Source organism: Rhodococcus sp. UFZ-B548, from assembly GCF_903819475.1.
In the GTDB taxonomy this organism is placed as follows: domain Bacteria; phylum Actinomycetota; class Actinomycetes; order Mycobacteriales; family Mycobacteriaceae; genus Rhodococcus_F; species Rhodococcus_F erythropolis.
This window is the reverse complement of sequence record NZ_CAIJDS010000034.1, coordinates 1-57,671: the sequence shown is the minus strand read 5'-3', so window position 1 is coordinate 57,671 and position 57,671 is coordinate 1. Positions and strand designations below refer to the sequence as shown.

The 57,671-nt window shown below is 62.8% G+C and carries 51 protein-coding genes, 2 tRNA genes and 1 pseudogene (1 of these 54 running past the window's edge); 38 read left to right on the top strand and 16 right to left on the bottom strand.

Translation table 11 applies throughout. The features are described from left to right. The 3 genes in view from H7C86_RS24480 to H7C86_RS24470 are tightly spaced (at most 23 nt apart) and all read left to right on the top strand, a layout consistent with a single transcriptional unit that may run on beyond the window. Positions 1-734 carry the 3' portion of an enoyl-CoA hydratase/isomerase family protein gene (locus H7C86_RS24480; protein ID WP_182262380.1) on the top strand. 325 nt of this gene lie to the left of the window's left edge, so only the last 734 of its 1,059 coding nucleotides appear in the window; its start codon lies off the left edge, out of view; the stop codon is at positions 732-734. A 23-nt stretch (positions 735-757) separates the two neighbouring features. Continuing rightward, on the top strand, positions 758-1,651 hold the full coding sequence (gene mmsB, locus H7C86_RS24475) for a 3-hydroxyisobutyrate dehydrogenase (protein ID WP_182262379.1): 894 nt from the start codon (positions 758-760) through the stop codon (positions 1,649-1,651). Beyond that, the gene (locus H7C86_RS24470; protein WP_003941374.1) at positions 1,651-2,427 is read left to right on the top strand and encodes an enoyl-CoA hydratase; all 777 of its coding nucleotides are present in this window, start codon (positions 1,651-1,653) and stop codon (positions 2,425-2,427) included. Before mmsB ends, H7C86_RS24470 begins: the two co-directional genes overlap by 1 nt. A gap of 93 nt (positions 2,428-2,520) precedes the next feature. Here H7C86_RS24470 and H7C86_RS24465 read toward each other — a convergent pair whose 3' ends face one another. After that, on the bottom strand, positions 2,521-3,054 hold the full coding sequence (locus H7C86_RS24465) for a MarR family winged helix-turn-helix transcriptional regulator (protein WP_020970065.1): 534 nt from the start codon (positions 3,052-3,054) through the stop codon (positions 2,521-2,523). 85 nt (positions 3,055-3,139) lie between these two features. Between H7C86_RS24465 and mraY the strand changes: the two genes are divergently transcribed. Further along, a complete protein-coding gene (gene mraY, locus H7C86_RS24460) occupies positions 3,140-4,216 on the top strand; it encodes a phospho-N-acetylmuramoyl-pentapeptide-transferase (RefSeq protein ID WP_003941316.1) in 1,077 nt (358 codons plus the stop codon). On the opposite strand, the gene H7C86_RS24455 is transcribed toward mraY, so the two are convergent. Then, positions 4,213-5,499: a multidrug effflux MFS transporter gene (locus tag H7C86_RS24455; RefSeq protein ID WP_182262378.1), complete on the bottom strand. Its 1,287-nt coding sequence runs from the start codon at positions 5,497-5,499 to the stop codon at positions 4,213-4,215. The two genes, mraY and H7C86_RS24455, sit on opposite strands and share 4 nt — an antisense overlap. A 222-nt stretch (positions 5,500-5,721) precedes the next feature. On the opposite strand from H7C86_RS24455, the gene H7C86_RS24450 reads away from it, so the two are divergent. Together H7C86_RS24450 and dcm are read left to right on the top strand one after the other, a co-directional pair. Continuing rightward, a tRNA-Cys gene (locus H7C86_RS24450) sits at positions 5,722-5,792 on the top strand. Positions 5,793-5,951: 159 nt separating this feature from the next. Then, positions 5,952-7,247, top strand: coding sequence for a DNA cytosine methyltransferase (gene dcm, locus H7C86_RS24445; RefSeq protein WP_021334279.1), 1,296 nt, complete (start codon positions 5,952-5,954; stop codon positions 7,245-7,247). 82 nt (positions 7,248-7,329) lie between these two features. Here the strand turns inward: dcm and H7C86_RS37365 are convergent, their stop codons facing one another. Both H7C86_RS37365 and H7C86_RS24440 read right to left on the bottom strand, forming a co-directional pair. Then, complete coding sequence (locus tag H7C86_RS37365) at positions 7,330-7,455, bottom strand: hypothetical protein (RefSeq protein WP_255246884.1); 126 nt, start codon at positions 7,453-7,455, stop codon at positions 7,330-7,332. 394 nt (positions 7,456-7,849) lie between these two features. Then, positions 7,850-8,497, bottom strand: a complete 648-nt coding sequence (locus H7C86_RS24440; protein WP_019749202.1) for a TetR/AcrR family transcriptional regulator — start codon at positions 8,495-8,497, stop codon at positions 7,850-7,852. Between the two features lie 97 nt (positions 8,498-8,594). On the opposite strand from H7C86_RS24440, the gene H7C86_RS24435 reads away from it, so the two are divergent. Both H7C86_RS24435 and H7C86_RS24430 read left to right on the top strand, forming a co-directional pair. Next, entirely contained in the window at positions 8,595-10,385 is a 1,791-nt protein-coding gene (locus H7C86_RS24435) for an amidohydrolase family protein (protein ID WP_113684087.1), read from the top strand. Next, positions 10,382-11,227: an alpha/beta fold hydrolase gene (locus H7C86_RS24430; protein ID WP_113684088.1), complete on the top strand. Its 846-nt coding sequence runs from the start codon at positions 10,382-10,384 to the stop codon at positions 11,225-11,227. Before H7C86_RS24435 ends, H7C86_RS24430 begins: the two co-directional genes overlap by 4 nt. A gap of 73 nt (positions 11,228-11,300) precedes the next feature. Here H7C86_RS24430 and H7C86_RS24425 read toward each other — a convergent pair whose 3' ends face one another. From H7C86_RS24425 to H7C86_RS24415, 3 genes are read right to left on the bottom strand one after another with little or no spacing between them, the layout of a single operon-like run. Beyond that, positions 11,301-12,440: a sulfotransferase gene (locus H7C86_RS24425; protein WP_020908307.1), complete on the bottom strand. Its 1,140-nt coding sequence runs from the start codon at positions 12,438-12,440 to the stop codon at positions 11,301-11,303. 7 nt (positions 12,441-12,447) lie between these two features. Continuing rightward, entirely contained in the window at positions 12,448-13,230 is a 783-nt protein-coding gene (locus tag H7C86_RS24420; RefSeq protein WP_007726165.1) for an SDR family oxidoreductase, read from the bottom strand. A 2-nt stretch (positions 13,231-13,232) separates the two neighbouring features. Beyond that, positions 13,233-14,399, bottom strand: coding sequence for a hypothetical protein (locus H7C86_RS24415; RefSeq protein ID WP_182262377.1), 1,167 nt, complete (start codon positions 14,397-14,399; stop codon positions 13,233-13,235). Positions 14,400-14,515: 116 nt separating this feature from the next. Between H7C86_RS24415 and H7C86_RS24410 the strand changes: the two genes are divergently transcribed. The 5 genes from H7C86_RS24410 (at position 14,516) to H7C86_RS24390 (ending at position 19,884) form a co-directional block, all read left to right on the top strand. Continuing rightward, entirely contained in the window at positions 14,516-15,451 is a 936-nt protein-coding gene (locus H7C86_RS24410; RefSeq protein ID WP_113684089.1) for a helix-turn-helix domain-containing protein, read from the top strand. A 143-nt stretch (positions 15,452-15,594) separates the two neighbouring features. Then, the gene (cysD, locus tag H7C86_RS24405; RefSeq protein ID WP_019749195.1) at positions 15,595-16,521 is read left to right on the top strand and encodes a sulfate adenylyltransferase subunit CysD; all 927 of its coding nucleotides are present in this window, start codon (positions 15,595-15,597) and stop codon (positions 16,519-16,521) included. Then, positions 16,521-18,365, top strand: a complete 1,845-nt coding sequence (cysC, locus tag H7C86_RS24400) for an adenylyl-sulfate kinase (protein WP_113684090.1) — start codon at positions 16,521-16,523, stop codon at positions 18,363-18,365. The genes cysD and cysC overlap by 1 nt, the downstream gene beginning before the upstream one ends. Then, positions 18,362-19,531 (top strand): 3'(2'),5'-bisphosphate nucleotidase CysQ, encoded by a 1,170-nt coding sequence (locus tag H7C86_RS24395; protein ID WP_113684091.1) that lies wholly within the window; start codon positions 18,362-18,364, stop codon positions 19,529-19,531. The genes cysC and H7C86_RS24395 overlap by 4 nt, the downstream gene beginning before the upstream one ends. Then, positions 19,513-19,884, top strand: a complete 372-nt coding sequence (locus H7C86_RS24390; RefSeq protein WP_113684092.1) for a nuclear transport factor 2 family protein — start codon at positions 19,513-19,515, stop codon at positions 19,882-19,884. Before H7C86_RS24395 ends, H7C86_RS24390 begins: the two co-directional genes overlap by 19 nt. A gap of 9 nt (positions 19,885-19,893) precedes the next feature. Here H7C86_RS24390 and H7C86_RS24385 read toward each other — a convergent pair whose 3' ends face one another. Then, positions 19,894-21,045, bottom strand: coding sequence for a N(5)-(carboxyethyl)ornithine synthase (locus H7C86_RS24385; protein WP_019749192.1), 1,152 nt, complete (start codon positions 21,043-21,045; stop codon positions 19,894-19,896). A 233-nt stretch (positions 21,046-21,278) separates the two neighbouring features. After that, entirely contained in the window at positions 21,279-21,656 is a 378-nt protein-coding gene (locus tag H7C86_RS24380) for a MarR family winged helix-turn-helix transcriptional regulator (protein WP_019749191.1), read from the bottom strand. A gap of 85 nt (positions 21,657-21,741) precedes the next feature. Between H7C86_RS24380 and H7C86_RS24375 the strand changes: the two genes are divergently transcribed. Continuing rightward, positions 21,742-23,271 (top strand): MFS transporter, encoded by a 1,530-nt coding sequence (locus tag H7C86_RS24375; RefSeq protein WP_019749190.1) that lies wholly within the window; start codon positions 21,742-21,744, stop codon positions 23,269-23,271. A 73-nt stretch (positions 23,272-23,344) separates the two neighbouring features. Here the strand turns inward: H7C86_RS24375 and H7C86_RS24370 are convergent. From H7C86_RS24370 to H7C86_RS24355, 4 genes and pseudogenes are all read right to left on the bottom strand, one after another. Next, positions 23,345-25,237: pseudogene (locus H7C86_RS24370) on the bottom strand (FAD-dependent monooxygenase). Positions 25,238-25,239: 2 nt separating this feature from the next. After that, positions 25,240-26,568, bottom strand: a complete 1,329-nt coding sequence (locus H7C86_RS24365; RefSeq protein ID WP_020908300.1) for an MFS transporter — start codon at positions 26,566-26,568, stop codon at positions 25,240-25,242. Positions 26,569-26,696: 128 nt separating this feature from the next. Beyond that, entirely contained in the window at positions 26,697-27,623 is a 927-nt protein-coding gene (locus H7C86_RS24360) for a LysR family transcriptional regulator (protein ID WP_019749187.1), read from the bottom strand. An 89-nt stretch (positions 27,624-27,712) separates the two neighbouring features. Beyond that, positions 27,713-27,788 (bottom strand) — tRNA-Arg (locus H7C86_RS24355). Positions 27,789-28,031: 243 nt separating this feature from the next. Between H7C86_RS24355 and H7C86_RS24350 the strand changes: the two genes are divergently transcribed. Continuing rightward, entirely contained in the window at positions 28,032-30,401 is a 2,370-nt protein-coding gene (locus H7C86_RS24350) for a phosphoketolase (protein ID WP_182262376.1), read from the top strand. A 65-nt stretch (positions 30,402-30,466) separates the two neighbouring features. On the opposite strand, the gene H7C86_RS24345 is transcribed toward H7C86_RS24350, so the two are convergent. Together H7C86_RS24345 and H7C86_RS24340 are read right to left on the bottom strand one after the other, a co-directional pair. Beyond that, positions 30,467-31,186: a DUF305 domain-containing protein gene (locus H7C86_RS24345; RefSeq protein WP_029255708.1), complete on the bottom strand. Its 720-nt coding sequence runs from the start codon at positions 31,184-31,186 to the stop codon at positions 30,467-30,469. Between the two features lie 4 nt (positions 31,187-31,190). After that, entirely contained in the window at positions 31,191-32,018 is an 828-nt protein-coding gene (locus H7C86_RS24340; RefSeq protein WP_020908297.1) for a DUF3105 domain-containing protein, read from the bottom strand. Positions 32,019-32,234: 216 nt separating this feature from the next. On the opposite strand from H7C86_RS24340, the gene argS reads away from it, so the two are divergent. From argS to H7C86_RS24230, 22 genes are all read left to right on the top strand, one after another. After that, positions 32,235-33,887, top strand: a complete 1,653-nt coding sequence (gene argS / locus H7C86_RS24335) for an arginine--tRNA ligase (protein WP_019749183.1) — start codon at positions 32,235-32,237, stop codon at positions 33,885-33,887. Beyond that, positions 33,884-35,305 (top strand): diaminopimelate decarboxylase, encoded by a 1,422-nt coding sequence (gene lysA / locus H7C86_RS24330; protein ID WP_019749182.1) that lies wholly within the window; start codon positions 33,884-33,886, stop codon positions 35,303-35,305. Before argS ends, lysA begins: the two co-directional genes overlap by 4 nt. Then, the gene (locus H7C86_RS24325; protein ID WP_007726192.1) at positions 35,302-36,615 is read left to right on the top strand and encodes a homoserine dehydrogenase; all 1,314 of its coding nucleotides are present in this window, start codon (positions 35,302-35,304) and stop codon (positions 36,613-36,615) included. The genes lysA and H7C86_RS24325 overlap by 4 nt, the downstream gene beginning before the upstream one ends. Next, positions 36,612-37,694, top strand: a complete 1,083-nt coding sequence (gene thrC / locus H7C86_RS24320; protein WP_003941280.1) for a threonine synthase — start codon at positions 36,612-36,614, stop codon at positions 37,692-37,694. Before H7C86_RS24325 ends, thrC begins: the two co-directional genes overlap by 4 nt. 44 nt (positions 37,695-37,738) lie before the next feature. Next, complete coding sequence (gene thrB / locus H7C86_RS24315; protein WP_007726194.1) at positions 37,739-38,683, top strand: homoserine kinase; 945 nt, start codon at positions 37,739-37,741, stop codon at positions 38,681-38,683. 503 nt (positions 38,684-39,186) lie between these two features. After that, positions 39,187-41,325, top strand: coding sequence for a transcription termination factor Rho (gene rho / locus H7C86_RS24310; protein ID WP_182262375.1), 2,139 nt, complete (start codon positions 39,187-39,189; stop codon positions 41,323-41,325). Positions 41,326-41,550: 225 nt separating this feature from the next. After that, positions 41,551-41,787: a 50S ribosomal protein L31 gene (gene rpmE / locus H7C86_RS24305; protein WP_003941310.1), complete on the top strand. Its 237-nt coding sequence runs from the start codon at positions 41,551-41,553 to the stop codon at positions 41,785-41,787. 146 nt (positions 41,788-41,933) lie between these two features. Further along, entirely contained in the window at positions 41,934-43,013 is a 1,080-nt protein-coding gene (prfA, locus tag H7C86_RS24300; RefSeq protein WP_003941341.1) for a peptide chain release factor 1, read from the top strand. Positions 43,014-43,090: 77 nt separating this feature from the next. After that, positions 43,091-44,023, top strand: coding sequence for a peptide chain release factor N(5)-glutamine methyltransferase (gene prmC / locus H7C86_RS24295; protein ID WP_019749178.1), 933 nt, complete (start codon positions 43,091-43,093; stop codon positions 44,021-44,023). Continuing rightward, positions 44,020-44,682 carry an L-threonylcarbamoyladenylate synthase gene (locus H7C86_RS24290; protein WP_003941345.1) on the top strand — a complete coding sequence of 221 codons (663 nt, stop codon included), beginning with the start codon at positions 44,020-44,022 and terminating at the stop codon, positions 44,680-44,682. Before prmC ends, H7C86_RS24290 begins: the two co-directional genes overlap by 4 nt. A gap of 2 nt (positions 44,683-44,684) precedes the next feature. Further along, positions 44,685-46,010 (top strand): serine hydroxymethyltransferase, encoded by a 1,326-nt coding sequence (gene glyA, locus H7C86_RS24285; protein WP_182262374.1) that lies wholly within the window; start codon positions 44,685-44,687, stop codon positions 46,008-46,010. Next, on the top strand, positions 46,007-47,194 hold the full coding sequence (locus H7C86_RS24280) for a glycosyltransferase family 4 protein (RefSeq protein WP_019749176.1): 1,188 nt from the start codon (positions 46,007-46,009) through the stop codon (positions 47,192-47,194). The genes glyA and H7C86_RS24280 overlap by 4 nt, the downstream gene beginning before the upstream one ends. Positions 47,195-47,226: 32 nt before the next feature. Then, positions 47,227-47,697, top strand: a complete 471-nt coding sequence (locus H7C86_RS24275; protein ID WP_019749175.1) for a glycine zipper family protein — start codon at positions 47,227-47,229, stop codon at positions 47,695-47,697. 280 nt (positions 47,698-47,977) lie between these two features. Then, positions 47,978-48,805: a F0F1 ATP synthase subunit A gene (gene atpB / locus H7C86_RS24270; RefSeq protein ID WP_019749174.1), complete on the top strand. Its 828-nt coding sequence runs from the start codon at positions 47,978-47,980 to the stop codon at positions 48,803-48,805. Between the two features lie 83 nt (positions 48,806-48,888). Next, a complete protein-coding gene (locus H7C86_RS24265) occupies positions 48,889-49,131 on the top strand; it encodes an ATP synthase F0 subunit C (RefSeq protein ID WP_003941327.1) in 243 nt (80 codons plus the stop codon). A 7-nt stretch (positions 49,132-49,138) separates the two neighbouring features. Next, positions 49,139-49,696 carry a F0F1 ATP synthase subunit B gene (locus H7C86_RS24260; RefSeq protein ID WP_019749173.1) on the top strand — a complete coding sequence of 186 codons (558 nt, stop codon included), beginning with the start codon at positions 49,139-49,141 and terminating at the stop codon, positions 49,694-49,696. A 5-nt stretch (positions 49,697-49,701) separates the two neighbouring features. Continuing rightward, entirely contained in the window at positions 49,702-50,526 is an 825-nt protein-coding gene (locus tag H7C86_RS24255; protein ID WP_003941304.1) for a F0F1 ATP synthase subunit delta, read from the top strand. 62 nt (positions 50,527-50,588) lie between these two features. Further along, complete coding sequence (gene atpA / locus H7C86_RS24250; RefSeq protein WP_019749171.1) at positions 50,589-52,232, top strand: F0F1 ATP synthase subunit alpha; 1,644 nt, start codon at positions 50,589-50,591, stop codon at positions 52,230-52,232. Between the two features lie 48 nt (positions 52,233-52,280). Next, entirely contained in the window at positions 52,281-53,264 is a 984-nt protein-coding gene (locus H7C86_RS24245; protein WP_003941320.1) for a F0F1 ATP synthase subunit gamma, read from the top strand. A 3-nt stretch (positions 53,265-53,267) separates the two neighbouring features. Beyond that, positions 53,268-54,719: a F0F1 ATP synthase subunit beta gene (gene atpD, locus H7C86_RS24240; RefSeq protein WP_003941349.1), complete on the top strand. Its 1,452-nt coding sequence runs from the start codon at positions 53,268-53,270 to the stop codon at positions 54,717-54,719. A 6-nt stretch (positions 54,720-54,725) separates the two neighbouring features. Continuing rightward, positions 54,726-55,094 carry a F0F1 ATP synthase subunit epsilon gene (locus H7C86_RS24235; protein WP_019749170.1) on the top strand — a complete coding sequence of 123 codons (369 nt, stop codon included), beginning with the start codon at positions 54,726-54,728 and terminating at the stop codon, positions 55,092-55,094. Positions 55,095-55,143: 49 nt separating this feature from the next. Continuing rightward, on the top strand, positions 55,144-55,566 hold the full coding sequence (locus tag H7C86_RS24230; protein ID WP_029255703.1) for a DUF2550 domain-containing protein: 423 nt from the start codon (positions 55,144-55,146) through the stop codon (positions 55,564-55,566). A 10-nt stretch (positions 55,567-55,576) separates the two neighbouring features. On the opposite strand, the gene H7C86_RS24225 is transcribed toward H7C86_RS24230, so the two are convergent. Then, the gene (locus H7C86_RS24225; RefSeq protein ID WP_020908291.1) at positions 55,577-56,149 is read right to left on the bottom strand and encodes a cob(I)yrinic acid a,c-diamide adenosyltransferase; all 573 of its coding nucleotides are present in this window, start codon (positions 56,147-56,149) and stop codon (positions 55,577-55,579) included. A 54-nt stretch (positions 56,150-56,203) separates the two neighbouring features. On the opposite strand from H7C86_RS24225, the gene murA reads away from it, so the two are divergent. Then, positions 56,204-57,463: a UDP-N-acetylglucosamine 1-carboxyvinyltransferase gene (murA, locus tag H7C86_RS24220; protein ID WP_003941314.1), complete on the top strand. Its 1,260-nt coding sequence runs from the start codon at positions 56,204-56,206 to the stop codon at positions 57,461-57,463. Positions 57,464-57,671: the final 208 nt, after the last annotated feature.

Sequence of the window (57,671 nt, the reverse complement as noted above, 5' to 3'; positions counted from 1 at the left end):
ACGGGATCGTAATGGGCGGCGGCGTCGGAGTGTCCGCACACGGCGACATTCGCATCGTGACCGAGCGCTCGATGATCGGAATGCCCGAGACCGGAATCGGTTTCATCCCTGACGTGGGCGGAACTTACCTGCTCTCGCGTGCTCCCGGTGAACTCGGAACGCACATCGCGCTCACCACGGCGCGACTGAGCGCCGGCGATGCCATCGCAGCAGGCTTCGCGGATCACTTCATCCCGTCGGAGAACATCGAGACGTTCATCGCCGCACTCGCGTCGTCTTCGGTTGCCGACGCCGTGGCGCAGTACGCGGAGCCGGCTCCGGTGTCGGAACTGTTGGCCCAGCAGAGCTGGATCGACGCCGCGTACTCTGCCGACGACGTCTCCACCATCGTCGAGCGTCTTCGAGCGAGTGGAATCCCCGAGGCGGAGAAGGCAGCGGAGCAGATTCTCGGCAAGTCTCCGATTGCACTGTCGGTGACCCTGCGATCCCTGCGACATGCCAAGGAAGCAGCAAGCTTGGAAGAAGTCCTCAACGAGGAGTTCCGGGTCTCGACGGCAGCGCTCGCCTCACACGACCTGGTCGAGGGTATTCGCGCCCAGGTAGTCGAGAAGGACCGAAACCCGAAGTGGTTGCCGGCAACCCTCGAAGATGTCACGGCTGAATCCGTCGATGGCTACTTCGCCCCGCTGGGCGACAACGAGCTCGGACTCACCCCTCAACCGCAAGGCAACTGATCACCGCCGAAGGAGCATCACTAATGAGCACCATTGGATTTATCGGACTCGGTCACATGGGTGGCCCGATGGCGGCCAATCTCGTCAAGGCCGGACACAAGGTCGTCGGTTTCGATCTGGCACCCGCGGCGCTGGAGCAGGCAGTCAAAGACGGTGCAGCGGTAGCGGATTCGGCGGTCGACGCCGTTCGCGGTGCCGACGTCGTGATCACGATGCTGCCGAGCGGTAAGCATGTTCTGGGTCTGTACGAAGAGCTGCTGCCGGTGGCAACACCGGGCACGCTGTTCATCGACTGTTCCACCATCGACGTCGCAGACGCCCGCGAGGCACACGACAAGGCCGAAGCGGCCGGTCACCGCAGCGTCGACGCACCGGTCTCCGGTGGAGTCGTCGGGGCTACCGCAGGCACGCTGGCATTCATGGTCGGCGGTTCCGAAGCTGACTTCCAGGCCGCGTCACCGTTGCTGGACGTGATGGGCCGCAAGGTCGTTCACTGCGGCGACGCCGGTGTCGGCCAGGCTGCCAAGATCTGCAACAACATGATCCTCGGCATTTCGATGATCGCGATCAGCGAGGCATTCGTGCTGGGCGAGAAGCTCGGCCTGAGCAACCAGGCGCTCTTCGACGTGGCGTCCAACGCCTCGGGGCAGTGCTGGGCACTGACCACCAACTGCCCGGTACCGGGACCGGTACCCACCAGCCCGGCCAACAACGACTACCAGCCCGGCTTTGCTGTCGCGCTGATGGACAAGGACCTCGGTCTGGCTGCAAATGCGCTGCGCAACAACGGCGTCGATGCGGAGATCGGGCTCAAGGCCGCGGAACTCTACAGTCGCTTCCACGCCGCGGGCGGTGGCGGTCAGGACTTCTCTGCCATCATCAACGACATCCGTGACCGTTCGACCGAAGGACAGTAGTGACCGACTTCAACACCATCATCCTCGAGCGTAAGGGTCGCGTCGGCGTCATCACGCTCAACCGCCCGAAGGCTCTCAACGCCCTGAACTCCGAGCTGATGAACGAAGTCGTCGCCGCGGTTGCCGACCTCGAAGCGGACAACGGCATCGGAGCCATCCTGATCACCGGTTCCGAGCGCGCCTTCGCCGCCGGCGCCGACATCAAGGAAATGCAGTCCAAGACGTACATGGACGCATACGTCGAAGATTTCTTCACCCCGTGGGACCGCGTCGCAGCCGCTCGTAAGCCGCTGATCGCCGCCGTCTCCGGGTACGCGCTCGGTGGTGGCTGCGAACTGGCGATGCTCTGCGATTTCATCATCGCTTCGGATACCGCGAAGTTCGGCCAGCCCGAGATCAAGCTCGGTGTCATTCCGGGTATCGGTGGCTCACAGCGCCTTACGCGCGCCGTGGGTAAGGCCAAGGCCATGGAGCTGTGCCTGACCGGCCGCAACATGGACGCAGAAGAGGCCGAGCGCGCAGGCCTGGTTGCCCGGATCGTTCCGGCCGCCGATCTGCTCGACGACGCATTGAAGACCGCAACCACCATCGCCGAGATGTCGCTGCCCATCGCGATGATGGCCAAGGAAGCGGTCAACCGTTCCTTCGAGACCACACTCGCCGAGGGCGTCCGCTTCGAGCGTCGGGTGTTCCACTCGACCTTCGCGACGGAGGATCAGAAGGAAGGCATGACCGCGTTCGTGGAGAAGCGGTCCGCCGAGTTCAAGCACCGCTGAAATTCGTTGGCGCTGAACTTTCGAACAGCTGAAACTGCCCTCACACTCGTCGAGAGTGTGAGGGCAGTTTCTTTGTGTGTACGGGTCGTCGGTTCACCACTTGGTGGGCGCGCCGCCGGTGTCGAAGTCACCCGCAGTCTTGCGAAGTTCAGTGAGGATCGTCACCAATTGCTCGAGCTTGTCCTGCTGGAGTCCGGGGTGTGCGAACACTTTGCTGTTGAGCATTTCAGTGGCTTCGAGGGCCAGCGCGCGACCCGCGTCGGAGATCTCGATGAGCGTCGCACGTCGATCGCTGGGATGCGGGACCCGTCTGACCAGCTCCGCTTTCTCCAAGCGGTCGACGGCATTGGTGACGCTGGTGGGGTGAACCTGGAGTCGGGCGCTTGCCTTGGCCATCGGGAGGGCGCCCGACCTGGTGAAGGTGAGAAGCGTCAGCAGTTCGTAGCGGGCGAAGGTCAGCCCGAGAGGCTTGAGTACCTCTTCGACCCGCGCCATCATGATCTGCTGCGCACGCATCACCGACGTGACCGCAGCCATACCGTCGGCGACATCGCTCCAACCGTGCTTCGTCCACTGACGATGCGCCTCTTCGATGGGGTCGAGGGGGAGCGGCGCGGGGGGAGACATAAGTTCGATCATCCCATGCTGGCAAGCGGTCGGGTGCCTTGTCTGATTGTGTGTCGCAGCCGCTTACATCTGTAGAGTCCCACGGGTGATTTCAATCCTCGTAGCGGGTGGCGTCTCGTTGTTCGTCGCGCTCTTCCTGACTCCGTTTCTCATTCGTGTGCTTTCGCGGCAGGGGCTCGGGCACGAGATTCGGATCGAGGGTCCGCAGAGTCATCAGGGCAAGCGTGGCACCCCGTCGATGGGCGGGATCGCGATCATCGCCGGCATGTGGGCGGGCTACCTGGCGGCACACATCATCGGATTCGGCTCGCGGCTACCGCGGCTGTCTGCATCCGGTTGGCTGGTTCTCGCGCTCGCCACGTCACTGGGAATCGTCGGCTTTCTCGACGACTTCATCAAGATCCGTAAGAAGCGCAATCTCGGGCTCAACAAGACAGCGAAGACCGTCGGTCAGCTCGCGAGCGCCATCATCTTCGGCATTCTCTTCCTGCAGTTCTCCAACAACAACGGAGTCACCCCCGGAAGCCAGTACCTGTCCCATGTGCGAGATATCTCGGTGTTCTCCATGGGTGCCATCGGCTTTGTGGTCTTCTTCTGCATTCTGGTGTTCGCCTGGTCCAACGCCGTCAATTTCACCGACGGTCTCGATGGTCTCGCGGCCGGTTCGATGGGCATGATCCTGGGGACCTACGTCGTCATCGCCGGTTGGCAGTACCGGAACTCGTGTGTCCTCGAGCCTGCCGCCGGTTGCTACGACGTTCGTGACCCCCTGGATCTCGCTATCGTCGCTGCCGCGGCAGGCGGGGCGTGCCTCGGCTTCCTCTGGTGGAATGCCGCCCCGGCTCAGATCTTCATGGGTGACACCGGCTCCTTGGCGCTGGGCGGCCTGGTGGTCGGCCTGTCCGTCACGACGCACACCGAGTTGCTAATGGTCATCATCGGCGCCCTGTTCGTGGCTGAGATCCTGTCGGTGATCATCCAGGTTCTGGTCTTCCGATCGTCCGGCCGACGCGTATTCAAGATGGCCCCGATCCATCATCACTTCGAGTTACTCGGCTGGCCGGAAACCGTCGTGATCGCAAGATTCTGGATCTTCGTCGCGATCTCGTGCGTCCTGGGACTTGCCACCTTCTACAGCGAGTGGTTCTCCGCTGCCGGTTAGACCGATTCACTCTTTCGGGTCGTATCACCCTTTCGGGTCGTAGCCAGAAGAGCGACCAGACCGAGCGACACACACGCCGTCATCGTGACGGCCAGGGCTGTGCTCGTGTTTCCCAGCAGGCCGACGGCCGGCGCGATGGCCGCACCGACGCCGAACTGGAATGCGCCGAGCATTGCCGCGGCAGTACCGGCCGCTTCGCCGTGACGAGCGAGCGCCAGTGCCGGGGCGTTGGGAAGAACGAACCCGATGGCACCGGCCATGACCCACAGTGCGATCACGAATCCGGCGAGCCCGCCCAGTTCCAGGACCGCGACGGCAATGACGACGGCCCCGGAGACAACTGCAGCCACGAGGGCCCACTTGGTGATCTGCTGAGGAGTCCAGCGATCGAGCAGTCGGACGTTGACCTGCGAAGCACCGATCAACGCAATCGCGCCCGCACTGAAGAGCAGTGCGAACTCCTGCTGATTGAGGCCGTACTGATCTTGATAGACAAACGACGCGCCTGAGACATACGCGAACAACGACGCCATACCGACGCTGGAGACGAGCGTCAGGACCATGAACGTGCGGTCGCCGAGCAGCGAACCGTAGGTGCGGAGAACCGACTTCAATCCGCTCGGGCGACGCTTTTCCTTCGGCAGTGTTTCGGACAGTCCGAAAGCACCGATCATCGCTGTGCCGACGCCGATCAGTGCCAGGACGACGAAGATCCCGCGCCAGTCGAGGGCGACGAGGAGGGCGCCACCGATGCTGGGCGCCAGGATCGGCGCAACGCCGAGCACGAGCATCAGCCGGCTCATCACGACGGCAACGGTGTTACCGCTGTAGAGGTCGCGGACGATCGCCATGGTGACCACTGCCGCGGCCGCCGCGCCCATGCCCTGGAAAACCCGCAGGATGCCGAGGACGGCGATGCTCGGTGCGAAGACCGCCAGCAGCGAAGCCAGGATGTGCACACCGATCCCGGCGAGCAGCGGCTTCTTGCGGCCGAGAGTGTCCGAGAGCGGCCCGACCAACAGCTGTCCGAGTGCGAGGCCGATGAGAGTTCCGGTGATCGTCAGCTGAACCGTTGACGACGAGACCCCGAGATCGGCGCCGATATCCGGCAGCGCGGGCAGGTACATGTCGATGGTGAAGGGCCCGAGCGCAGTCATGGAACCGAGGGCAAGAATCTTCCCGACGCTGGGCTTACGGTCGACACTGCTCATTTCCAGCGGGGCTGCCTCTATGGGCGGAGCTGCCTTCACGGACGGGGCAACGGCGGTGTTCTCGGCACTCATGAAACCTTCTGGGTTGTCTGGGTCTGGCGAACTGCTCGGTCGTTCGGGCGAAATTCGTATGATCTGCGCCCGCCGAGGGAGTCAGCATCGAGACTGACCGATTTGTTCCCGAAGGGCTCGCAGTTTTCCCAGAGACTGGAACGGCGGGTGGGATCGCACTCGAATCATGCTGAGCGGAACTGTGGTTCGACGCCGTGACTCAGGGCAGAGTTACTCACTGACGCGGGTGTGGCTGAGTGGCTAGGCACCGGCCTGCAAAGCCGTTCACACGGGTTCGAGTCCCGTCATCCGCTCGTGTCGGAGACCGGCAGGCATACCGCCTGCCGGTCTTCCTTGTGAGGTCCCGGTTCACGGGGTCGGCTGCGATAGTCTGGGCTGCCGGAGCGAGCGGACCATATGAGTGAGGCACTGAATTGATTTCGGGACAGGACCTGCGATCACGGCGCTTGGACGTGGGGATCAGTCAGTTCCAGTTCGCCCGTCAAGCGGGAGTCTCGTCAGCCGTCGTCTCCGCGTGGGAACTCGACAAGGCGTATCCGAAGCCACCGGCGGAACGAGCAGTTCTCACGGCCCTCTCCGCGCTGGAAGCGGCCAAGCGTGAGGGTACGTACGCGGCCCCCCGGAAGCGATCGAGCGGCAGTACCCGTGCGCGTCGAGTGACACCGGTCAACGACCCCGCCTCGGTGGCCCGGCGTGCCGTCGCGGGGGCAGGAAGCGGCGGCCCCACCGTATTGACAGCGTTCTCGGGTTGTGGCGGTATGGCCGAAGGCTTTCGGATGGCGGGGTTTTCGGTGGAGGGATACATCGAAGTCGTGCCGGAGGCGCGTGCGACCTTCGATCGGAACTTCCCCGGCGCGAGGTGCCTCGGCGAGGACATTCGGGCGATCGACGAAGCCCGGGTGAAAGATCTTCTGGCACAAGTGGACATCGATGTGTTGGCTGGGGGACCGCCGTGTCAGGGGTTCAGCCTTGCCGGCCGGCGAGACCGCGACGATCCGCGCAACCATCTCTTCCGGAACCTGCTGCAGCTCGCCGAATTGGTGAAGCCGAAGGTCTTGGTGATGGAAAACGTGCGACTGCTGCTCAGCATGAAGGACCCGGACGGTGGGATGGTCGTCGACCGGATTCTCGGCGAGATGGCTGCATGCGGTTACGACGCGTCGGTCAACACGGTCAATGCGCAGGATTACGGCGTCCCGCAGTTCCGGGAACGAGTGTTCATCGTGGCGACCCGCCGCGACAGTAGTATCGGGCCGCTGCGTTTTCCGCCGAAGACTCACGGCGTGAATGGTGTTGCACCGCTGAGGACTTTTCGCGATGCCACCGTCGACCTGGCCCCGTTGGAATCCGGGCAGGCTTGCGAGACGGACCCGCTGCACTGGGCCGTCGAGCATCCCGAGCACGTCCTGCGGTGGCTGCGTGATGTGCCGGAAGGAATGTCGGCTCACGACAACGAAGATCCGGCCATGCGACCGTCGTCCGGGTACAACACGACGTACAAGCGCCTCCGGTGGGACGAGCCGGCGTCCACGGTCGGAACCACTTTCGGGATGATCTCGGCTTCACGCAACGTGCATCCGAAACACACGCGATCGTTGACCGTTCGAGAAGCTGCTCGCCTCCAGACCTTTCCCGACGACTACGTCTTCGAGGGTAAGTGGGGAGCGGTGCGCACGATGATCGGCAATGCGGTGCCGCCGCAGCTGGCGTCGGTACTGGCAGGAGAGATCAAGAAGGCACTCGGCTGAGATAGAGCACCTACGGAAAATGGGGCCGACAATGTCGGCCCCATTTCGAGTTACGCCCTGGCAGGGGTGTGGTGCAAGCGAATCAGCTGAGGTTGAGCTTGGCGATCAACGGCTGGACGACCTTGATGATGTCGATGACGGCGCTGAGGGTGTTGATGGAACCCATGTTTCGGTCCTCCGTGTCGTATGTACAGGTTTGTATGTACAAGGTTGTGTCTGCGTGGTGTTTCTGTACGACCTTGTGTCGCAGACACAAGTTAGCAAACTGGACGCTTGTTTTGGTCGAAATGACCACTTTGCGCTGAAGTTGCTGAAAAGTTCACGGATTGTTCAGGAGCGGAAACAAAAAACAGGCCGGACTCCCCGAAGTCCGGCCTGTCGATGACGCTTTGCGATCAGCTGAATGCCGAAAGTGCGCTGATGAGGCCGATGCCCGCAACTGCGACCTTGAGGACACTCAAGACGTCTTCGAGCTTGACACCCTCGGGCAATACGTTTTCGACAGACTCCATGTTGGATCCTTCATGTGTTGGGGTCGTGGTCCAGCGCCACTGCAAGCAAGATACCCAATCGTGACCACCTGTGAAACCCCGGCGCGAAGATCACAGTTTTGTTGCGCCGGACTCACTGGCCGTCGCAGCCATGGTGGCCGCCACTATTTGTTCCACGCTGATGCCCGCCGCCGGTAGGCAGTGGTAGAAAATTCGTTCGCAGAGGTCGACCATCTCGCCTCGTTCGAGGGTCGGCTCGTCGATCCAGTTGACGACTATTTCCTCCATGAATGCCTGCCACCCGGCGATGGTCGCCTCGACGGTCGCATTCGATTCGATGCCCAAATTTGTGAGCGCGGCGACGATCCATGTGGTGAACGTTCGGCGCATCCCGCGATAGATCGTGCGCATCCGGACGTCGCCACTGCCGGCCATCCGCATCACGGCGAGGTAAATGGTGGGGTGCTCGATAACGGCATCGACGAAAGTTTCGATACCTGAACGCAGCTGGGACGTGATCGGTAGTTCGGGATCCGGTCGCATTCGATCTTCGAGATCGGCCGAGGCAGCCTCGAGGATGGCGTTCTGGAAACCCTTCTTGTTCTTGAAGTAGTGAAACAGCAGTGGCGGCGAGACACCGGCCTCGGCTGCGACGCGATCCATCGACAGTTGGTCGAAAGGCTCGGTCCGCAACATGTGTACTGCTACCTCGAGGATTTGCCTCTGACGGTCTTCGGGGGAGCGGGGGACTGCGGCCATTCCGACATCTTATGTATTGGTTCGGAAGGTTCATTGACTTTTACTCAACGCTGTCTATAACGTGAGGTAACACATACGTGAGGCGAGGAGTCCGACAGTGTCTGCTTTCGACATCGTGGTCAACGACGGGTTGTGGTTCGACGGGACGGGGGCTCCTGGTCTGCGTCGAAATCTCGGAATTCGAGACGGCGTGGTCGCGGAGGTGTCCACGACGCGCCTGGAGATCGGGCCGGACACCGAGGTGATCGACGCGGCCGGCAAGTGGGTTCTCCCGGGCTTTGTCGACGTCCACACGCACTACGACGCCGAAGCCTTGGTCAGTCCAGGCCTTCCTGAATCGGTTCGCCACGGCGTCACTACGGTCGTGCTCGGCAATTGCTCACTGTCGACGGTGTATTCGACCCCGCGTGAAATCGCTGACCTGTTCAGCCGGGTCGAAGCAGTTCCCCACGACGCGGTGCTGCGCATCCTCGAAGCGAACAAGACCTGGACCGGTCCCGCGGCCTACACCGCCGCACTCGAAGCCCTTCCCCTCGGACCCAATGTCGCGGCATTCATCGGCCACTCCGACATCCGCACGCACGTACTCGGATTGGGGCGCGGCACCGACAAGAAGGTCAAGCCGACCCGCTCGGAACTCGGCCGGATGGGCTCGATGCTCGAGGACGCCATCGATGCGGGGATGCTTGGCCTGTCGTCGATGACCAATGCCCTCGACAAGATCGACGGCGACGAATACCGTTCTCGCTCTTTGCCGTCGACGTATGCACGGTGGAAAGAGTTCCGATTCCTCAACCGCATCCTTCGCGATCGCGGAAAGATCTTGCAGAGCGCTCCGACCATCAACCTGCATCCGAACGTCGCGGCGTTCTTCGCCGAAAGCTCCGCCATCGGACGCAAGAAGCCGCTCAAGACGTCGCTGCTCTCCGGTGCGGATTCGAAGGCCTACCCGGTGATCGTGTACTTCATGCTCGCTGCGGCCCCACTGCTCAATCGCTTCGCGAAGACCGATTTCAAGTGGCAGCACCTTCCGGTTCCCTTCACCGTCTACGCGGATGGAATTGACCTCGTCGTGTTCGAGGAGTTCGGTGCCGGCGCCGCCGCTTTGCATCTCAAGGACCAGGTGGAGCGCAACGAACTGCTCCAGGACGAGTCGTACCGTCGCGCATTCCGTAAGGACTACGACAACAAGTTCTCACCCCGCATCTGGCATCGCAATTTCTACGATGCGGTCATCGTGGGATGCCCGGACGAGACGTTGATCGGCAAGAACTTCGGTCAGGTCGGTGACATCCGCGGAGTGCACCCGGTGGACGCGTACCTCGACCTGGTGGTGAAGTACGGGCGAGATCTTCGCTGGCGCACCACCATTGCCAATCACCGGCCCAAGTTCGCGAAGAAACTCGCCGCGAGTTCCGGTGTGCAGATGGGCTTCGGCGATGCCGGCGCACATCTGCGCAACATGGCGTTCTACAACTACCCGGTGCGACTCCTCAAGCGCGTCAAGGACGCTCAGAGTGACCGCAAGCCGTTCCTCACCATCGAGCGCGCAATCCACCGCCTGACCGGTGAACTGGCGGACTGGTACGGCATCGACGCCGGACATCTACGCCAGGGCGACCGCGCGGACTTCGTTGTCATCGATCCGGCCGGGCTCGACGAGTCGGTGGACGGCCTGTTCGAGGCAAAGGTCCCCGAGTACGGTGGGATCAGCCGAATGGTCAACCGCAGCGACGACGCAGCCGTCGCGACGGTGATCAACGGCCGACTCGTCTACCGGGACGGCGAATTCGCCCCGGGATTCGGAATCGAAAAGACAGGCCAGTTCCTGCGCGCTGGTGAAAAGGCTCCGATCACAGGGGTCACGAAGGCTAGCGTGGCGCTATGACTACACCGGCGGATCGCCTCACCTCGTACTCCCGGTCCGGGCTGACCTTCGACGTACGCGACGAAGGGCCGGCAGACGGTCCGGTGGTGGTCCTCCTGCACGGTTTTCCGCAGGATTCGAGCTCGTGGGATCAGCTCGCACCGCTGCTGCACACCCGCGGCTTCCGCACCGTGGCGCCGGATCAGCGAGGGTACTCACCCGGCGCCAGGCCGAAAGCGCGCTGGGCGTACCGCGGGTCCGAACTCGCCGCCGACACTGTCGCGCTGATCGACGCGCTCGCGGTGGGCAAGGTGCACCTGGTCGGCCACGACTGGGGTGCCGCAGTCGCATGGCAGGTCGCTGCCGAACGGCCGGATTTGCTCAACACCGTTACCACGGTGTCGGTTCCGCACCCGCTGGCCTTCATCAAGGCGATGGTGACCAGCACTCAGGGACTGAAATCGTGGTACATGGGGGCGTTCCAATTACCCTTCGTTCCTGAGAAGATTCTGGCCTCGTCATCGCTGGGCGAGAAGTTCCTGGTTTCGAGTGGGCAGACGCCGGAGAATGCGCGGCGCGATCTGAACGCCATGCTCGCTCCCGGCAGACTGCGCGGCGGTCTGAACTGGTACCGCGCGATGTGGATGACCAAGCCGAACCCGGCAGCTGCCCGGGTCACCGTGCCGACCCTGCACGTCTGGAGTGACGGCGACGCCGCCATCGGGCCCAAGGGTTCTGCCCTCACTCCCGCGTTTGTCGACGGTCCGTATCGGTTCGAAGTTCTCCGGGGTGTGAGCCACTGGATTCCCGACGAGGCGCCGACGGAGTTGGACCGGTTGCTCGGCGAGCATTTCAGCAGCTGACCGAGTTGCGTACTGAAGCCCCCGCCGTCCGGCGGGGGCTTCAGTCGTCAGCAAGGTCGTCGACCAACGGTGGTCAGCGAGTTCCGAATCGCTCCTCCACCTGTTCCTTCGTCAGGCCGAACTCCTCGAGCGTGTACTTGTGCGACGGTTTGCGAGCACCCGAGCGGCTTTCCTCGTGCATGGCCTCCATCGACTGCTGGGCGGTAGATGTCAACGGGATGTCGAAGTGCGTGTAGATGTTCTCGACGGTTCCCAGTGGATCGGTGACGAAGTCCTGATAGTCGACGTCGATGAACTGCGCGGGATTGTGGTGTGCGCGTGCACTGTCGAACTGCTCGAGCCCCCTGGCCCACAATTCGAGCTGACTTTCGCCGATCACCTTGTCGGTGAACGTGTTCGACCAACCCTCTGTCGCCTGGGCGGCCAGGCTGCACACCGACGGAATGATCGTCGTAGGGGAGCGGTGAGTCTGGATGACGAGAGCGTCGGGGTACGCCTCCATCAATTCGTCGAGCGCAAACAGGTGGCTCGGGTTCTTGAGGACCCACCGTCGATCCTGATCGGGCAGACCGATCAGCTGCAGGTTCTTCTTGTGTCGTGCATAGGCGTTCGACCACTCCTGGTCCTTCAGCCATGCGGAGTACGTGGGTAGATTTGCCAGGCACTCGTACGACACGGACTTGAACGTCTGACGCAAGAGCTGCCAACATTCTTCGACTTCGCTGGCCGACATGTAGTGCACGCCCATGAATTCGGGATGCTCGACGTGGTGTTGACCGAATGTCTCCTCGATCTTGGCGAAGACCGGGTTCGATTCCCACGTATCGCGAGGCGGGCGAGGCTGAGGGAACTCGGTCAGCCACATCTCGAGGCCCTGGTGAGCCGGGTCGACCGTGAGGAGGCGGTGTAAGGCAGTGGTGCCCGTGCGTGGCAATCCGGTGACGAAGATCGGCCGCTCGATCTTGACGTCGGCGTGTTCCGGATGCTCCTTCCACGCCGATTCGCTGAGGAGACGGGCCACCAAGGCGCCGCGAAGGAATACCCGAGAGATCTTGCTGCCGAAGGGCGTCAGATCCTCGTCGCGGTCGTAAGACTCGAGGAGGACCGACAGAGCCTCGGTGTAATCGTCGACGCCGAAGTCCGTCAGGCCGGTCATCCGCGTCGCCGAGGCATGGAGATCCTCGACGGTGCCGACGTGAGTGCGTTCAGTCATGGTGCTCCTAGTGATGGAATTCGCCGCAGTTGACGTCGATGCATTGGCCGGTGATCGCGCTGGCCATCGGGGACGCCAGGAAGATCGCCGCATCGGATACTTCATCCGTCGTCGGCAGGCGCTTGAGGTCGGTGTTCGACGCAGTGTGCTCGTAGATCTGCTCGACAGTCATGCCGAACTTCTCCGCCTGGTGCGCGAAGTATCCCTTGAGGGTGTCGCCCCAGATGTAGCCGGGTGCAATCGAATTGACACGAATTCCCTGCGGGCCGAGTTCGGTGGCCAGGGACTGCGACATGGCGAGCAGGGCCGACTTCGCCATCTTGTAGCTGCCGTAACGCTCTTGCGAATGCCGCAACACCATCGAATTGATGTTCACCACGGAGCCGTCCGACTCGGCAAGTGCCGGCGTGAACAGCTGAGTCAGGCGCAACGCACCCAGTACGGTCAGTTCGATGCTGTCGCGGATGTGCTGGTAATCGGTGCGAGCCAACGGTTTCATCGACGGAATCGAGAATGCATTGTTGATCAGAGTGTCGACTTTGCCGTAGGCGGCAATGGACTCGGCCACCAGATTCTCGGCGGAAGCCTGGTCGGTGATGTCGGTGGCAACGGTGACGGCGCGCCCACCGGCATCGACTATTTCCTTCGCAACGTCGTCGAGTCGCGATTGCGTACGTGCTGCGAGAACAAGACTCGCGCCGGCCGACGCACATCGAAGGGCCAGAGCGCGGCCGAGTGCCGGGCCGACTCCGGAGATGACTACTACACGGTCTTCGAGCAAGGCGGTCATGATTACCCCAGCATTCGGTTGTCGATGGCGGCCTGGCGCTGGGCAATGCGCGCTGCCCAGTCCTCGGCGGTGATGGTGTTGGTGTCGAAATGCGGCAGGTGCTTCGCAATATCTGCGACGGCGACGATTTCGACGGTGGGACCGTCCTGCGGCGTCAGCTCGCGGGACACGCGCTGCCAACGGAACTGCAGAATGCCGCGCGGATGTCCGACGGTTTCGATCCAGTTGGTGACACCGGGGTTCTTCTCGCTGACCACCATTCGGACCATCCCGTCCGGATCGACCTGTGCCTGGCCGTTGTTGAGGGAGGTCTGATGATTGACGTAGTCCAGTGAGATGTACCAGAGGCTCCCCAGTTGGAAGCCGAGATACGGTGCGTCGGAGGCGGCAACGGTGATGATCATCGCCTGCTCGTCGGTGAGTTCGTAATGTCCCACCGACGAGTACTGCGTTGCCAGCCCGCCCGGTGTCAGGCGTGGTTCGGTCATGGTGTTGACCGTGAGCTTGAGGTAGAACCACTCCGGGAACTGGAGCCACGTCTTGACCCGCGTGACCAGTGCCTTCCCAGCCCTGGCGTAACGCTTCTCGGTCTCTTCGGCGGTGAGAGGTGGCGGCGCGATCCCGATCGAATCGGTGCGCTCGATGCGGATCACGCCGCGCTGCTGACTCCAGTCGCTGTAGACCTCGCGAACGACCAGCTGCGAGGATCCGGGCGCCAGGGTGTAGTAGTTGGCTCGTCCGTCGGCGGGGCCGGGGCCGAACCAAGCGACGAAGTTGCCGTCGTCGTCTATCTCCAGCTCGCGGTCGTCGAAGGCGATTTCGCTGCCGGGAACGTTCGAGTTGGTGTAGTTCCCACTCAACACCTGGAAGCTGAGATCGGCTGTGGTGCCGCGCTTTCCGGTGACCTTGTATTCCTTGTCGTCGTTGATACGGGCGCCGAAGTAGAGGGTGTCCGGGTTGTCGAGACCCATCTTGGTGAATGGTCCGGTGCCCTGGATGAAACTCGGATGGGTCTTTTCGCTGGCCCAGGCGGCATGCGTCGTCGCGATGATTCCGCCGGCCAGATATTGGTATCCCTCCAGTAGATCCTGTTCGGATCTGATGTGCGGCGCAGTCTCGATCAATTTCTCGGCTTCGGCGATCGCCTCGGCAAACGGGTCCGTCAGCACGCTGGCTCCTCACAGTTCCGACTATGTCGCCGGTCCAGAGCGTCGTGGTACAAATATGTACCTATTTGGTAGATGTTGGGTATTTCGACAATAGAACGCGTTCTAGGGAGTGGTCAATGGGTGGACCGGAGAAGACGCCTGAAGCAGCACGCCAGAGGGGGAGACAATCGCCTCCCACCGAACGGGTGGTTCAGGTGCTCGACTACCTCGTCGGCCGCCCTGATCAGCGGTTCGGGCTGTCGGAACTGGCCCGCGCGCTCGAGATCAGCAAGCCCACCTGCTTGGGAATCCTCACGGCGCTGGCTGATCGTGGATACCTGACTCGGGACGAGGTGTCGAAGACCTATGGGCTCGGTCCGGCCTTGATCGCGGCCGGACGTGCAGCTCAGCGAGGATTTGCCGTCGGACCCATTGCCCGCACCCATCTGGAGAAGGTGAGCACGGAGTTCGGGACGACGTGCACGGCGTCCGGTGTGATCGGTGATCAGATCAGCGTTCTCGAAGTGACCGGACCGATCGGAGCGCGTCGCGCTGCCAAGGTCGGTCAGGTGTACCCGTTCGCACCACCGGTCGGACTGATGTACGTCCTCTGGGGTTCGGATCACGACATGGACAGTTGGCTGAGCAAAGAGCCGAGCCTGCCGGTGCGCTTGGATCGCGAGCGTCTGTGGAACGTGGTCCGCGAGTGTCGCGCTGCGGGGTATCTGGTCGAGAGTCTGGATCCAGTCGGGCAGCGACTGCACACGCTGATGGCGGGCGTTGCGACGCACGATCTTCCGCCGGAGGTGCGTGAACTGCTCGGGGAGATGGTGTCGAGCCTGGGTGAGAGGGTGTACCTCGGGCGCGACATCAGCTCTGACGACGAGCATCCCGTCAGTCTCATCGCGGCCCCGACCTACGACGCCGAGGGGCATCAGGCCCTTGTACTGACACTTTATGTGGGCGGGGCGATTACGGGCGCCGAGATCGAGCGAAGGGCTGTGGCGCTGGTTGCGGCGGCGGATGCGGTGACGGCGGAAGTTGGTGGCCGGAGTCCGGTTCGCGGTTTGTGACGTCTGATTGCCGGTCATTGACCTTTGGGTAGAACGAGTTCTATTCTGTGATTGCGTTCAATTTAGAACCAGTCCGGTACATAAATGTACCGATGCGGAAATGGTGTTCCGCACGGAGTACGTGATGCTCAGGAGCGAAAGACATGGCAACACTCCAGACCCCGCCCGCCTACGAGTTGTCGCATTTGCGGGCACTCGAAGCGGAGGCGGTCCATATTTTCCGCGAAGTCGCAGCGACTTTCGAAAAGCCGGTCCTCCTGTTCTCCGGAGGTAAGGATTCCGTCGTGATGCTGCACGTAGCGGCCAAGGCATTCTGGCCTGCTCCATTGCCGTTCGCCGTGATGCACGTCGACACCGGTCACAATTTCGACGAGGTGATCGAGTTCCGCGACCGCACGGTCGATCGCTTCAACCTGCGTCTTGTCGTCTCCAGCGTGCAGGACGACATCGACGCCGGACGCGTCATCGAGGACACCGGAGTCGGTTCGAGTCGCAATCGCCTGCAGACGCACGCGTTGCTGCGCGGAATTCGCGACAACAAGTTCGACGCCGTGTTCGGTGGTGCTCGCCGAGACGAGGAGAAGGCGCGCGCCAAAGAGAGGGTGTTCAGCTTCCGGGACGAGTTCGGGCAGTGGGATCCCAAGGTGCAGCGACCTGAACTGTGGAACCTGTACAACGGCAAACACCGTAAGGGTGAACACATTCGGATCTTCCCGCTTTCCAACTGGACAGAGCTCGACATCTGGCAGTACATAGAGAAGGAACGGATCGACCTTCCCGGCATCTACTACGCCCATCGTCGCGAAGTGGTTCCGCGCGACGGAATGTTGTTGGCACGCACCCGCTTCCTCGAACTTCGTGCCGGCGAGGAGTCCTACGAGGCGTTGGTGCGCTTCCGTACGGTCGGCGACGCAACGTGTACCGGATGCGTCGAATCGTCGGCCGAAACACCGGCCGCTGTCGTGGAAGAAGTTGCGGCGAGCCGTATCACGGAGCGTGGCGCAACCAGAGCTGATGACCGGATTTCCGAAGCTGGCATGGAAGATCGTAAGAAAGAGGGGTACTTCTGATGCCGCAACTGCTGAGAGTCGCTACAGCGGGGAGTGTCGACGACGGAAAATCGACACTCATCGGCCGGTTGCTCTACGACTCCAAGTCGATCTTCGAGGACCAACTCGAGGCCGTGGAGCGGAGCAGTCGAGAACGCGGCGACGAGTACGCCAACCTCGCGCTACTGACCGACGGATTGCGCGCCGAGCGTGAACAGGGCATCACGATCGACGTGGCCCACAGGTATTTCGCGACCCCTCACCGGAAGTTCATCATCGCGGACACACCCGGGCACGAGCAGTACACCCGCAACATGGTGACCGGCGCTTCGACGGCCGACCTTGCCCTGATCCTGGTGGACGCACGCAAGGGTGTGCTCGAACAGACGCGACGGCACGCTTTCTTGTCGACTCTCCTGGGGATACCCCACCTCGTGCTGTGTGTGAACAAAATGGACCTCGTGGGCTGGTCTCAGGAACGGTTCGAGGAGATCAAGGAAGAATTCCGGCAATTCGCGATCAAACTGGACGTCCACGATCTGACGTTCATTCCGGTGTCGGCGCTGTTGGGGGACAACATCGTTGCCCGGACCGAGAACATGTCCTGGTACGACGGGCCTTCTCTGCTGCACCATCTCGAGCAGGTACACATCGCTTCGGATCGCAACTTGATCGACGCGCGTTTCCCGGTGCAGTACGTGATCCGTCCGCAGAAGCAAACAGATGCCGACCTCCACGATTTCCGGGGATACGCCGGAACGGTTGCCAGTGGCGTCTTCAAGCCCGGCGATGAAATTGTGGCTTTGCCTTCAGGATTCACCTCGACGGTGAAGGCAGTCCACGGGCCGGGCGGTGACGTGATCGACGAAGCGTTTGCGCCCTCGGCCGTCTGCATCGAGCTGGCCGACGATCTCGACGTCAGCCGAGGGGACCAATTGTGTCGGCTCAACAACCGGCCGCAGGTCGGGCAGGAAATCGATGCGATGGTCTGTTGGTTGACTGAACAGACCACCCTGTCGGAGAACAACCGCTACTCGTTGCTGCACACCACGCGCTCCACGAAAGCGCAGATCGTCAAGCTCGACTATCGCCTGGACGTGAATTCTCTGCACCGCGACGAGAAGGCAGAATCTCTGTCCCTCAACGAGATCGGTCGCATCTCGATCAAGACGCAGCAGCCGTTGATGTTCGATCCCTACCGCCGCAACCGCGTGACAGGCAGCTTCATCCTCGTGGACGAGACCACGGGCAATACCGTCGCGGCCGGAATGATCAACGGTCCGACACTCAAGGAATCGCGCGTCGTCTGGCACAGTTCGGAGGTTTCTCGCGAGGAACGTGCGACCGCCGGCGCCACCATCTGGCTCACCGGTCTCTCGGCCTCGGGTAAGTCGACGATCGCGGTGGAACTCGAACGCCGCTTGGTGGCCGCGGGTATCCCGGCGTACCGCCTCGACGGCGACAACCTCCGGCACGGATTGAACGCGGATCTGGGATTCAGTGCCGAGGACCGAGCCGAGAACGTCCGCCGAGTCGGCTCGGTGGCGCAGTTGTTCGCTGATTCAGGTGCAGTGGCAGTGGCCTGCCTGATCAGCCCGTACCGCGAAGATCGTGATCGAGTGCGGGCGGCGCACGAGGCCGCCGGGCTGAAGTTCGTCGAGGTTTACGTCGACACCCCGATCGAGCAATGTGAAGCCCGAGACCCCAAGGGGATGTACGCCAAGGCCAGGGCCGGGGAAATCAAGGGTTTCACCGGAGTCGACGATCCGTACGAGGCTCCAGCCAGTGCCGAGCTGGTGATCAGACCCGAAGACGGAACGCCTACCGAACTTGCGCTGCGAATTATGGAAGTGTTGGACCGGTGAGCGAATCCACACACAGCAGAATCGCCGACGAGGCACTCGCGGCGGAATTGGCGCAGGCCGCTGGTGCGATCCTCCTGGGGATCCGAGCCGAGGGCCTGGGTGTCGACGACGGTCGTGAGCTTGGTCGCCGGGGCGACAAGGCCGCCGATTCCTACATCCTCGACCGGTTGGCCGCCGAACGGCCGGAGGATTCCGTGCTCTCGGAGGAGTCTGCCGATGATCGCAATCGTCTGGACGCATCCCGGGTTTGGATCATCGATCCGCTGGACGGCTCCAAGGAATACGGCTTGCCGGATCACGCGGATTGGGCAGTGCACGTGGCGCTTTGGGAGCGCGGTAGCGGAATTACCGCAGCCGCGGTTGCTCAGCCGGCGCTCGGAGCGGTGTACTCCAGTGGCGACGAGGCCGATTCGGTTCCCGCGAATTCGCCGCTCCGCGTAGTAGTCAGCGGATCGCGACCACCCGCATTCACCGAAGCGGTGGCAGCCGAACTCGGCGCCGACGTGGTGCACATGGGATCGGCCGGCGCCAAGGCGATGGCGGTGGTGCGAGGCGAGGTCGACGCCTACCTGCACGCCGGTGGGCAGTGGGAATGGGATTCGGCTGCACCCGTCGGCGTCGCACAGGCGGCCGGGCTGCATTGCAGCCGCATCGACGGTTCGCCGCTGCTCTACAACGAATCTCACCCCTACCTTCCGGATCTCGTGATCTGCCGACCGGAGTTGGCTGAGTCGATCCTGGGTGCAATTGCCAAGCACTCCACGGAGTCTGCGGTCAGTGGGCGCGTCGCCATGGCGCGTGAATACGTGAACGCATTGCTCACTCACGACGCAACGAAGGTCCGATTCGCAACTGACGCCTGGCGGGTCGAGAACGGTCAGCGAACCGGTGACACCGGCGCGTTCATCAGCAACGAGCTCGAACAGGGGCAGCAATATCGCGGAATCGTGGCGATACGTGAACTCGCGCTGCGTGAGTGGGGCGAGAGCGTCGTCGCGCGGTATCTGCTCGACCTCGGAACACCTGGCCAGGCACCGGCCGTCACAGTTTTCGTCACCGAGTACTTCGGGATACCGGCAGGCGAGATCGAAAGCATCCTGGCAATCATCGAACCCTACGACAACGATTCGAAAGAGGCTGGAACACAATGGCATCGGACAAGCTGATCACCGATTTCTGCGCGCTGTGGGCGGCCGCCGATGTTGCAAAGATCGTCGACTACTTCACCGATGACGTCGTTTATCACAACATTCCGATGGAGCCCGTGGTCGGTCGCGAGGCCGTCCGGGCGTTCATCGAGCAGTTTGTCGGTGCCTTCGGCAACATCGACTTTCAGATCAAGCGTCAGGTCGCGGACGGCAACACCGTCATGAACGAGCGCGTCGACGTCTTCACCATCAACGGCGCCGAGGTAGCGCTCCCGGTCATGGGGGTATTCGAAGTCGAGGACGGAAAGATCAAAGCCTGGCGCGACTATTTCGACATGGCACCGATCAACGCGGCAGCCGGCCAGGCCTGATCGGGGCGCCTATTCCGCGATGACAGCGTGCGGGTAGTCCGCCGAACGGTGCTGGAAACGCGTAATGGCGGGATTCACGATGACGCCGTCACGGATTTCGATGGCGCGGTCGACGGTCTCGTCTGCCTTCCAGGCCGTCTCTCCTGCCATCACAGTGGGCAGGTAGGGAAGAAGTGATTCGCTGATCTCCCACGACGCGGAGTTCCACAGGTACGACGGGCTGTGATCGACGCCGTAGTAAGTGATGTTGTCGCCGACGATGAAGGTCGGATCCGCGAACGAGGTGGGACGAGCCCAGCTGAACCCCATGCCTTCGTCGCACGAGACGTCGACGATGAGGCTTCCCGGTTGGAAGTCCATGAGATCTTCCTCGGTCAGGAACGTCAGCGGGGCATCCGTGTTCTGCAGTACGCAGTTGACGACGATGTCGTGCTCGGCCAGGAAGCCCGGTACCGGCACGCTGTGGTTGTCGAGCATGACGTGGCTGCCGCGGACATCGCCGTTGTTGTTGTCGAACGAGACCATTCGCGCCGAGTGGATGGGGGAGCTGACGGCGGTGACGCCGCGCTGAGTCAGTACGTCCACTTCGTGGATACCGTGCGCCTTGAGTGCAGTGACAGCGCCGCGTGCAGTGGCACCGAAACCGATCACGGCAGCAGTGAGACGGCGGCCGTAGTCTCCGGTGGAACCGATCAACTGCAGGGCGTGCAGTACCGAGCAATAGCCGGCCAACTCGTTGTTCTTGTGGAACACATGCAGATTGAACGATCCGTCGCTGTGCCAGAAGTTCATCGCTTCGAAGGCGATGAGAGTCAGTTTCTTGTCGATCGCGATCTGTGTCAGCTCGGTGTCCTGGACACAGTGCGGCCAGCCCCAGAGAACCTGACCCGACCGTAGTTCGGCGAGGTCACGCACCAACGGCTTCGGTAGCAGAACCACATCGGTTTCCGCCAAAATCTGCTTGCGCGTGCGGATTCCGGCCACCAGACGCGAGAGGTAGTCGTCGGAGTAGCCGAAGGGGTGGCCGTAACCCTCTTCGAGGTAGATCCGAGAACGTAGTTCGGCATCGATGCGATCGAAATGCGCAGGATGGATCGGCAACCGGCGTTCTGCCGGTTTGCTCGACTGTCCGATGACTCCAAGGGTGCGTGCGTTGTTCAATTGTGTATCTCTCGATAGGAGCAGGTAGAGATGTCAGGCAGGCGCCTGAGGGACTAGCAGAAGCCGCAGGAACGCTGGCAGATTGCCTCGGCCAGGATCGCGTGAAGGCGTGCCGGCTGCGCTGCTGTCGATCGCCGACGGCAACAGAAAGGCGCGCCGGTATGTGCTCAGTCTAGTCCTGAACGGTCCTCGCCCGGCGGCCGGGCGAGGTGCGGTGCTGCTCCGACGTAGGGCTACTGCTCGCGCAGGCGTGAATCCAGCACGGCCAGTTGAATTTTGCTGGCATCCGTGTGTACTTGACGACCTTTGTCGGTGACGTCGATGAAGACTCCGCGCCGGTCAGCCTCGCACAGTGCTCGCTGAACCAGTCCGGCCTTCTCGAGGCGGGCGACGCTGCGGGAGAGCGCACTGGGACTCAGGTACATCTCCGAAGCCAGATCCTGCATCCGTGGACGCTCACACGAGGTGTCCATGAGTCGGTCGAGGGCCTCGAAGTCGCTCATACTCAGGCCGTGCGCCGACTGCATCTGGCGATCGAGTTCGCATGCGATGTCGTTGTAGCTGGTCGACAACGAGCGCCAGGTGTTGCGCAATTCCGATTCCGACGTCACGACCGCATTCTAGTTGAAGACTCGATTACGTGCAATTGCATTAAATGCTTGTGCATTAAGTGCATGTGCATCTATTCTCGCTGACGTGACTTGCACAGACTCGACACTCAAACCATTCGATTCGCCGGAATCCCCGGGTTCTACGGAATCCACGGATCCGGCCACAGGAGAGGGCTGGTCCCTCAAGCTGTGGGGCATCCTCGCGGTGCTCTGCCTCGTGTTGTTCCTCGACGGTCTCGATGTGTCGATGGTGGGCGTCGCTCTACCGTCCATCGGCAATGAACTGGGCCTGTCCACTACTTCGCTGCAGTGGATCATCAACGGCTACGTCCTCGGATTCGGCGGCTTGTTGCTACTCGGTGGACGTACCGCCGATCTTCTCGGGCGCAGGAAGGTCTTCCTGATCGCGCTGACCGTGTTCGCAATCGCTTCGCTGGTCGGTGGCCTTGTCGACAACGGAACACTGCTGATCGCATCACGATTCGTGAAGGGACTGGCGGCGGCCTTCACTGCGCCGACTGCAATGTCCATTCTCACCACGACGTTCAAAGAGGGCCCGGCCCGTAACCGTGCGCTGTCCGTGTTCTCCGTGTTCGGCGCCAGTGGTTACTCGTCGGGCCTGATCCTGGGTGGGCTGTTGACCAGTGCCGGTTGGCGATTCACGTTCCTGATGCCGGTTCCGTTTGCCGTCATCGCGCTGATCGGTGGGTACTTCCTCATTCCGCGGGACCGTCCCGCAGATACCGGGGGACACGACCTCGTCGGCGCCGTCACCCTGGTGACGGGAATGCTTCTCACGGTCTACACGATGGTCTCGGCTCCGACCCGTGGGTGGGCACACCCGATGACGCTGGGTTCGTTCGCCGTCGCAGCCGTGCTTCTGGCGACGTTCTTTTTCGTCGAGAAGAAGGTGGCTCATCCACTTGTGCGACTTGGGCTTCTGCGCGTCGGCACCATCGTTCGTGCGAATCTGGCCATCATCGCGCTCTTCGGTTCCTACCTGAGCTTCCAGTTCATGATGACGATCTTCCTGCAGTCGGCCCTCGGCTGGTCGCCCCTGAAGATGGCGATGGCACTGCTCCCCGCGGGCATCATCGTCGCCTTCGGATCACCGTTCGTCGGACGGTTGGTCGACCTGTACGGCAGTGCCAAGCTCATCATCGCGGCACTGACCTCGCTCAGCGTCGGGTACCTCTGGTTTCTCTTCGCGGGCAGCGATTCACCGTCGTACGTCGTGGCGATTCTGCCGAGCGTCATCCTGCTCGGACTCGGATTCGCGTTGGGGTACACCTCGATCATGGCCCAGGCCACCTCCGGCGTCGACGATTCGGAGCAGGGTTTGGCGTCCGGGCTGGTGAACACGTCCGCTCAGGTCGGTGCGGCGCTCGTACTCGCTCTCACTACCGCCCTCGTGACCGCCGGATCGCACACCGCGTCCGGTGCCGGTACCGCCGGATTCGAACAGTTCCATCCCGGATTGATCCTGGTTACCGGAGTCGCGCTGGTGGGCTTGGCGATCACCGTCTCGCCGCTGGTACGTGGAAGGTCGCTGCGGGGAAGATCCGTGCGTGAAAGGCGCGCTGAGGAAGAAAAGGAATTGGCCGAGGTCAACTGAATACTTGCTTCATCCGCGAATGCGCTCGGCCGCGTAGGAGACAATCCTGCGCGGCCGAGTTGCTGTGTCTGAACTATCGGGTGGCAGATTTCAGGGCTGCGTCTTTCGGGGCTGCGTCTTTCAGGGCTGCGTCGAAACTTGTCGACGTAGCTTGCGAACCGAGAATCAAGGCAAGGCGCACCAACATGGCTTCGCGGTCGGACGGATCAGCCTGATCGAGTGCGTTCGACAGTGCCAACCAGACGTGCTCGCGGTGGCCCTCGTCGTCGATCACCGCAGTTGTCGCCGACTGTGCCGTATCGAAGTGCGTCGGCGCAGTGCCGGCGGTGAGGTGCTTGGCCACGTCGTTCAATTGCGTGGGATCGCTGATGCGGCAGAGCGCCAATCCGTCGGGCCGAATCACGAAGATCTCGCCGACACGAGCACCGAGGGCAGATGCGAGATTGCCTTCGGCATCGCGAATCGTGGAGTCGTTAGTTCCCGCGGTGATCACCCGTACGGTTTCCGGTGCAAGGGCCTGAGCGAGAATCTCGGCTTGCGTGTCGAGTTCGGATACCAGCTCAGCTGACAGTCCGAAAGCCAGCAGGCCGAATCCAGTACCGCGCAGACTGTTCAAGGAGGTTTTCGAACCGTCCGCCGAGACCTGGACGACTCTGTCCTCCAGCGGATCCCCGGGTAGTACGCCCTCGGTGCCCGCAGCTGTGGGCCACGTCAGCGGCGAGAGACGGGCGTGCGTTGCACTCGACTGGCGCGGGTTGATGAGGTGCGCGAATTCGCTTCGCTAGGTGGCGAGTTCGAGTACGGCGTCGCGGGTGGTTCGGTAGCCGTGACTGCCGGGCGACATGATGAGCGTCGACTTGCCTGCATTGTCGACGTTCTGCTGCCACGCGCTACGACGTTCCTTCGAATACGCGTCGAGGATGGCGGTATCGGCAGCTCCGTTGATGACGGCCGCCAGTTGCCACACCAGGGTCTCGGCATCTTCCATGCCAGAGTTGAGGCCACGAACACCGAAGATCGGAACGAGATGCGCGGCGTCGCCGGCAAAGAGCACACGGCCGTGAGTGAAATCTTCGAGGGCGAGTGCATGGGCGCGGTAGAAGCCGAACCATTCCAGGGTCCAGGGGATGTCGCTCTCGAGCCATTCGAGGTGACGCGTGATGCGGTCACGGATGCGATCTTCTTGCGTCTCCGCCTCCGGATCGTCCGACGCGTCGAGCTGGTAGTCGATGCGCCAGATGTCCCGTGGTTGGCGGTGCATGATGATCGTGGAGCCCGGGTTGCTGGGTGCGTCGAACCACACCAGACGCTCGGCCGGGAGTTCCGATTCCCAATGAATGTCGGCAATGACGTAGTTGCCCTCGTAGCTGTTGCCCTGCAAGCGGATTCCGCTGAGTTCGCGCATCTTGCTGCGTCCACCGTCGGCAGCCACGACCCACGCCGCACGCAGTTCGCGGGTTCCGAACGCGGTGTCGACGGTCAGAGTTACCTCGTCGTCACCGCCGGAGATGCCGGCGATCGACGACGACCAGTGGAAGTTCACCAGTGGGTGGGCGAGCAACTTGTCGGTCATGATCTGTTCGAACTCGGATTGCGAGACGTTGACCATGGGTCCGCGCGCGTCGTGCTCGGCGGATGCCATCCGGAACTGCAGTACTTCCTGATCGCGGTAGTAACTCCGACCACCCACCCACGGTAGAACGATGTCTTCGAGTTCGGCGCCGAAACCAAGGCGTTCGGCAACTTCGAGGCTGTGCCGTGACACGCAGATCGCGCGACTGCCGAACGAGACCTGATCGGCCGCTTCGAGAATCGTGACGGCAATGCCGCGCTGCGCCAAGCCCATGGCTACGCCCATGCCGACTGGGCCGGCTCCGACGATCACGACGGGAAGTGCGTCGGCCGAAGGCGCCATGGAAGCGAAGTCCTCGGGTGCGTACTTCTTCGGATGAAAGTAGGTCGACATGGTCACGAGGCTTTCTGTGCGGCAGTGTTTTTCGGGATCAGTTGAGGTTCCGGGAGTAGCAGGATGGAAACCAAGCTGATCACGGCAATGATCACGAAGTAAACGGTGATGGCGAACGAGGTGTCGAAGGCGGCGTATAGCGCGGTGGCGATCATCGGGGCCAGACCGCCGCCGAGGATTGCGCCGATCTGGTAGCCGAGTGACGCTCCGCTGTAGCGGATGTGTGCGGGGAACAATTCGGCGAACAGCGCCGCTTGTGGGCCGGCGCAGCAGCCGAGCGTGAAGCCGAGGGCGATCATCGATACGAGCATCACCGGGACGATCGCCGTGTCGATCAGCGGAAAGAACACCGCTGCCGCCACTACCAGGGCGATCGAACTGCGGATGTAGACGGTTCGGCGTCCGAGAGTGTCCGACTTGTGAGCGCTGAAAGCCATTCCCGCCATCCAGAACGGGCAGGATGCGATGAGGAGGAAGAGCATCGTGGTTTTGCTGAAGCCGAGTTCGGACTCGCCGTATTTGAGCACGTAAACCATGTACGCGTACGCAATTCCGTTGGTGGCGATGAAGGTTCCACCGGCGAGGAGCACTGTCTTCCAGTGTCTGGTGAGAACCTCGAGAATCGGCATGGACTCCGCCGGTGCTTCGGACTTCGAAGCGGTGAACTCGTCACTTTCCTCGAGGCCGAGACGGATCCACATCGCAACGCCCACAAGAACTGCGCTGAGCAGGAACGGGATTCGCCATCCCCAGGAGTTGAATGCATCGTCGTCCATGAAGGCGGCGAGGGGGAGATAGACGAGATTGGCCACCAATACGCCTGCGGGAACACCGATTTGTGGTGCGCTGCCGTACAGCCCCTTCTTGCCCTCCGGTGCGTTTTCGGTGGCGACCAGAACTGCGCCGCCCCACTCGCCGCCGACACCGAGTCCCTGAACGAATCGCAAGGTCACCAGGAGTATGGGGGCAAAGACGCCGATGGCGGCGTAGTTGGGTAGCAGGCCGATGGCAACGGTGGCGCAGCCCATCAGCATCAACGAGGTGACCAACATGGATTTGCGTCCGATGCGGTCGCCGAAGTGGCCCATCACGATTCCGCCGATGGGACGCGCGACGAATCCGACGGCGAGGGTGGCGAAGGCGGCCAGGGTGCCGGCCAGATCGGACGTGCCGGGGAAGAACTGCTTGCCGAGCACGAGCGCGGCGGCGGTGCCGTAGATGAAGAAGTCGTACCACTCGATGGCGGTGCCGACAAAGCTGCCGAGGGCGGCCTTGCGCGCCTTGACCGTCGCGGCGGTGCGCGTAGCGGTCGGTGAGGCGATGGAGGTCATGAAGTGCCTTTCGAGATGAATGTGGCTTGAAGAAACAATGACGTGCGCCACAACAATTGAAAAGCGAAAGAATTGGAGGTTCTTGCACGGAAAATGCGTGGAATCAGCTCCGCTGCCTGGTAGTGGGACTATTGGGCAGGTTCCGAGGGTGAAACGAATTCTATGAAAGCGCGTGCGACGCGGCTGAGGCGAGTGTTCTGGTGCCACGCGAGAACTACGTGCACCGACGGCACGACAGGGGAAGCGATGGTCTTGACGACTACCTCGAGCCCCTCGTACGTGACGTCCATCTTGGGGCGCTGGAGTAACAGCGTCCAGCCGAGTCCGCGTCCGACAAATGCCCGCGCCGTCTCGAAGTTCGCGGTTCTGTATGCAACCTTCGGGATGAATCCGCCTGCGCGGCAGACGTCGAGCGCGTGTTTGGTGCTCGGCGGCGCGTCGAGGAGAACCATCGGGTGGTCCGCGAGGTCCGGAAGATGGATCGGTCGCTCGGACCGCGCGAGTGGGTGTTCTGCACCCAGGACGATCAAGGGTTCGCGGATGGCCAACGGAACTGTGCGCAATTGTGGAGACAGGTCCAGGTCGTAAGCGATCGCGAGGTCCAACTCGCCGTTCTCGAGATGTGTCTGGAGCCGATTCTGAGTGTCCTCGCGGAACTCCACCTGCGCGTCGGGATTCTCACGGGTGAACCCGGCGATCATCGACGGCAATACCGTCGGCCCCAGAGCGGGATAGCAACCGATCGCGATGGGCCCCGACACGTTTCCGCCGGTTCCGAGCGCATCGGATTCGAGCTCCCCGGCTTGCTGAAGTAGCGCCCGGGCGCGCACCAGAACGGATTCGCCGGTGCGGGTCAGTTGAATGCCGAATGAGCGACGGCGAACGCACAGTTGAACTTTGAGCGCGCGTTCGAGTTCGGTGAGCGACGCGGACAGGGCAGAGGGGGAGAGGTGCAAGCGCTCGGCCGCGGCGCTGATCGTCCCGGTCTCGGCTACCGCGACAAACGCAGCAAGCTGACGCATCGTGTACGTGGGAGCAGGATCGATGCGAGGCATGAGATCGACAGTAGTCGGATAGATTGCCCTGTATATTTTGGTGCGGCACCGTGGAGAAGTCGAAGATCAATCGCTGACCTGCGTCTTCGTGGTGCCCCCGGCAGGATTCGAACCTGCGACCTTTCGCTCCGGAGGCGAACGCTCTATCCCCTGAGCTACGGGGGCGCACCGAATGCTCGGTGTGCCGATTGGGCTGCGTTAGCGTAGCGCATCACGGGGGGACAAGACCAAACCGGCACCCGTCTCGGCATGGCGTCGTCGCGGGAGGCAGTCGAGGATGCGGCCGGGGACCATGGTCGTCGAATCATCTGTACCGACTGACTCGGATGCTTTTTACGCCTAGGCTCGGCTCTGAGCACAGGCTCGGGCGGACTGCTCGGGCACCCTCGTGAGGTACGGGAGTCGTTGATGACCGATCACCACTATTCCGAAGACCAGCTCGCGCTCGACCTGAAGTGGTGGGCAGCGGCCAACTACCTGACCGTTGCGCAGATCTATCTGAAAGACAACACGCTTCTGCGGGAACCGTTGCGAGCCGAGCACATCAAGCCTCGACTGCTCGGGCACTGGGGGACCAGCCCCGGCCTGTCGATGATCTACACGCTCCTCAATCGGCACATCGTCACCACTGATGCTGACTGGCTGTACGTCACCGGCCCGGGGCACGGCGGCCCGGCGCTGGTCGCGTCGACGTATCTCGAGGGAACGTATTCGGAGATCTATCCGGAAGTCTCGGACGACGCCGAGGGTATCCACCGGATGTGTCGGCGATTCTCGGCTCCCGGCGGAGTGCCCAGCCATGTGAGTGTGCAGACACCCGGAAGCATCCACGAAGGAGGCGAGCTCGGCTACGCCCTTGCGCATGCGGCCGGCGCTGCCTTCGATCATCCGAACCTCGTGGTGGCCTGTGTGATCGGCGACGGCGAAGCGGAGACCGGGCCGTTGTCCGGCTCGTGGAAGCTCCCGGCGTTCTTGAATCCACGACGCGACGGCGCGGTGTTGCCGATCCTGCACGTGAACGGCGCCAAGATCGCGGGCCCGACCGTGTACGGGCGCAGCAGCGACGAAGACATTCAGGCCTACCTCGGCGGCCAGGGGTGGGCGCCGATCGTCGTCTCCGGTGACGACCCCGACGTCGTGTTTCCTCAGTTGTATCAAGCGATCTCGCAGGCACACGAGAAGATCCGCGAGATGCAGGGTGCCGCACGCCGCGGCGAGGAGTGGACGGGTTCGTGGCCGGCAATCGTCTTGCGAACGCCGAAAGGATGGACCGGTCCACACACCGTCGACGGAATCTTGGTCGAGGGCACACATCGTGCGCACCAGGTGCCGTTGTCCGGCGTGCGAACCAACGAATCGCATCTGCGGCAACTCGAAGAGTGGATGCGGTCGTACCGTCCGGACGACTTGTTCGACGCCAACGGATCACTCGTCGCGGACCTGGCGGCGCTCTCGCCGGCGGGGGACAAGCGCATGGGGAGCACTCCCTACGCGAACGGTGGACGACTTCGAGTCGATCTCCCGATGCCGCCGCTCGAAAAGTATGCGCTTCCCATCCAATCCCCGGGTTCGACCTTCCACGAGACGACGCGAGTGCTCGGCGAGCTTCTGCGCGACATCTACGCCGCCACGGAAACCGAGGACAGCGGCGGGATCTTCCGACTCTTCTGTCCGGACGAGACGTCGAGCAATCGCCTCGGCGCCGTGTTCGAGACAACCGACCGCTGCTGGCAACTGCCGATCACCGACTACGACGACGGGCTGTCCGCGGACGGTCGTGTCATGGAGGTCCTCAGCGAGCACCTCTGCGAAGGTTGGCTCGAGGGCTATCTGTTGTCCGGTCGACACGGGATGTTCGCGAGCTACGAAGCATTTGCGATGGTGAGCGTGTCGATGCTCATCCAGCACGCCAAGTGGCTCCAACATGCCGTCGACCTGCCGTGGCGGGCGTCCGTCGCTTCGCTCAACGTGCTGCTGACCAGTACATGCTGGCGCAACGATCACAACGGATTCAGTCATCAGGGCCCCGGCATGATCGACGCCGTTATTCCCTTGGCACCCAGTGTGATCCGCGTGTGGCTGCCGCCGGATTCCAACACCTTGCTCTCGATCTCGGATCACTGCCTGCGTAGTACCGACCACGTCAACTTGATAGTCGTGGACAAGCAACCGCATCTGCAGTACCTCACGCTCGAGCAAGCGCACGAGCACTGTGCGGCGGGCGCTTCGGTCTGGGAATGGGCCGGAACCGAGGCTCGCGGACAGGAACCGGACGTGGTCCTGGCCGCTGCGGGAGATGTGCCGACGCAGGAGATCCTGGCTGCTGCACAGTTGCTGCGCGATCACACGCCCGAACTGATCACCCGCGTCGTCAACGTCGTCGATCTGATGGCCCTGCTGACGCCAACCGAACATCCCCACGGATTTGGGGAGCGGGTCTTCCTCGACCTGTTCACCGCGCAGACCGACGTAGTGTTCGCATTCCACGGGTACTCGCGTGCGGTGCACGAACTGATTCACGGGCGTCCGAGTCCCGAACGCTTCCACGTTCGCGGATTCAGTGAACAGGGAACAACCACAACACCGTTCGACATGGTTGTCCTCAACAAGATGAGCCGCTACCACCTGGTGATCGAGGCGCTACGACGCTCCAAGCGTCGGCCGGCCGGGGCGTCCGAGTTGGCGGAGTTCTGCCGGACACAGCTCGAAAAGCACTCGCGTTACATCGTCGAGCACCTCGAAGACATGCCGGAGGTAGAAAACTGGACCTGGTCCTGAAATTCAGGACCAGGCCCAGTTGGGTCTGAACATTCTCGGTTCAGCTCAGTGCAGTGCAGTGCAGTTCAGTTCATGGGCAGCGGCACTGCGCCGCGAGCTGCCAACATGTCGGTCATCAGCTTGGACTCGCTCTGCTGCGTGTTGACCATGGTCTGCGCCAGGCTGCGCACCGGACCCTCGGTGGCGTCGGCAGCTGCGTACTCCATCATCGGAAGCCCACCTTCGTGGTGACGAAGCATCAACTGCAGGAACAAGGTGTCGAGTTGCAGGCCTTCCGCCGCGCGGAGAGCCGCAAGGTCCTCGGGGGACGCCATGCCGGGCATGGTGTCGACCGGCCCGGAATGACTCATGTCCATCGTGGCCGAAGTCCCGTGCGATCCGTGGCCGGAGCCCGAATCGGACGACATCCACTCCATGTACGGGCCCACCTTGGACAGCGGCTGATCCCACATGGTCAGCCACGCCTGCATCTGACCGAGCTGGTTCTGCTGCGTGGTCAAGATGTCGAACGCGAGCGTGCGTACGTCGTTGTCGGTGGACTTCGTCAGGGCGATGGACGCCATGTCGACGGCCTGGCTGTGATGCACGCTCATGTCCTGCGCGAAGCCCACGTCCACCGAATCCGAGGCCGGAACGGTCAGTGACGACTTCGCATCGGGTCCGAGGAGGTTGGTCAGTGCGCCGAGGGCAAAACCGACGGCGATCGCGCCGATCAGACCGATGATCAGCAGTGCGGTGCGCTGACTCGGCTTCGAAGGCTGATCGGTGGTCTCTGAACTATTCACCGGACTATCCACCGGCGGGAATCTGTTCGTCCGTGGCCGGGGTCGCGCCCGTGCCGTCCATCTGGATGGCGTCGGCGCCCGGAGGTGTCGGATCGAACGGCGACGTCGACGGAGTGAACAGCGGGTTGGTGCAGCTCGCGCCGACCTCGGGGTAGACGTTCGGGTTCTGGTTCAGGGCGGTGATGAACTGATCGATGCGATCGTCGTCGGCCTTGTCGATCTCGAGGCGATGGCCCCACGACTGCAGAGAAATGGGGCTGCTCTGGCCGGGGTACGGCGACATCAGCATGTAGGACTTGCCGTTGACGCGTGCGGCGAGGCTGTCGATCTGGTCCTGGTCGACGAGATCGGGGTTGTACGTGATCCAGATGGCGCCGTGCTCGAGCGAGTGGACGGCGTTCTCGGTGCGGATCGGGTCGGCGTACACGGTTCCGGTGCAGTTCGCCCAGGTGGCGTCGTGCGGGCCACCGAACGGCGGAGTCTGGTCGTACGCCACGCGCTGAGTGGAATCGACGTGCTGGCCGGCCGGGTACTCGATCTTGAGGACGCCGTCGATCTTGTCGGACGGATCCTTGTTCTCGGAGCTGTACTTGTACGGCTCGAGGGCCTGCCGCTCCTCGACCTTGGGCCACAGATTGATACCGAGCACGGCGATGAGTGCGAGCACAGCCACACCGGCGCCGATCGACAGCCAGGGGATCTGGCGGGGAGCGGGGACGCCGCCCTTACCCTTCTTGGCCGGCCGACTGTTCTTGTTGGCGGCCTTGATGGCCTTGGCTGATTTGGCCCCGGAGTTCTTGTTGGGACCGCGACTATCGGAACCGCTTGGCATCGATTGGGCTCTTTCGGTGTGTGGGCTTGAGGTGTGGCGCGCCCGCGCACGAAGGTACGCGGTGGTAGCTCGGGCATTACCACTGTACTTTCCGAGTCTGAGGGCAAACTTTGAGAGTGGCGTGCGACACGCCACAGCGGCCCCGCGCACGTTCACGGAGAGCGAGGCGTGAGGCGAGTCTCCACTTCCGGTGTGCAGGCAATAGGATGAATACCTGTGACTCCAGCTGACCTTGCCGAACTGCTCCGCGGAACCGCAGCGAGCGTCCTTGCCGATCGTGGCCTCGACGTATCCGTGCTGCCCGAAACCCTTACCGTCGAGCGACCACGCAACCCCGAGCACGGCGATTACGCCACCAACATTGCCATGCAGGTAGCCAAGAAGGTCGGCACTAATCCCCGCGAGCTGGCGGGCTGGATCGCCGAAGCCCTCACCGCTGCCGACGGAATCGAATCCGCCGAGATCGCCGGACCCGGCTTCCTCAACATTCGGTTGGACAAGGACGCCCAGGGCGCGATCGTCGTGTCGGTTCTCGAAGCCGGTGCGTCGTACGGCTCGGGTGACTCTCTCGCCGGCAAGAAGATCAACCTCGAATTCGTCTCGGCCAACCCCACCGGACCGATTCACCTCGGTGGAACCCGTTGGGCTGCAGTCGGAGACGCGCTCGGACGCATTCTGTCCGCGCAGGGTGGATTGGTCACACGTGAGTACTACTTCAACGATCACGGTGCCCAGATCGACCGCTTCTCGCGTTCGCTGATCGCTGCAGCGAAGGGTGAACCTGCTCCGGAAGACGGTTACGCCGGTGCATACATCGCCGACATCGCCGCCTCGGTTCTGAAGCAGCGTCCCGACGTCATGGAGCTGCCCGCCGACGAGCAGCAGGAAACCTTCCGCGCCATCGGCGTCGAATTGATGTTCACGCACATCAAGCAGACCCTCCACGACTTCGGCGTCGACTTCGACGTCTACTTCCACGAGAACTCGCTCTTCGAATCCGGTGCGGTCGAGAAGGCCGTCGAATCCCTCAAGGGTTCGGGCAACCTCTTCCACGAAGACGGTGCGTGGTGGCTCAAGAGCACCGACTACGGCGACGACAAGGACCGCGTCGTCATCAAGAGCGACGGCAACGCCGCCTACATCGCCGGTGACATCGCCTACTTCCAGAACAAGCGCGCCCGCGGGTTCGACCTCTGCATCTACATGCTCGGTGCCGACCATCACGGATACATCGGCCGTCTCAAGGCTGCCGCGGCCGCATTCGGCGACGATCCGGACACCGTCGAGGTGCTGATCGGCCAGATGGTCAACCTCGTCAAGGACGGCACTGCCGTCAAGATGAGCAAGCGCGCAGGCACCGTCATCACCCTCGACGACCTGGTCGAGGCAATCGGCGTCGACGCCTCGCGTTACGTCATGATCCGCTCGTCGGTCGACTCGAGCATCGACATCGATCTCGACCTGTGGACCAAGACCAGCAGCGAGAACCCCGTCTACTACGTCCAGTACGCGCATGCACGCCTCTCGGCGATCGCTCGCAACGCCGCGGACCTCGGTCTGTCCGCCGACGCGAGCAACCTCGCCCTGCTCACCGTCGAGCAGGAGGGTGACCTCATCCGCACGATCGGCGAGTACCCACGCGTCGTGTCGAGCGCGGCGAATCTGCGTGAGCCGCACCGTATTGCCCGCTACCTCGAAGAACTCGCGGGTGCGTACCACCGCTTCTACGGCGCGTGCCGCATCCTTCCGCAAGGCGACGAAGACGCCACCGACGTGCACCGCGCGCGTCTGGCTCTCTGCGCCGCCACCCGACAGGTCCTGGCCAACGGCCTCGAACTGCTCGGCGTCACCGCACCGGAGCAAATGTGAACGCGCACCCCGCCGGCCCCAAGCATGCCGAGCAGTTGCAGGCCCCCGGCTTGCCCGACCGTCCTGCCAGCCCCGAAGCCTTCGGTGAACTCTCACCGCAGGTGTGGCCGCGCAACGCTTCTCGCGGCGACGACGGTGAAGTGACCCTCGCGGGTGTCAAGGTCGGTGAACTTGCCGAGAAGTACGGCACCCCGCTGTTCGTCATCGACGAGGACGACTTCCGCTCGCGTTGCCGCGACATGGCCCGCGCCTTCGGCCCGGATGCCAAGGTGCACTACGCATCCAAGGCATTCCTCTGTGGCGAGATCGCACGCTGGGTCGCCGACGAAGGCCTCTCGCTCGACGTCTGCTCCGGCGGCGAACTGGCGATCGCGTTGCACGCGGACTTCCCGGCCGAGCGAATTGCCATGCACGGCAACAACAAGTCAGTCGCCGAACTGGCCGCTGGTGTCGCCGCGGGCGTCGGGCATGTCGTGCTCGACTCGGCGATCGAGATCGACCGACTCGATCGTGTCGCCGGTGAGGCCGGTGTCGTTCAGGACGTGTTGATCCGACTGACCGTCGGCGTCGAAGCGCATACCCACGAATTCATCTCCACCGCACATGAGGACCAGAAGTTCGGTTTCTCGCTGGCCGGGGGAGCGGCGATCGACGCGGTCCGTCGCGTCTTCGCTGCCGACAACTTGCGACTGGTCGGCCTGCACAGCCACATCGGTTCGCAGATCTTCGACGTCGACGGTTTCGAGGTGGCAGCGCACCGCGTGATCGGTTTGCTCCGCGACGTCGTCACCGAGTTCGGAGTCGAGAAGACCAAGCAGATTTCGATCATCGACCTCGGCGGCGGCATGGGGATCTCGTACATCCCCTCCGACGACCCGCCGCCCGTCGACGAACTGGCAGCAAAGCTCGGCCACATCGTGCGCAACGAGTCCGCACTGGCCGGATTGCCGGAGCCGACGCTTGCCGTCGAACCCGGCCGCGCCATCGCCGGACCTGGCACGGTGACGCTCTACGAGGTCGGCACCATCAAGGACGTGACGGTGGGTAGCTCGCTGACACGCCGCTACATCAGCGTCGACGGCGGGATGAGCGACAACATCCGCACGTCCCTCTACGGTGCGGAGTACGAAGCCAAGTTGGTTTCGCGAACTTCCGAGGCTGATCCCGTCGTTGCACGTATCGTCGGTAAGCACTGCGAGTCCGGTGACGTGGTCATTCGGGACACCTGGATGCCCGAGGACGTCGGGCCCGGTGATTTACTAGCGGTAGCAGCGACCGGTGCATACTGCTATTCGATGTCGAGCAGGTACAACCTGCTCACCCGCCCAGCCGTGGTGGCGGTGCGTGACGGAGTCTCACGCGTGATTCTGCGGAGGGAAACAGTGGAAGATCTGCTCAGCTTGGAGGTATCGCAGTGACGAGCGAATCGGCGCATCGCGCTATCGGTGTGGCCGTTCTCGGCCTCGGCAACGTCGGGAGCGAGGTCGTCCGGATCATTCGTGAGCAGGCCGAGGAACTCGAAGCTCGCGTCGGCGCCCCGTTGGAACTGCGGGGAGTTGCCGTCCGCCGTATCGGCTCGGACCGCGGAATTCCCGAGGAACTGCAGACGACGGACGCCGAGTCCCTGGTCGGTCGTGACGACGTCGACATCGTGGTCGAGGTGATCGGCGGAATCGAGCTCCCTCGCAAGCTGATTCTCTCTTCCCTCAACTCCGGTAAGTCGGTCGTGACCGCCAACAAGGCGCTGCTCGCGGACCACACCGGTGAATTGGCGGAGGCTGCAGAGGCCAACTCTGTCGACCTGTACTTCGAGGCCGCTGTTGCCGGTGCGATCCCCGTGATCCGCCCGCTCACACAGTCGTTGGCCGGAGACCGTGTCAACAAGGTCGCCGGAATCGTGAACGGCACCACCAACTTCATCCTCTCCGCGATGGACGAGACCGGCGCCGACTACGAAGAGACCCTCGCCGAAGCCGGACGCCTCGGATACGCGGAAGCCGACCCGACCGCGGACGTCGAAGGCTACGACGCCGCGGCGAAGGCTGCGATCCTCGCGTCGATCGCGTTCCACACCCGCGTCACTGCCGCGGACGTGTACCGCGAAGGAATCTCCACGATCACCTCCGCCGACCTGGCGTCGGCGAAGGCACTCGACTGCACGATCAAGTTGCTCTCGATCTGCGAGCGCATCGTCACGCCCAAGGGCAAGGAGCGGATTTCTGCTCGCGTGTACCCGGCGCTGGTTCCGCTCAGCCATCCGCTGGCCTCGGTCAACGGCGCGTTCAACGCCGTTGTCGTGGAAGCAGAGAACGCCGGCCGGCTCATGTTCTACGGCCAGGGCGCTGGCGGCGCCCCCACCGCTTCCGCGGTGATGGGTGACCTGGTGATGGCGGCGCGCAACAAGGTTCACGGCGGCCGCGGCCCCCGCGAGTCCAAGTACGCCAAGCTCAAGGTCGCCCCGATGGGCGACATCCTCACGCGCTACTACGTGAACATGGAGGTCGCGGACAAGGAAGGTGTGCTGTCCGCAGTCGCCGCCGAGTTCGCCAAGCACGGCGTGAGCATCTCCGTCGTCCGCCAGGAGGGCGCCGGCGCCGGCGCGCGTCTGGTGGTCGTCACTCATGTAGCAACCGACGCGGCTCTCTCCGAGACCGTGGCGGCCCTCAACGAACTCGAATTCGTCACCGCTGTGACCAGCGTGCTGCGACTGGAAGGCACTGAACAATGACCGGCATCGTCAACCCCGTCCACAAGGCATGGCCGGGTCTCATCGAGGCATACCGGGACCGTCTCGCGATCGGTGACAACTGGAAGACCGTCACCCTGCGCGAAGGTGGCACCCCGCTCCTGCCGGCCGGCCACCTCTCCGAGATCACCGGCTGCGACGTCTACCTCAAGGTCGAGGGTCTCAACCCCACCGGTTCCTTCAAGGACCGCGGCATGACGATGGCCGTCACCGACGCCTTGGCCCGTGGCCAGCGCGCAGTTCTGTGCGCGTCCACCGGCAACACCTCCGCCTCGGCCGCTGCGTATGCAGCCAAGGCAGGCATGACCTGCGCCGTGCTCATCCCGCAGGGCAAGATCGCCATGGGCAAGCTTGCGCAGGCAGTCATGCACGGCGCCAAGATCATTCAGGTCCAGGGCAACTTCGACGACTGCCTCGAGCTGGCACGCAAGACCACGGCGGAATTCCCCACCATCGGTCTGGTCAACTCCGTCAACCCGGTGCGCATCGAAGGTCAGAAGACCGCGGCATTCGAGATCATGGACGTGCTCGGCAAGGCTCCCGACGTGCACGCTCTCCCGGTCGGAAACGCAGGAAACATCACCGCGTACTGGCGCGGATACTCCGAGTACTACGCGGACGGTCTGACCACGGTCAAGCCCCGCATGCTCGGCGTCCAGGCAGCCGGTGCGGCTCCGCTGGTCAACGGCGCACCCGTCAAGGATCCCGAAACCATCGCTACCGCAATCCGAATCGGTTCCCCCGCTTCCTGGAACGGCGCTGTCGCCGCGAAGGAAGAGTCGAACGGTGCATTCCGTGCCGCCACCGACGAGAAGATCCTCGAGGCTTACCGTCTGATCGCCGCCACCGAGGGCGTCTTCGTCGAACCGGCGTCGGCAGCCAGTGTCGCCGGCCTGCTCGCCGCACGCGCAGAGGGCTGGCTCGAGCCGGGCCTGACCGTCGTGTGCACGGTGACCGGTAACGGTCTCAAGGATCCTGACACGGCTTTGAAGGGTATGCCGAACGTCGAGCCGATCGGTGTCGATCCCGTTGCCGTCGCGGCTGCCCTCGAGCTTGCATAGTGTCCGTGGATTCATCGACCACTCCGCGGAATCCGGTGTCTGACATGACTATAACCCTGCCTATCGGCCTTTCGGTGACTGCTCGCGTCCCGGCCTCGAGTGCAAACTTGGGGCCGGGGTTCGACACCCTCGGTCTGGCGTTGGGGTTGTACGACGAAATCGTGGTCACCACAACGGATTCGGGCCTTCAGATTCGCGTCGAAGGTGAAGGCGCTGCCGACGTACCTTGGGGTCCTTCGCATCTCGTGGTTCGCGCTATCGAGCGCGGTCTCGAAGCGGCCGGGGTGTGGGCCAGTGGCCTGGACGTGTTGTGCCGCAACGCGATCCCGCACTCGCGCGGGTTGGGATCCTCGGCTTCTGCGGCTGTCGGCGGACTGGCAGCAGCCAACGGTCTTGCGCGCGCACTCGATGCCGAGATCGGCTTGACGGAAGAGCAGCTGGTTCAACTCTCGTCCGAGTTCGAAGGTCACCCGGACAATGCGTCTGCCAGTGTTCTCGGTGGCGCAGTCGTCTCGTGGAGTTGCCCACCGGCCGTCGAAGGCGACGAGCCGATCTACTCCGCGGCGAAACTCGATGTCCATCCCGACATCCGTGCTGTGGCACTGGTTCCCGAGGAGCGCTCGTCCACCGCACACACTCGTGGCCTCCTGCCCGAATTGGTTCCGCACCAGGATGCCTCGTTCAACGCGAGCCGCAGCGCGCTGGCCGTCGTTGCGCTCACTGCTCGGCCCGATCTGTTGATGGCAGCCACCGAGGATCGCCTGCATCAGGCACAGCGTGCACCCGCACTTCCGCTCACGACGCGATGGATCGGGATCTTGCGCGAGGCGGGCATTGCCGCGACTGTTTCGGGAGCAGGCCCCACCGTGTTGGCGCTCAGCACAGAACCTTTCCCCGTCGAGCTCGCCGAAGCGGCGCGGGCAGACGGACTACGTGTGCTCGAATTGGACATCGCCGACGGCGTCGAAGTATCCACGACGACGGTCTGATTACTGCCTTGGTCCTGGTGATCGCCCACTACCGATCGGTAGTGAACTGACACACCCAGTCGTCCAAATTCTTGCCGGACTCAGGTTTGGACGCTATCCTGGGCTATGTCCGTACATCGTGCGCGTCAGTCGCCGGTGCATCACCAGGGGGCAAAACTCCTTCCCAATCGGGGTCCACAGTCCTTGGCATGATTCTCGCAGGCATGATTCTCACGCTTGTACCTTCTCCGAAGGTTTGAATCCTCCGCGGATCGAACACTCAGAGGTTCCATATCTCTGGGGTTCAACACACGGGGGAGTGAATCGTCGACGAAGGCGCGTTGGGCAGGTTTGCGAGCGCATGAAAAGTTTGAGGCGAGAGTTTCCGACAATCATGTGACGGCGGACAAGCCGGCAGTTCTGGACAGCAACCACGTACGGCACCACCGAGTTCGGTATTCAATCGAACTGCGGGACGAACCCTCGACTTTGCGCAGTGCGAGTGAGGGAAGGAAAGGACCTCCGTGACCGATACGGACCTCATCGCCACTTCTGCACCCGCCGGGTCGGAATCAGGCGACAATTCTCAGGCGTCATCTTCAGCATCGAACGGTGCGGTGGCGACCTCCACGAAGCGTGCCGAAACGCGCCGTGGTGCCGGACTCTCCGGCATGGTGCTCACCGAACTCCGCACTCTTGCGGGTGAACTGGGCATCAAAGGCACTTCCGGCATGCGCAAGGGCGACCTGATCGCAGCCATCAAGGAGCGCCAGGGCGGCAGCGCAAAGGCTGCACCCGCACAGAGCGAACTCACTCTCGACGACGCACCCGTTGCGCGCACTCGTGCCAAGAGCACCCGCGCCGCACGCACCGAAGCCCCCGCAGCCGAAACGGCTCCCGCGGCAGAATCCGCTCCTGCCGAGGCAGCGCCTGCGCGTACCGAATCCGCCGAGGATTCCGATCAAAGCGCACCCCGTCGTGGACGTCAGCGTCGCGGCGCCGCTCGTCGTGCAGGTTCACCCGACCAGGGTGAACTGAGCATCGAGCAGGACACTCCTTCGGCAAAGTCCGATGCGGACACCTCGAAGGCCGCCGATACCTCGAAGGTCGCCGAGACCGCCAAGGCTGAGGCTCCGGCCGAGCGTCCTGCGCGCACCGAGGGCAAGTCCGACGCTGATCAGGCTCCCGCCGAGCAGGGCAACGAGCGTCCCCGCCGCGAGCGCAACCGGGACAATCAGGGCCAGCGAGACAACCAGGGCCAGCGCGAGAACCAGGGCAACCGGGGCAACCAGGATCGCCAGGATCGCCAGGACCGTCAGGATCGCGGCAACCAGAACAACGCCGGCCAGAACAACGCCGGTCCGCGTACGGACAACCGCAACAACGGACCGGACGACGACGAAGAGGGTGGACGCGGACGCCGCGGACGCCGTTTCCGCGAGCGCCGTGGCCGTGGTCGCGACCGCGGTGAGGGTGGCGCACCCAACGATTCGCGCGAGACCGAAATCCGCGAGGACGACGTCCTTCAGCCGGTCGCCGGCATCCTCGACGTCCTCGACAATTACGCCTTCGTGCGTACATCCGGGTACCTCGCCGGTCCCAACGACGTCTACGTCTCCATGAACCTGATCCGCAAGAACGGCCTTCGCCGTGGCGACGCCATCACCGGTGCCGTCCGCGTCTCGCGTGACGGTGAGCAGGGCAGCCAGCGTCAGAAGTTCAACCCGCTGGTCCGCATCGACACGGTCAACGGCGGCGACGTCGAGGCCGCGAAGAAGCGCCCCGAGTTCAACAAGCTCACGCCGCTGTACCCGAACCAGCGTCTGCGCCTCGAGACCGAGCAGCACATTCTCACCACGCGTGTCATCGACCTGGTGATGCCCATCGGTAAGGGCCAGCGCGCCCTCATCGTGAGCCCGCCCAAGGCCGGTAAGACCAGCGTGTTGCAGGCGATCGCGAATGCCGTCGCCACCAACAATCCTGAGTGCTACCTGATGGTCATCCTCGTGGACGAGCGTCCCGAGGAAGTGACCGACATGCAGCGCAGCGTGAAGGGTGAGGTCATTTCCTCCACCTTCGACCGCCCGCCGGGAGATCACACCGCAGTTGCCGAGCTGGCAATCGAGCGTGCGAAGCGCCTGGTCGAGATGGGTAAGGACGTCGTCGTACTGCTCGACTCCATCACGCGTCTGGGTCGTGCGTACAACAACTCCTCGCCGGCGTCCGGACGCATCCTCTCCGGTGGTGTCGACTCGACGGCGCTCTACCCGCCGAAGCGTTTCCTCGGCGCTGCCCGCAACATCGAGAACGGCGGATCGCTCACCATCATCGCCACGGCGATGGTCGAGACCGGATCCACCGGCGACACCGTGATCTTCGAAGAGTTCAAGGGCACCGGCAACGCCGAGCTCAAGCTCGATCGCAAGATCGCCGAACGCCGCGTGTTCCCGGCCGTGGACGTCAACCCGTCCAGCACGCGTAAGGACGAGCTGCTCCTGAGCCCGGACGAAGCTGCTGTGCTGCACAAGCTCCGCCGCGTCCTGTCCGGACTGGACTCGCATCAGGCCATCGATCTGCTGATCGATCGACTGAAGAAGAGCAAGAACAACCTCGAGTTCCTGATGCAGGTCTCCAAGACCGCACCGGGTGCGATCGACGACTGATCGACTCGACGTCAAAGGCCCACAACCAGCTGGTTGTGGGCCTTTTGCGTGGGCGGAACAAAACCGAGGGGCAGTGCGTTGACAACTTCGTACAGCCACCCCGAGGCGTGCGAGACGCGGATTATCTGGTGAGGTACCGCATCTGGCATACTGAACGGCCGAGTCCGGTTCCGGTTCACGATGTCGATTGGCGACGTCGACCCGGCGACCATTGAAAGGGACACCATGAAGGCAGGAATCCACCCAACCTACGTAGCGACCACCGTCGTCTGCGGTTGCGGTAACACGTTCGAGACCCACAGCACCAAGGAGTCCGGACGCATCAACGTCGAGGTTTGCTCGCAGTGCCACCCGTTCTACACGGGCAAGCAGAAGATTCTCGACACCGGTGGACGCGTCGCTCGCTTCGAGGCTCGCTACGGCAAGCGCGCAGACAGCAAGGTCCCGGCCACCGAGTCCTAGCTGTTCCGCCGACGCCCGATCTGCCATGCGCAGATCGGGCGTCGGCTTTTTTGTGCCTGCACTCGGTTTGCGCGTTTCCCGGGTCCCGGCGTCGAAATACCTTCAAGCGCGCACCGTAGGAATCGAAACTCAGAGCGGAGCGAACCATGGCAGGCGCAACCCAGCCCTCGGCCATCGACGACATCTTGGCGGAGCACGCCGGTCTCGAAGCGCAGATGTCCGATCCAGCGCTGCACAACGACCCTGCCGCTGCCAGGCGCGTCGGTAAGCGGTTCTCCGAGCTCTCGCCGATCATGTCGACGTACAACAAGCTCACGGCTGCGCAGGACGATCTGGAAGCTGCGCGCGAACTCGCCGCCGACGATTCCAGCTTCGCCGCCGAGATCCCCGATCTCGAAGCCGAGGTCGCGCAGCTCGAGCAGACGCTGACCGATCAGTTGGCGCCGCGTGATCCGCATGACGGCGACGACATCGTCCTCGAAGTGAAGTCCGGTGAGGGCGGCGAAGAATCCGCGCTCTTCGCCTCGGACCTGGCCCGCATGTACGTCCGCTACGCGGAACGGCACGGCTGGCGCGTCGAGATCCTCGACGCGACGGTCTCCGATCTCGGCGGATACAAGGAAGCCACGCTGTCGATCAAGAGCAAGTCAGATACCCCGGACGGAGTGTGGGCGAGGCTCAAGTTCGAGGGCGGGGTTCACCGCGTCCAGCGAGTGCCCGTCACCGAATCCCAGGGACGCGTACACACTTCGGCCGCCGGCGTTCTGGTCTACCCGGAGCCCGAAGAGGTCGAGCAGGTCCAGATCGACGAGAGTGACCTGCGTATCGACGTCTACCGTTCGTCCGGCAAGGGCGGTCAGGGCGTCAACACCACCGACTCCGCGGTTCGAATCACGCACCTTCCGACCGGCATCGTCGTCACCTGCCAGAACGAGCGCTCGCAGCTCCAGAACAAGGCGCGTGCCATGCAGGTGCTTGCAGCCCGTTTGCAGGTAGTCGCCGAGGAAGCCGCGGACGCAGAAGCGTCGGCAGGTCGCCAGAGTCAGGTTCGGACGGTGGACCGTTCGGAGCGCATCCGCACCTACAACTTCCCTGAGAACCGCATCACCGATCACCGCATCGGATTCAAGTCGCACAACCTCGACGCAGTGCTCGACGGTGAGCTCGACGCACTTCTCGACGCATTGGGCAAGGCGGACCGAGAGGCGCGTCTCGCGGCCGAGTAGATGCAGACCATGACTGACCTCCGTCCCGCCGGGAACTCGGTGAACCGCGTGTCGGTTGAGCGTGGCAGGCTGTACCCGTGAGTCGACTTCCACTTCGTTTGGCGCTGATCGAAGCTGCAAAACAGCTCGACGCCGCAGGTGTGCCCAGCCCACGCACCGACGCCGAGTTGTTGGCATCCCACCTGCTCGGCGTCGAACGCACGCGTCTCGGGCTGATTCCGTTGGTCGATCCTGAGGTCATCGCGGCGTTCGACGAGTTGGTTGCGCAACGCGTGAAGCGGATTCCGTTGCAGCACATCATCGGAGTCGCATCGATGGGCAACATCGACGTCGCTGTCGGTCCGGGTGTCTTCATTCCGCGGCCCGAAACCGAATTGCTCATGGGTTGGGCGCTCTCGTTCCTCGAAGGTTGCGGAAGTAAGCCGCCGGTAGTTCTGGACCTGTGCACGGGATCGGGTGTACTCGCGCTGTCCATCGCCGAGGCCCGTCCAGACGCCGTCGTTCACGCCGTGGAGAAAGAGCCCGCCGCGTTGGCGTGGGCGCGTCGTAATGCTGCCGACCGCGAGGCCGCCGGTGATACACCGATCCATCTGCATCAGGGTGATGTCACCGATCGGAACCTGTTGCCAGGGCTAGAGGGCGGCGTCGATCTGGTCGTGTCCAATCCGCCGTACATCCCCGAAGGCGCGCAATTGCAGCCTGAGGTCATGGATTACGACCCGCACACCGCGTTGTTCGGTGGCGCCGACGGTCTGTCCGTCATCAAACCCATGATCAGCAACATCGCGAGGTGGCTTCGAATCGGCGGCGCGGCAGGCATCGAGCACGACGACACCAACGGCGACGGCGTCGCTGCGCTGTTCTCGGCGCGCCGGGTGTTCGGCGACGTTGCACAGCATCCCGATCTTGCCGGTCGTCCGCGTTTCGTCGTCGCCAGACGTGTCGCCACCGACGTGGAAGCGCAGCGGAATCGAACGCCCGAAGTGCAGAGTGAAAGGATGGCTGAGTGAGCACCGTGTACGACTGCAGTCAGACAGATTCCCGAACCGCAGGCTTGGCCGCCGCGAAGAACGCGCTCAAGGCCGGCCGACTCGTAGTTCTCCCTACCGACACCCTTTACGGACTCGCCGCGGACGCGTTCGACAGCGAAGCTGTCACGAGTCTGTTGCGCGCCAAGGGACGCGGGCGAGACATGCCCGTCCCGGTACTGGTCGGATCGTGGAACACCATCGACGGGCTCGTCTACAGCGTGCGCCCCCAGGCCCGGGATCTGATCCGCGCGTTCTGGCCCGGCGGACTGAGCTTGGTCGTCGAGCAGGCGCCTTCACTTGCCTGGGACCTCGGTGATACCCGCGGAACCGTCATGCTCCGCATGCCCTTGCACCCGGTTGCTCTCGAACTGTTGCGCGATGTCGGACCGCTTGCCGTCTCGAGCGCCAACATTTCGGGGCGTCCGCCGGCAACTACCGTCGAGGAAGCCCGAGATCAGCTCGGCGGATCTGCCAGCGTGTATCTCGACGGAGGCAAGGCCGAACACGCCGTTGCTTCCACGATCGTCGACCTGACCGGCAATTCACCGCGTATCTTGCGAGTGGGTGCCGTCTCGGCAGAATCCATCGCCGAGGTATTGGGCACCAGTCCGGAAAGCCTCGTAGAGGGAGTTTCGTAACGATGGTCGGCGCCGGCGGCGAGCGCGCGGGGGAATCCACGTATTGGGGACCGGATTTCGGTGAGCTTGCCACGGCGGACCCCGAGATCGCGGCTGTTGCGCTGGCCGAACTCGAGCGTCAGCGCGGCGGGCTTCAACTCATCGCGAGCGAGAACTTCACCAGCCCCTCGGTACTGGCTGCCTTGGGTTCGACCCTGAGCAACAAGTACGCCGAGGGCTATCCGGGTCGGCGTTACTACGGCGGGTGCGAGTACGTCGACGTAGCCGAGAATCTGGCGATCGACCGGGCAAAGGCACTGTTCGGCGCCGAGCACGTCAACGTCCAGCCGCATTCGGGGGCCACCGCGAATCTCGCGGTGTACGCCGCATTCGCCAAGCCCGGCGACACCGTATTGGCGATGAGTTTGCCGCACGGTGGGCATCTGACTCACGGGTCTCGGGTCAGCTTTTCGGGGCAGTGGTTCACCACCGTTCCCTATCACGTCGATTCGGCCACCGAATTGATCGACTACGACGAGGTTCGCACCCTGGCTCTGGCGCGCAAACCGAAAATCATCATCGCCGGCGCGACCGCGTACTCCCGAACCATCGACTTCGCAGCCTTCCGGTCGATCGCGGACGAGGTCGGTGCGATCCTGTGGGTCGATGCCGCCCACTTCATCGGACTCGTGGCAGGCCGGGCGATACCGTCGTGTGTTCCGTATGCCGACGTGGTCTCCGCGACGACGCACAAGGTCCTCAGAGGCCCGCGCGGCGGAATGATCTTGTGCCGCAGCGAGCATGCCTCGGCTGTCGATCGCGCGGTGTTCCCCTTCATTCAAGGCGGCCCGATGATGCATGCGATCGCTGCGAAGGCGGTTGCCTTCAAAGAAGCGTCGACGCCGGAATATCGTTGGTATGCACAGGAAGTGGTTGCCAATGCGTCGGCGCTCGCGCAGTCGTTGGAAGCTCGCGGCCTGCGCACCGTTTCCGGTGGAACCGACACGCATCTGGCGCTTCTCGATCTGCGCGCAAGCGGTGTCACCGGCGTCGACGCCGAGCGTAGGTGCGGACTGGCTTCGATCACGCTCAACAAGAACGCGATTCCGTTCGATCCGCAGTCGCCGGCCGTCACGTCCGGAATCCGCGTCGGATCCGCGGCCGTGACGACACAGGGGTTCAACAGTTCCGACATGAGCATCGTGGGGGAGTTGATCGCGCGTGCAGTCGTAGCGGATCCAGCCACCACGTCAGGGGAGGCCGAGTTGGCATCCGTTGCCGACGGCGTTCGCGAACTGGTACGGGCAAAGCCTGCCTATCCCCGCCAGACGGGTGATCTCGCGCAGTGATCACTTCGTACGAGGCGACCACGTATCTGGCACAGGGTGGCGGGGGAGCGGGTGTTCCCATCCGTGAACTGTTGCTCGTGCTGTGTACGGCGGCGGTAGTGACATACCTGGCGACTGGCGCAGTCCGGTTGTTGGCGCTGCGGTTCGGCGCCGTCGCCATACCGCGTGATCGGGACGTTCACGTCGAGCCGATTCCGCGCCTCGGTGGCGTCGGAATGTATATCGGCATGGTTGTCGGTCTGCTGTTCGCGCAGCAATTACCGGCGCTCACAAGAGGTTTCGGCTTCGGTAGTCCGGATGTGCACGCTGCGCTCGTCGCGGGCGCCGTCATCGTCCTCGTGGGCGTGATCGACGACAGGTGGGGTCTCGACGCTCTCACCAAGTTCGTGGGTCAGGTGACTGCTGCCGGAGTTCTTGTGGTGATGGGCGTCAGTTGGTTCATCATCTACAACCCGTTCGGTGGTGACGGTGGGTCCACGATCATCCTCGATCAGATTCAATCGGGACTGTTCACGGTGGCTATCGCCGTGGCGACCATCAACGCGATGAACTTCGTCGACGGTCTCGACGGATTGGCCGCCGGTTTGGGCCTCATCGCGGCCTTGGCGATCCTCATCTTCTCGATCGGTCTGCTCCACGATCAGGGCGGCGACGCGAGTGTCTACCCGCCGGCGATGATCGCGGCGGCCTTGGCAGGCGCTTGTCTCGGTTTTCTTCCGCACAACTTCAATCCAGCGCGCATTTTCATGGGCGATTCCGGGTCGATGTTGATCGGTCTCATGCTTGCCGCGATCTCCACCAGTGCATCCGGTCGTATTCCGCTCACTGCTTACGGAACCCGCGACCTGGTCGGCCTCCTCGCGCCGTTGTTGCTGGTCGGTGCCGTGATGTTCATCCCGATGCTGGACATGCTCCTGGCCGTGATCCGCCGGACGAAAGCGGGCGTCAGTCCGTTCAGTCCGGACAAGATGCACCTGCATCATCGCCTCCTGCAAATCGGACACACGCACCGACGGGTTGTGCTGGTCATCTACCTGTGGGTCAGCGTTCTGGCTTTCGGTGCCGTCGGATCCTCGCTGCTCAATCGACAGCTGGTTGTCGTTCTGGTTGCGGCCGGGTTGGTCATCGCCTTGTTCTTCACCGCGGTGCCGTCCCTGATCGATCGCAAGCAACAGCGTCGCTAGCCAAGTTTCCCGATCCATTACCCTTGGGCATCGTGACGAACACGCCGCAGCCTGTACCTGCCTCGCAACCCATCCCTGATTCGACCGCCGCCATGAAGTCGGCCGTGAAGTGGGGTGTGATGGGGCTGATCGCGCTGGCCGTGGTCGGCGCGCTCCTGGGCGGGCTCTTCGCCGGCAAGGAAGGCGTCTACGGCGCTTTGATCGGCGCAGCCGTCGGCGGCGGGTTCATCCTGTTCACGGCGCTGGGCGTGCTGCTCACAGCGAAGTTGCCTGCGCTCACGGCCGGTGCAGTTCTTCTCGGCACGTGGCTGCTGAAGATGATTCTCGCGATGGTTGTTCTCTTTGTCCTCTCGGACATGGATTTCTACAACAAGACCGCTCTCGTCCTGGTCATCATCATGTCGCTGGTCGTCGTGCTCGGTGCGGAGACATACGGCGTTCTCGGAACCAAAACTCCGTACGTCGATCCCACTCCCAGCAGCAACGTCGACGACGACGAGTAGTACTACAAGAGGTAACTAATCGGACTTCCAGGTACCCCATCTACACAATGTCGTAGATGACTTGATAAGGTTCGGTTCAAGCGAGAGCAATGGTGGGCCGAGTAACACTCAGCCGACGATGCCATGTGCTCGCAGGTGGTCGAAATTCTGACCACTGAGTCGACGAGAGTCGCCGACACCGACAGACGCCAGGCCCCTCTGGGGTTCTCCAGCTGCTGACGAATGCGCGAGTCGAACTTGTCGACTTGTAGATCGTCAATGTCCGATCGAACCGCAGTCAATGATGGCTGCGGACCGACTACGGGAGAGAACGCTGAGCGTCACCACCCTGGCCGCGGATGAATTCCATGCGCCGTCACTAGACGATTTTTTCCCGCCCTCCGTGTTGATTCACGCGGGCCCCTTCGAGCTCGACCGTCTGATGCTGATTCGTCTGCTGATGTCGGTGCTGGTCGCAGCCTTCTTCGTGATCGCGATGCGCAGCCCTCGATTGGTTCCCCGTGGGATGCAGAACGCCGCTGAGCTTGCGCTCGACTTCGTTCGTATCAACATCGCCGAGGAGATCCTGGGCAAGGAACAGGGCAAGCGCTTCCTGCCGGTCATCACGACGATCTTCTTCATCGTGGTCGCCAGCAACATGGCCAGCATCATTCCTTTCCTGAACATCTCGCCGAACGCACGAATCGGTATGCCCCTGGTACTCGCGGCGCTCGCCTACATCGTGTTCAACTACGTCGGAATCAAGAAGTACGGCTTCTTCAAGTACGTCAAGAGCAGCATCGTCGTTCCCGGCGTTCCGCTGCCCCTGCACTTCTTGTTGGTGCCCATCGAGTTCATCTCGACCTTCATCCTGCGCCCGTTCACGCTGATGGTTCGTCTCATGGCCAACATGTTGGCCGGCCACATCCTGCTGGTGCTGTTCTTCAGCGCGACGAACTACTTCTTCTTCGTGTCCGGCGGATTCCAGGCGATCTTCGGCGTTCCGTCGATCATCGCCGGTATCGCATTCACGTTCTTCGAGCTGCTGGTCATCTTCCTGCAGGCTTACGTGTTCGCGTTGCTGACCGCGGTGTACATCGAATTGGCGCTCCACGCCGACGAGCACTGACCTTTTACCTCCTCACCAGCTACACCAAGAACTGAGCCTCTTGCCGAATCCGGCAGAGGTCAACAGAAAGGGAATGGAACACCATGAGCATCGCTTACCTCGCTCAGGAAGTTGTCGAGACCAAGTCGCGCGGCTACGGAGCCATCGGCTACGGCCTCGCAGCAATCGGCCCCGGCATCGGCGTGGGCATCGTTGTGGGCAAGGCAATCGAAGGCATGGTCCGCCAGCCCGAGATGGCCGGCCAGGTTCGTACCACCATGTTCCTCGGTATTGCATTCACCGAGGCCCTCGCATTGATCGGCCTTGTCGCCGGTTTCATTTTCTAAGACAGACATGGGAGCCACCTTCGCAGTGCTCGCGGCAACAGAGGAGACACACAATCCTCTCTTGCCCGAGACATACGACATCGTGTGGTCCGCGGTTGCGCTCGTCGTAGTCGGTTTTGTCTTCTGGAAGCTCGTTCTTCCGAAGTTCCAGAAGGTCTTGGCCGAACGCACCGAGCAGATCGAGGGCGGCATCAAGAAGGCCGAAGACGCACAGGCAGAGGCAGCAGCAGCGCTCGAGCAGTACCGCGCGCAGCTCGCCGAAGCTCGTACCGAGGCAGCGCAGATCCGTGAGGAAGCGCGTACCCAGGGTCAGCAGATCATCGCTGACATGAAGGTTCAGGCGCAGGACGAGAGCGACCGCATCGTGGCCGCAGGCCACAGCCAGCTCGTCGCCCAGCGTCAGCAGATCGTCGCTGAGCTCCGCTCGGATCTCGGCAAGACCGCTGTAGACCTGGCCGAGAAGGTCATCGGGGAGTCTCTCGCCGACGACGTGAAGCGCGCCGGAACGGTTGATCGTTTCCTCAACGAGCTCGACACCGTCAGCGCTGATTCAGCCAGGAAGTGAGCAACATGTACGCAGCGAGCCGTGAAGCCTTGGCGCAGACTCGTTCTGCGCTGAGCAGTGCCCTGGGCGCCGTCTCTGCAGGAGCGGCAACTGCTGCTTCTGCTCAGGCTGGGTCCGAGCTCTTCTCGGTGGTCGAGGTACTCGACGGCCAGCGCGCTCTTCGCAGCGCGCTGGCTGACGCTTCGGCACCGGCCGCTGGTCGCCAGGCTTTGGCAGAGCAGTTGTTCTCCGGAAAGGTCGGCGCCGAGGCGCTCGCCACCGTGAAGGCAGCTGCAGGCCAGGACTGGTCTGCGGCCCGCGACTTGGTCAACTCGCTCGAACTGCTCGGACGCGAAGCTCTGCTCCGCGCCGCAGCCGATCAGAGCCAGTTGGACACCGTTGAGGACGAGCTCTTCCGTCTCGGTCGCATCGTGGCAGGGGATCCCAGCCTGGAGCAGACGCTCTCGGATCTGTCGGTTCCCGCAGCCCGCAAGCGTGAGTTCCTCTCCCGCTTGCTCTACGGCAAGGTCACTGCGGTCACCGAGGCACTCGCCGGACAGGCCGTCGGCCGGTTGAAGTCTGCACCCGCAGACACTTTCGATCAGCTGTCGAATCTTGCCGCAGCGCAGCGCGATACCACCGTTGCTCACGTTCGCAGCGCCTCGGCGTTGAGCTCGGAGCAGTCGGATCGCTTGGCCAGCACTCTTACCCGCACCTACGGGAAGCCGGTAGCAGTACACGTCGAGGTTGATCCAGAACTCCTCAGCGGCTTGGTCGTCCGGGTGGGCGACGAGGTTATCGACGGCAGCGCAGCGGGTCGACTCGCAGCACTGCGGAAGAACCTCAAGTAGTCCTTCAGCCGAACACATACTCCAGATCTTTTCGAAGACCAGACACCGAGAGCAGGAAAAACATGGCGGAGCTGACGATCTCCTCCGACGAGATCCGTAGCGCGATCGACAACTACACCGCGAGCTACTCCCCGGAGGCCTCCCGTGAGGAGGTCGGCACAGTGACCGACACCAGTGACGGCATTGCGCACGTCTCTGGCCTGCCTTCGGCTATGTCCAACGAGCTGTTGGAGTTCCCCGGTGGAATCGTCGGCGTCGCGCTCAACCTGGATGCCACCGAAATCGGTGCCGTCATCCTTGGCGATTACCAGAACATTCAAGAAGGCCAGGAAGTAAAGCGCACGGGCGACGTTCTGTCGGTTCCCGTCGGCGATGCTTTCCTCGGCCGCGTCATCGACCCGCTTGGTGCGCCCATCGACGGCCTCGGCGAGATCGAGAGCACCGAGAACCGTGCACTCGAGCTCCAGGCCGCTTCGGTGCTCGAGCGCCAGCCGGTCGAAGAGCCGCTCCAGACCGGTATCAAGGCTATCGACGCCATGACCCCGATCGGCCGCGGCCAGCGCCAGCTCATCATCGGCGACCGCAAGACCGGCAAGACCGCGGTCTGCATCGACGCCATCCTGAACCAGAAGGCCAACTGGGATTCCGGCGATGTCAACAAGCAGGTGCGCTGCATCTACGTTGCCATCGGTCAGAAGGGTTCCACCATCGCGGGCGTCAAGGCTGCCCTCGAGGAGAAGGGCGCGATGGAGTACACCACCATCGTTGCTGCTCCGGCCTCTGATTCCGCAGGCTTCAAGTGGCTCGCACCGTACACCGGCTCGGCCATCGGCCAGCACTGGATGTACCAGGGCAAGCACGTTCTGGTCGTGTTCGACGACCTGACCAAGCAGGCAGAGGCGTACCGCGCCATCTCGCTGCTGCTGCGTCGCCCGCCGGGACGCGAGGCTTACCCCGGTGACGTCTTCTACTTGCACTCCCGTCTGCTGGAGCGTTCGGCGAAGCTGTCCGACGCACTCGGCGGTGGCTCGCTGACGGCTCTGCCGATCATCGAGACCAAGGCGAACGACGTCTCGGCTTACATCCCGACCAACGTAATCTCCATCACCGACGGTCAGGTGTTCCTCGAGTCCGACCTGTTCAACAAGGGCGTTCGTCCCGCGATCAACGTCGGTATCTCGGTCTCCCGCGTCGGTGGCGCTGCACAGACCAAGGGCATGAAGAAGGTTTCCGGTTCGCTGCGTCTGGAACTGGCTCAGTTCCGTGAGCTCGAAGCGTTCTCCGCTTTCGCATCCGACCTCGACGCTGCCTCCAAGGCTCAGCTCGAGCGCGGTGCCCGTCTGGTCGAGCTGCTCAAGCAGGATCAGTACAGCCCGATCCCTGTCGAGGACCAGATCGTCTCGATCTACCTCGCCGGCGAGGGCATCTTCGACAGCGTTCCGATCGGTGACGTCCGTCGCTTCGAGAAGGAACTGCTCGAAGACCTCAAGCACTCGGCTGCTGGCGTCTACTCCAGCATCAACGGCGGTAAGGCACTCGATGCCGACAACGCTGCTGCGCTGATCGCTGCAACGAACAAGTTCAAGGAAGGCTTCATCGCATCCGACGGAAGCCGGGTCGTGAACGAGGCCGAGGCTGACGCTTTGGGCGCCGACGAGGTCGAGAACGAGCAGATCAACGTCAAGCGCAAGACCGTCAGCAAGTGACGTACGCGCCCATGACACTGCGAATTCCGAAGGGAGAGTGATTGATCGATGGCGAGCATTCTCGAATTGCGGTCTCGTATCAAGTCGGTCAACTCGACCAAGAAGATCACCAAGGCACAGGAACTGATCGCGACTTCGCGTATCACCAAGGCTCAGATTCGCGTCGCCGCGTCCAAGCCGTATGCCGAGGAGATCACGAAGGTACTCACCGAATTGGCGAGTGCGTCTGCTTCGCTCGATCACCCGTTGCTCAACGAGCGCCCGGAGCCCAAGCGGGCTGCGGTCCTCGTTGTCACCAGTGACCGCGGCATGTGTGGTGGCTACAACTCCAACGTCCTCAAGCAGGCAGAAGAGCTCATGGCTCTCCTCCGCAGCGAGGGCAAGGAGCCGGTCGTGTACGTGCTCGGTTCCAAGGGACTCGGCTACTACACGTTCCGCGGCCGCGACATCGGTGCTGCGTGGACGGGCTTCTCGCAGGATCCGGGTTACTCGGATGCAGCGAAGGCCAGCCGCCACCTGGTGGAGCTGTTCATGGCTGGTTCGGGTAACCAGGTTGCCGCTCCGAACGGTGAAGGCACGATCGAGGGCGTCGACGAACTCCATATCGTCTACACCCGCTTCGTGTCGATGCTGACGCAGACTCCCGAGGTTCGCCGTATGGCTCCTCTCGAGGTCTTCGTGTCGGAAGAGCGCATCGAACTCGGTGACGACATGCTGACCAACGGCCACGACGACGACCATGACAATGGCCCCGTCGCGGACTTCAGCTTCGAGCCCGAGCCCGAGAAGCTTCTCGGTGCTCTTCTCCCGAAGTACGTCAGCACTCGTATCTTCTCGTCGCTTCTCGATGCTGCGGCATCGGAGTCGGCAGCCCGTCGTACCGCCATGAAGGCCGCGACGGACAACGCAAACGAACTGGTGAACACGTTGAGCCGTCAGGCCAACCAGGCTCGCCAGGCCCAGATCACCCAGGAAATCAGCGAGATCGTCGGCGGCGCCAACGCGCTCGCCTCGAGCGCAGGAAGTGACTAGCACATGACCGCAGCAGTAACCGAAAACAACGGGGCAGGTTCGGCTTCGGCCGTAGCCGGCCGCGTCGTGCGGGTCATCGGTCCCGTCGTGGACGTTGAATTCCCGCGTGGCGCTGTTCCTGAACTGTTCAACGCCCTGAACGCCGAGATCACGCTTCCCTCGGTCGCCAAGACGCTGACGCTCGAGGTTGCACAGCACCTCGGTGACAACCTGGTCCGCACCGTCTCCATGCAGCCCACCGACGGCCTCGTCCGCGGCACTGCAGTGACCGACTCGGGCAAGCCGATCTCGGTTCCCGTCGGTGACGTCGTCAAGGGCCACGTGTTCAACGCCCTGGGCGATTGCCTCGACACCCCCGGCCTCGGCCGCGACGGCGAGCAGTGGGGCATCCACCGCAAGCCACCAGCCTTCGATCAGCTCGAAGGTAAGACCGAGATCCTCGAGACCGGCATCAAGGTCATCGACCTTCTCACCCCGTACGTCAAAGGTGGAAAGATCGGCCTGTTCGGTGGCGCCGGCGTCGGCAAGACCGTTCTGATCCAGGAAATGATCACGCGTATCGCTCGCGAGTTCTCGGGCACCTCGGTGTTCGCAGGCGTCGGTGAGCGTACCCGTGAGGGCACCGACCTCCACCTGGAAATGGAAGAGATGGGCGTCCTCCAGGACACCGCCCTTGTCTTCGGCCAGATGGACGAGCCGCCCGGAACGCGTATGCGCGTCGCCCTGTCCGCACTGACGATGGCGGAGTACTTCCGCGACGTTCAGGGCCAGGACGTCCTGTTGTTCATCGACAACATCTTCCGCTTCACGCAGGCAGGTTCCGAGGTTTCCACCCTCCTCGGCCGTATGCCTTCGGCAGTGGGCTACCAGCCCACGCTGGCGGACGAGATGGGTGAGCTCCAGGAGCGCATCACCTCGACTCGCGGTCGCTCGATCACCTCGCTGCAGGCTATTTACGTGCCCGCCGACGACTACACCGACCCCGCGCCGGCTACGACGTTCGCGCACCTCGATGCCACCACCGAGCTCTCGCGCCCGATTTCGCAGATGGGTATCTACCCCGCTGTGGATCCGCTGAGCTCGACCTCCCGCATCTTGGAGCCCGGCATCGTCGGTGCCGAGCACTTCCGCGTTGCCAACGAGGTCAAGCGCATCCTGCAGAAGTACAAGGAACTGCAGGACATCATCGCCATCCTCGGTATGGACGAGCTTCAGGAAGAGGACAAGGTCCTCGTCGGCCGCGCCCGTCGTATCCAGAAGTTCCTCGGCCAGAACTTCATCGTTGCCGAGAAGTTCACCGGTGAGCCCGGCTCCGTCGTGCCGCTCCGCGACACGATCGAAGCCTTCGACCGCGTCTGCAAGGGCGAGTTCGATCACCTGCCCGAGCAGGCATTCAACAGCTGCGGTGGACTCGACGACGTCGAGGCTGCAGCCAAGAAGATGGCCGGGAAGTAGTCCACGATGGCTGAGATGACCGTAGAACTCGTTGCCGTCGAGCAGCGCTTGTGGTCTGGTTCGGCGACGCTGGTCAGCGCTCAGACCACTGAGGGCGAAATCGGCATCATGCCCGGGCATGAGCCGGTCCTCGGCCAGCTGATCGAGGGCGGAACCGTGTCGATCACCCCGGTCGACGGCGAGCGTATCGTTGCTGCAGTACACGGAGGGTTCCTCTCCGTCACTGCGACGACGGTGACGATTCTTGCCGAGTCCGCGGACATGGCACAGGACATCGACGTCGAGGCAGCCAAGGCTGTCTTGGCCGAGAACTCGGGCGACCTCGAAGCGATTGCGGTCGCCAAGGGTCAGCTCCGGGCCGTCGAGCGCGCGTAAGTTACTCGAGTAAAGCCGCGACGGGAGCCGACGAACAGTGACATTCGGAATGACTGTGTTGATCATTCTGGTTGTGCTGCTCGCGGTTCTCGTCGCGGCTTTTCTGTATCGTCTGCTGGTTCTACGTCGCGGCGGTACCGCTGCACTGCTTCGTGTTCTGCCATCCCCGGGGGACAGCGGGTGGCGTCACGGAATCATTCGCTACGGCGAAAGCACCTTCGTCTTTTTCAAACTGTCGAGTCTGCGGCCGGGCCCGGACTCCAGGATTGATCGTCAAGGAATCGAGGTCGAGAGCCGTCGCTCTCCCTCGGGTACCGAATTCGACATCATGAGCGACGACATCGTCGTGGTCAAGGTCAACGACGGATCGTCGGCCTACGAAATCGCCTTGGACAGTGGAGCATTGACAGCTTTCCTGTCCTGGGTCGAATCACGGCCGGACGGGCGCGCCCGTAGGCGACGCACCGCCTGACCGGTCCCGCTCAAGCCCCGGCGCCGGGCTTCCAGAGCACATCGCCTTCAGGATTTGCCACTCTTCCCATGATGAAGAGCAGATCCGACAATCTGTTGAGATATTTCGCTGGGAGGACGCTGGTGTCTTCCGGGTTCGCATCGATGGCGGACCAGGCCGCACGCTCCGCACGCCGCGAGACGGTTCTTGCTACGTGAAGCAGGGCACCCAGGGCAGTTCCGCCGGGCAGAATGAACGAATTCAACGGTGCCAGTTGCTCATTGAGCTCATCGCACCATCCTTCGAGTCGATCGATATAGGCCTGAGTCACTCGCAGCGGTGGGTACTTCGGGTTCTCGACGACAGGGGTGGACAGGTCGGCCCCCGCGTCGAAGAGGTCGTTCTGGATCTGGCGCAGCATCGCGAGCAGATTCTCCGGGGGTGTGCCGAGGGCAACGGCCACACCGATCGCCGCGTTGGTCTCGTCGCAATCCGCATAGGCGACCAGACGCGGATCGTTCTTGGAGACTCGCGAAAAATCACTGAGGCCGGTGGTCCCGTCGTCGCCGGTCCGGGTGTAGATCTTCGTCAGGTGAACAGACATAGGGCTACGGTACCGGCGCGGTGCCGACGAGGTTGTGGCTCTAGGCTGTGAACCGTGAGTGAGCACTTTCTTGTGACCGGGGGTAACCGCCTCGAAGGTGAAGTACTGGTGGGAGGGGCCAAGAACAGTGTGTTGAAGCTGATGGCCGCTGCGCTGTTGGCCGAAGGCACCACTGTGGTGACCAACTGCCCGGACATTCTCGACGTGCCGCTGATGGCGGACGTCTTGCGAGGTCTGGGCTGCGAGGTCGAACTCGAAGACTCCGAAGTGCGGATCACGACGCCGGCCGAGCCGAAATATCACGCTGATTTTGACGCGGTCAAGCAGTTTCGGGCGTCGGTGTGTGTGCTTGGTCCGCTGGTCGCGCGTTGTCGACGCGCTGTTGTCGCACTTCCTGGCGGCGATGCGATCGGTTCGAGGCCACTCGACATGCACCAATCCGGGCTCCGCCTGCTGGGCGCGCGTAGCGAAATCGAACACGGATGTGTCGTTGCCGAGGCAGACGACCTTCACGGCGCGAACATTCGCCTGGTCTTCCCGTCTGTGGGTGCAACCGAGAACATCTTGATGGCAGCAGTGCTCGCCCGAGGTGAAACGGTGATCGACAACGCTGCACGTGAGCCCGAGATCGTGGATCTCTGCAACATGCTCAACGAAATGGGCGCCAAGGTGTCGGGCGGCGGAAGTTCGACGCTCACCATTCAAGGCGTCCGCAAGTTGGAACCGACTACGCACCGTGTCATCGGTGACCGCATCGTTGCCGCAACATGGGGTGTCGCTGCCTCCATGACCAGGGGTGACGTCCGCGTTCGCGGGGTGAACCACAAGCATCTCGGGTTGGTCCTCGACAAGCTTCGGACAGCCGGCGCGGAGGTGACTCCCGAGGTCGACGGTTTCCGTGTCATCCAGCGTGAACGGCCCAAAGCAGTCAATTTCGCGACATTGCCTTACCCCGGATTCCCAACCGACCTGCAGCCGATGGCAATCGGTTTGGCGGCGGTTGCCGAGGGCACGTCGATGATCACCGAGAACGTATTCGAATCGCGTTTCCGATTTGTCGAGGAAATGATCCGACTGGGCGCCGACGCTCGTACTGACGGTCACCATGCTGTGATCCGCGGAGTTCCAGTGCTGTCGAGTGCGCCGGTGTGGTCTTCGGACATTCGGGCAGGCGCCGGGCTCGTGCTTGCCGGGTTGGTCGCGGACGGAACCACCGAAGTCCACGACATCTTCCACATCGACCGTGGGTACCCGCGATTCGTCGAGAATCTCCGTGGACTCGGGGGAGTGATCGAGAGGGTGGGCTCCGAATAGGTTCGGTGCTCGGCGTCACACTCGGGCCTATTCGCGATTGGCGGAAAGGCTCAACTGTCTGACCTGGCCTTGGCTAGTGAATCGGTGTTGTGACCAGGCGATTTGTGAATTGATTGAAGGTTCGCGTAACTTATTCCAAGTCAGAGCGACACGGACTCCCGCCTTCACGGCGAGTGACACGAGGTTGTACGAAGTGCCTGACCAAATT

What these genes read in the sequence shown, in the direction of transcription:
- mmsB (WP_182262379.1), top strand. Translation starts at nt 758, where the DNA reads ATGAGCACCATTGGATTTATCGGACTCGGTCACATGGGTGGCCCGATG.
- H7C86_RS24465 (WP_020970065.1), bottom strand. Translation starts at nt 3,054, where the DNA reads ATGTCTCCCCCCGCGCCGCTCCCCCTCGACCCCATCGAAGAGGCGCAT.
- H7C86_RS24455 (WP_182262378.1), bottom strand. Translation starts at nt 5,499, where the DNA reads ATGAGTGCCGAGAACACCGCCGTTGCCCCGTCCGTGAAGGCAGCTCCG.
- H7C86_RS24440 (WP_019749202.1), bottom strand. Translation starts at nt 8,497, where the DNA reads ATGGCCGCAGTCCCCCGCTCCCCCGAAGACCGTCAGAGGCAAATCCTC.
- H7C86_RS24430 (WP_113684088.1), top strand. Translation starts at nt 10,382, where the DNA reads ATGACTACACCGGCGGATCGCCTCACCTCGTACTCCCGGTCCGGGCTG.
- H7C86_RS24425 (WP_020908307.1), bottom strand. Translation starts at nt 12,440, where the DNA reads ATGACTGAACGCACTCACGTCGGCACCGTCGAGGATCTCCATGCCTCG.
- H7C86_RS24420 (WP_007726165.1), bottom strand. Translation starts at nt 13,230, where the DNA reads ATGACCGCCTTGCTCGAAGACCGTGTAGTAGTCATCTCCGGAGTCGGC.
- H7C86_RS24410 (WP_113684089.1), top strand. Translation starts at nt 14,516, where the DNA reads ATGGGTGGACCGGAGAAGACGCCTGAAGCAGCACGCCAGAGGGGGAGA.
- cysD (WP_019749195.1), top strand. Translation starts at nt 15,595, where the DNA reads ATGGCAACACTCCAGACCCCGCCCGCCTACGAGTTGTCGCATTTGCGG.
- cysC (WP_113684090.1), top strand. Translation starts at nt 16,521, where the DNA reads ATGCCGCAACTGCTGAGAGTCGCTACAGCGGGGAGTGTCGACGACGGA.
- H7C86_RS24390 (WP_113684092.1), top strand. Translation starts at nt 19,513, where the DNA reads ATGGCATCGGACAAGCTGATCACCGATTTCTGCGCGCTGTGGGCGGCC.
- H7C86_RS24365 (WP_020908300.1), bottom strand. Translation starts at nt 26,568, where the DNA reads ATGACCTCCATCGCCTCACCGACCGCTACGCGCACCGCCGCGACGGTC.
- H7C86_RS24360 (WP_019749187.1), bottom strand. Translation starts at nt 27,623, where the DNA reads ATGCCTCGCATCGATCCTGCTCCCACGTACACGATGCGTCAGCTTGCT.
- H7C86_RS24350 (WP_182262376.1), top strand. Translation starts at nt 28,032, where the DNA reads ATGACCGATCACCACTATTCCGAAGACCAGCTCGCGCTCGACCTGAAG.
- H7C86_RS24340 (WP_020908297.1), bottom strand. Translation starts at nt 32,018, where the DNA reads ATGCCAAGCGGTTCCGATAGTCGCGGTCCCAACAAGAACTCCGGGGCC.
- thrC (WP_003941280.1), top strand. Translation starts at nt 36,612, where the DNA reads ATGACCGGCATCGTCAACCCCGTCCACAAGGCATGGCCGGGTCTCATC.
- thrB (WP_007726194.1), top strand. Translation starts at nt 37,739, where the DNA reads ATGACTATAACCCTGCCTATCGGCCTTTCGGTGACTGCTCGCGTCCCG.
- rpmE (WP_003941310.1), top strand. Translation starts at nt 41,551, where the DNA reads ATGAAGGCAGGAATCCACCCAACCTACGTAGCGACCACCGTCGTCTGC.
- prfA (WP_003941341.1), top strand. Translation starts at nt 41,934, where the DNA reads ATGGCAGGCGCAACCCAGCCCTCGGCCATCGACGACATCTTGGCGGAG.
- glyA (WP_182262374.1), top strand. Translation starts at nt 44,685, where the DNA reads ATGGTCGGCGCCGGCGGCGAGCGCGCGGGGGAATCCACGTATTGGGGA.
- atpB (WP_019749174.1), top strand. Translation starts at nt 47,978, where the DNA reads ATGATGGCTGCGGACCGACTACGGGAGAGAACGCTGAGCGTCACCACC.
- H7C86_RS24265 (WP_003941327.1), top strand. Translation starts at nt 48,889, where the DNA reads ATGAGCATCGCTTACCTCGCTCAGGAAGTTGTCGAGACCAAGTCGCGC.
- H7C86_RS24260 (WP_019749173.1), top strand. Translation starts at nt 49,139, where the DNA reads ATGGGAGCCACCTTCGCAGTGCTCGCGGCAACAGAGGAGACACACAAT.
- H7C86_RS24255 (WP_003941304.1), top strand. Translation starts at nt 49,702, where the DNA reads ATGTACGCAGCGAGCCGTGAAGCCTTGGCGCAGACTCGTTCTGCGCTG.
- atpA (WP_019749171.1), top strand. Translation starts at nt 50,589, where the DNA reads ATGGCGGAGCTGACGATCTCCTCCGACGAGATCCGTAGCGCGATCGAC.
- H7C86_RS24245 (WP_003941320.1), top strand. Translation starts at nt 52,281, where the DNA reads ATGGCGAGCATTCTCGAATTGCGGTCTCGTATCAAGTCGGTCAACTCG.
- atpD (WP_003941349.1), top strand. Translation starts at nt 53,268, where the DNA reads ATGACCGCAGCAGTAACCGAAAACAACGGGGCAGGTTCGGCTTCGGCC.
- H7C86_RS24235 (WP_019749170.1), top strand. Translation starts at nt 54,726, where the DNA reads ATGGCTGAGATGACCGTAGAACTCGTTGCCGTCGAGCAGCGCTTGTGG.
- H7C86_RS24230 (WP_029255703.1), top strand. Translation starts at nt 55,144, where the DNA reads ATGACTGTGTTGATCATTCTGGTTGTGCTGCTCGCGGTTCTCGTCGCG.
- H7C86_RS24225 (WP_020908291.1), bottom strand. Translation starts at nt 56,149, where the DNA reads ATGTCTGTTCACCTGACGAAGATCTACACCCGGACCGGCGACGACGGG.